This window comes from Micromonospora sp. NPDC051227 (assembly GCF_044455385.1).
In the GTDB taxonomy this organism is placed as follows: domain Bacteria; phylum Actinomycetota; class Actinomycetes; order Mycobacteriales; family Micromonosporaceae; genus Micromonospora.
Genome location: NZ_JBITET010000003.1, coordinates 631,443 through 687,483 on the forward strand (window position 1 = coordinate 631,443; position 56,041 = coordinate 687,483).

At 70.9% G+C, this 56,041-nt stretch carries 58 protein-coding genes and 1 tRNA gene (2 of these 59 only partly in view); 21 read left to right on the plus strand and 38 right to left on the minus strand.

The window, feature by feature from the left end:
- On the minus strand, positions 1-366 hold the 5' portion of the coding sequence (locus ACIA47_RS10945) for a flavin reductase family protein (protein ID WP_396707365.1). Its footprint begins 294 nt before the window's first position; only the first 366 of its 660 coding nucleotides appear in the window; the start codon lies at positions 364-366; the stop codon falls past the left edge of the window.
- 77 nt (positions 367-443) lie between these two features.
- Here ACIA47_RS10945 and ACIA47_RS10950 point away from each other — a divergent pair, with 77 nt between their 5' ends.
- Together ACIA47_RS10950 and ACIA47_RS10955 are read left to right on the plus strand one after the other, a co-directional pair.
- Positions 444-1,007, plus strand: coding sequence for a DUF5753 domain-containing protein (locus ACIA47_RS10950; protein ID WP_396707174.1), 564 nt, complete (start codon positions 444-446; stop codon positions 1,005-1,007).
- Positions 1,004-1,210: a DUF397 domain-containing protein gene (locus ACIA47_RS10955; protein ID WP_396707176.1), complete on the plus strand. Its 207-nt coding sequence runs from the start codon at positions 1,004-1,006 to the stop codon at positions 1,208-1,210. Before ACIA47_RS10950 ends, ACIA47_RS10955 begins: the two co-directional genes overlap by 4 nt.
- Here the strand turns inward: ACIA47_RS10955 and ACIA47_RS10960 are convergent.
- The 7 genes from ACIA47_RS10960 to ACIA47_RS10990 form a co-directional block, all read right to left on the minus strand.
- Entirely contained in the window at positions 1,207-2,910 is a 1,704-nt protein-coding gene (locus ACIA47_RS10960; RefSeq protein ID WP_396707177.1) for an ABC transporter permease, read from the minus strand. The two genes, ACIA47_RS10955 and ACIA47_RS10960, sit on opposite strands and share 4 nt — an antisense overlap.
- Positions 2,895-3,659, minus strand: coding sequence for an ABC transporter ATP-binding protein (locus tag ACIA47_RS10965; RefSeq protein WP_203119014.1), 765 nt, complete (start codon positions 3,657-3,659; stop codon positions 2,895-2,897). Before ACIA47_RS10965 ends, ACIA47_RS10960 begins: the two co-directional genes overlap by 16 nt.
- Before the next feature lie 219 nt (positions 3,660-3,878).
- A complete protein-coding gene (locus ACIA47_RS10970) occupies positions 3,879-5,522 on the minus strand; it encodes a cation acetate symporter (protein ID WP_396707179.1) in 1,644 nt (547 codons plus the stop codon).
- Complete coding sequence (locus tag ACIA47_RS10975; RefSeq protein WP_396707181.1) at positions 5,523-5,936, minus strand: hypothetical protein; 414 nt, start codon at positions 5,934-5,936, stop codon at positions 5,523-5,525.
- Positions 5,937-5,980: 44 nt separating this feature from the next.
- A complete protein-coding gene (locus ACIA47_RS10980; RefSeq protein WP_396707183.1) occupies positions 5,981-7,717 on the minus strand; it encodes a DUF4153 domain-containing protein in 1,737 nt (578 codons plus the stop codon).
- Complete coding sequence (locus ACIA47_RS10985) at positions 7,714-8,796, minus strand: ATP-binding protein (RefSeq protein WP_396707185.1); 1,083 nt, start codon at positions 8,794-8,796, stop codon at positions 7,714-7,716. Before ACIA47_RS10985 ends, ACIA47_RS10980 begins: the two co-directional genes overlap by 4 nt.
- Positions 8,793-9,473: a response regulator transcription factor gene (locus tag ACIA47_RS10990; RefSeq protein WP_396707187.1), complete on the minus strand. Its 681-nt coding sequence runs from the start codon at positions 9,471-9,473 to the stop codon at positions 8,793-8,795. The genes ACIA47_RS10985 and ACIA47_RS10990 overlap by 4 nt, the downstream gene beginning before the upstream one ends.
- Positions 9,474-9,656: 183 nt before the next feature.
- Between ACIA47_RS10990 and ACIA47_RS10995 the strand changes: the two genes are divergently transcribed.
- Positions 9,657-10,208 (plus strand): Uma2 family endonuclease, encoded by a 552-nt coding sequence (locus tag ACIA47_RS10995; protein ID WP_396707189.1) that lies wholly within the window; start codon positions 9,657-9,659, stop codon positions 10,206-10,208.
- A gap of 100 nt (positions 10,209-10,308) precedes the next feature.
- Here the strand turns inward: ACIA47_RS10995 and ACIA47_RS11000 are convergent, their stop codons facing one another.
- The 5 genes from ACIA47_RS11000 to ACIA47_RS11020 form a co-directional block, all read right to left on the minus strand.
- Positions 10,309-10,971 (minus strand): DUF5701 family protein, encoded by a 663-nt coding sequence (locus ACIA47_RS11000; RefSeq protein WP_396707191.1) that lies wholly within the window; start codon positions 10,969-10,971, stop codon positions 10,309-10,311.
- Positions 10,972-11,037: 66 nt separating this feature from the next.
- A complete protein-coding gene (locus ACIA47_RS11005; protein ID WP_203119086.1) occupies positions 11,038-11,799 on the minus strand; it encodes a LytTR family DNA-binding domain-containing protein in 762 nt (253 codons plus the stop codon).
- Between the two features lie 23 nt (positions 11,800-11,822).
- A complete protein-coding gene (locus tag ACIA47_RS11010; protein ID WP_396707193.1) occupies positions 11,823-13,049 on the minus strand; it encodes a sensor histidine kinase in 1,227 nt (408 codons plus the stop codon).
- Positions 13,050-13,088: 39 nt separating this feature from the next.
- Entirely contained in the window at positions 13,089-14,660 is a 1,572-nt protein-coding gene (locus tag ACIA47_RS11015) for a sugar transferase (protein WP_186718385.1), read from the minus strand.
- 264 nt (positions 14,661-14,924) lie between these two features.
- Complete coding sequence (locus ACIA47_RS11020; protein ID WP_396707195.1) at positions 14,925-15,785, minus strand: Fpg/Nei family DNA glycosylase; 861 nt, start codon at positions 15,783-15,785, stop codon at positions 14,925-14,927.
- Between the two features lie 80 nt (positions 15,786-15,865).
- On the opposite strand from ACIA47_RS11020, the gene ACIA47_RS11025 reads away from it, so the two are divergent.
- Positions 15,866-17,137, plus strand: coding sequence for a glycosyltransferase (locus tag ACIA47_RS11025; RefSeq protein ID WP_396707197.1), 1,272 nt, complete (start codon positions 15,866-15,868; stop codon positions 17,135-17,137).
- Positions 17,138-17,285: 148 nt separating this feature from the next.
- On the opposite strand, the gene ACIA47_RS11030 is transcribed toward ACIA47_RS11025, so the two are convergent.
- The 5 genes from ACIA47_RS11030 to ACIA47_RS11050 form a co-directional block, all read right to left on the minus strand.
- Entirely contained in the window at positions 17,286-18,008 is a 723-nt protein-coding gene (locus ACIA47_RS11030; protein ID WP_396707199.1) for a CDP-alcohol phosphatidyltransferase family protein, read from the minus strand.
- Positions 17,983-19,050 carry an iron-containing alcohol dehydrogenase family protein gene (locus ACIA47_RS11035; protein ID WP_179781433.1) on the minus strand — a complete coding sequence of 356 codons (1,068 nt, stop codon included), beginning with the start codon at positions 19,048-19,050 and terminating at the stop codon, positions 17,983-17,985. Before ACIA47_RS11035 ends, ACIA47_RS11030 begins: the two co-directional genes overlap by 26 nt.
- Positions 19,038-19,769, minus strand: a complete 732-nt coding sequence (locus ACIA47_RS11040) for a sugar phosphate nucleotidyltransferase (RefSeq protein WP_112583845.1) — start codon at positions 19,767-19,769, stop codon at positions 19,038-19,040. Before ACIA47_RS11040 ends, ACIA47_RS11035 begins: the two co-directional genes overlap by 13 nt.
- Before the next feature lie 78 nt (positions 19,770-19,847).
- On the minus strand, positions 19,848-20,615 hold the full coding sequence (locus ACIA47_RS11045) for a hypothetical protein (RefSeq protein WP_396707202.1): 768 nt from the start codon (positions 20,613-20,615) through the stop codon (positions 19,848-19,850).
- Entirely contained in the window at positions 20,612-21,064 is a 453-nt protein-coding gene (locus tag ACIA47_RS11050; RefSeq protein ID WP_181518408.1) for an NUDIX domain-containing protein, read from the minus strand. The genes ACIA47_RS11045 and ACIA47_RS11050 overlap by 4 nt, the downstream gene beginning before the upstream one ends.
- Before the next feature lie 109 nt (positions 21,065-21,173).
- Here ACIA47_RS11050 and ACIA47_RS11055 point away from each other — a divergent pair, with 109 nt between their 5' ends.
- From ACIA47_RS11055 to corA, 4 genes are all read left to right on the plus strand, one after another.
- A complete protein-coding gene (locus tag ACIA47_RS11055) occupies positions 21,174-21,566 on the plus strand; it encodes a cyclic nucleotide-binding/CBS domain-containing protein (protein ID WP_091396882.1) in 393 nt (130 codons plus the stop codon).
- Between the two features lie 84 nt (positions 21,567-21,650).
- Entirely contained in the window at positions 21,651-22,109 is a 459-nt protein-coding gene (locus tag ACIA47_RS11060) for an ester cyclase (RefSeq protein ID WP_396707204.1), read from the plus strand.
- Positions 22,110-22,215: 106 nt separating this feature from the next.
- The gene (locus ACIA47_RS11065) at positions 22,216-23,310 is read left to right on the plus strand and encodes a PLP-dependent aminotransferase family protein (protein ID WP_203119034.1); all 1,095 of its coding nucleotides are present in this window, start codon (positions 22,216-22,218) and stop codon (positions 23,308-23,310) included.
- A gap of 320 nt (positions 23,311-23,630) precedes the next feature.
- The gene (corA, locus tag ACIA47_RS11070) at positions 23,631-24,785 is read left to right on the plus strand and encodes a magnesium/cobalt transporter CorA (protein WP_203119035.1); all 1,155 of its coding nucleotides are present in this window, start codon (positions 23,631-23,633) and stop codon (positions 24,783-24,785) included.
- Between the two features lie 85 nt (positions 24,786-24,870).
- Here the strand turns inward: corA and ACIA47_RS11075 are convergent, their stop codons facing one another.
- Complete coding sequence (locus ACIA47_RS11075) at positions 24,871-25,656, minus strand: hypothetical protein (RefSeq protein ID WP_396707209.1); 786 nt, start codon at positions 25,654-25,656, stop codon at positions 24,871-24,873.
- An 84-nt stretch (positions 25,657-25,740) separates the two neighbouring features.
- On the opposite strand from ACIA47_RS11075, the gene ACIA47_RS11080 reads away from it, so the two are divergent.
- The gene (locus ACIA47_RS11080; protein ID WP_203119037.1) at positions 25,741-26,271 is read left to right on the plus strand and encodes a peptidylprolyl isomerase; all 531 of its coding nucleotides are present in this window, start codon (positions 25,741-25,743) and stop codon (positions 26,269-26,271) included.
- A gap of 94 nt (positions 26,272-26,365) precedes the next feature.
- Complete coding sequence (locus tag ACIA47_RS11085; protein WP_396707211.1) at positions 26,366-27,277, plus strand: rhomboid family intramembrane serine protease; 912 nt, start codon at positions 26,366-26,368, stop codon at positions 27,275-27,277.
- On the opposite strand, the gene ACIA47_RS11090 is transcribed toward ACIA47_RS11085, so the two are convergent.
- Complete coding sequence (locus ACIA47_RS11090) at positions 27,270-27,698, minus strand: PH domain-containing protein (RefSeq protein ID WP_203119041.1); 429 nt, start codon at positions 27,696-27,698, stop codon at positions 27,270-27,272. The genes ACIA47_RS11085 and ACIA47_RS11090 overlap by 8 nt on opposite strands.
- Positions 27,699-27,810: 112 nt before the next feature.
- Between ACIA47_RS11090 and ACIA47_RS11095 the strand changes: the two genes are divergently transcribed.
- The 6 genes from ACIA47_RS11095 to ACIA47_RS11120 all read left to right on the plus strand — a co-directional run bounded on the left by ACIA47_RS11095 (position 27,811) and on the right by ACIA47_RS11120 (position 33,569).
- Entirely contained in the window at positions 27,811-28,983 is a 1,173-nt protein-coding gene (locus ACIA47_RS11095; RefSeq protein ID WP_396707213.1) for a thiolase family protein, read from the plus strand.
- Between the two features lie 57 nt (positions 28,984-29,040).
- Entirely contained in the window at positions 29,041-30,054 is a 1,014-nt protein-coding gene (locus ACIA47_RS11100) for a phosphotransferase (RefSeq protein WP_396707215.1), read from the plus strand.
- A 111-nt stretch (positions 30,055-30,165) separates the two neighbouring features.
- Positions 30,166-30,672 carry a hypothetical protein gene (locus ACIA47_RS11105; protein ID WP_203119047.1) on the plus strand — a complete coding sequence of 169 codons (507 nt, stop codon included), beginning with the start codon at positions 30,166-30,168 and terminating at the stop codon, positions 30,670-30,672.
- An 88-nt stretch (positions 30,673-30,760) separates the two neighbouring features.
- Positions 30,761-31,453: a response regulator transcription factor gene (locus ACIA47_RS11110; RefSeq protein ID WP_396707218.1), complete on the plus strand. Its 693-nt coding sequence runs from the start codon at positions 30,761-30,763 to the stop codon at positions 31,451-31,453.
- Entirely contained in the window at positions 31,446-32,912 is a 1,467-nt protein-coding gene (locus ACIA47_RS11115; protein WP_396707220.1) for a sensor histidine kinase, read from the plus strand. The genes ACIA47_RS11110 and ACIA47_RS11115 overlap by 8 nt, the downstream gene beginning before the upstream one ends.
- Positions 32,913-32,969: 57 nt before the next feature.
- Positions 32,970-33,569, plus strand: coding sequence for a hypothetical protein (locus tag ACIA47_RS11120; RefSeq protein WP_396707222.1), 600 nt, complete (start codon positions 32,970-32,972; stop codon positions 33,567-33,569).
- Between the two features lie 42 nt (positions 33,570-33,611).
- On the opposite strand, the gene ACIA47_RS11125 is transcribed toward ACIA47_RS11120, so the two are convergent.
- Together ACIA47_RS11125 and ACIA47_RS11130 are read right to left on the minus strand one after the other, a co-directional pair.
- Positions 33,612-35,213, minus strand: coding sequence for a ricin-type beta-trefoil lectin domain protein (locus ACIA47_RS11125; protein ID WP_396707224.1), 1,602 nt, complete (start codon positions 35,211-35,213; stop codon positions 33,612-33,614).
- A gap of 210 nt (positions 35,214-35,423) precedes the next feature.
- Positions 35,424-37,643, minus strand: a complete 2,220-nt coding sequence (locus ACIA47_RS11130; protein WP_396707226.1) for an ArnT family glycosyltransferase — start codon at positions 37,641-37,643, stop codon at positions 35,424-35,426.
- A gap of 123 nt (positions 37,644-37,766) precedes the next feature.
- On the opposite strand from ACIA47_RS11130, the gene ACIA47_RS11135 reads away from it, so the two are divergent.
- Positions 37,767-38,474: a glycosyltransferase family 2 protein gene (locus tag ACIA47_RS11135; RefSeq protein WP_030487790.1), complete on the plus strand. Its 708-nt coding sequence runs from the start codon at positions 37,767-37,769 to the stop codon at positions 38,472-38,474.
- On the opposite strand, the gene ACIA47_RS11140 is transcribed toward ACIA47_RS11135, so the two are convergent.
- Positions 38,460-39,353, minus strand: coding sequence for a transketolase family protein (locus tag ACIA47_RS11140; protein WP_396707228.1), 894 nt, complete (start codon positions 39,351-39,353; stop codon positions 38,460-38,462). The two genes, ACIA47_RS11135 and ACIA47_RS11140, sit on opposite strands and share 15 nt — an antisense overlap.
- A gap of 5 nt (positions 39,354-39,358) precedes the next feature.
- Positions 39,359-40,054 carry a transketolase gene (locus ACIA47_RS11145; protein ID WP_396707230.1) on the minus strand — a complete coding sequence of 232 codons (696 nt, stop codon included), beginning with the start codon at positions 40,052-40,054 and terminating at the stop codon, positions 39,359-39,361.
- A gap of 47 nt (positions 40,055-40,101) precedes the next feature.
- On the opposite strand from ACIA47_RS11145, the gene soxR reads away from it, so the two are divergent.
- Positions 40,102-40,575, plus strand: a complete 474-nt coding sequence (gene soxR / locus ACIA47_RS11150) for a redox-sensitive transcriptional activator SoxR (protein WP_396707232.1) — start codon at positions 40,102-40,104, stop codon at positions 40,573-40,575.
- A 20-nt stretch (positions 40,576-40,595) separates the two neighbouring features.
- Here soxR and ACIA47_RS11155 read toward each other — a convergent pair whose 3' ends face one another.
- On the minus strand, positions 40,596-41,594 hold the full coding sequence (locus ACIA47_RS11155; RefSeq protein ID WP_396707234.1) for an NAD(P)H-quinone oxidoreductase: 999 nt from the start codon (positions 41,592-41,594) through the stop codon (positions 40,596-40,598).
- A 161-nt stretch (positions 41,595-41,755) separates the two neighbouring features.
- Here ACIA47_RS11155 and ACIA47_RS11160 point away from each other — a divergent pair.
- A tRNA-Ser gene (locus ACIA47_RS11160) sits at positions 41,756-41,842 on the plus strand.
- 172 nt (positions 41,843-42,014) lie between these two features.
- Here ACIA47_RS11160 and ACIA47_RS11165 read toward each other — a convergent pair.
- The 12 genes from ACIA47_RS11165 to ACIA47_RS11220 form a co-directional block, all read right to left on the minus strand.
- Entirely contained in the window at positions 42,015-42,623 is a 609-nt protein-coding gene (locus ACIA47_RS11165) for a hypothetical protein (RefSeq protein WP_396707236.1), read from the minus strand.
- Positions 42,616-44,004, minus strand: a complete 1,389-nt coding sequence (locus ACIA47_RS11170) for a tyrosine-type recombinase/integrase (protein WP_396707238.1) — start codon at positions 44,002-44,004, stop codon at positions 42,616-42,618. The genes ACIA47_RS11165 and ACIA47_RS11170 overlap by 8 nt, the downstream gene beginning before the upstream one ends.
- On the minus strand, positions 44,001-44,201 hold the full coding sequence (locus ACIA47_RS11175) for an AlpA family transcriptional regulator (RefSeq protein ID WP_203174352.1): 201 nt from the start codon (positions 44,199-44,201) through the stop codon (positions 44,001-44,003). Before ACIA47_RS11175 ends, ACIA47_RS11170 begins: the two co-directional genes overlap by 4 nt.
- 476 nt (positions 44,202-44,677) lie before the next feature.
- Positions 44,678-46,276 (minus strand): YfjI family protein, encoded by a 1,599-nt coding sequence (locus ACIA47_RS11180; protein ID WP_396707240.1) that lies wholly within the window; start codon positions 46,274-46,276, stop codon positions 44,678-44,680.
- Positions 46,273-47,046, minus strand: coding sequence for a DUF6884 domain-containing protein (locus tag ACIA47_RS11185; protein ID WP_396707242.1), 774 nt, complete (start codon positions 47,044-47,046; stop codon positions 46,273-46,275). Before ACIA47_RS11185 ends, ACIA47_RS11180 begins: the two co-directional genes overlap by 4 nt.
- Positions 47,043-48,191, minus strand: coding sequence for a bifunctional DNA primase/polymerase (locus ACIA47_RS11190; RefSeq protein WP_396707243.1), 1,149 nt, complete (start codon positions 48,189-48,191; stop codon positions 47,043-47,045). Before ACIA47_RS11190 ends, ACIA47_RS11185 begins: the two co-directional genes overlap by 4 nt.
- A 4-nt stretch (positions 48,192-48,195) precedes the next feature.
- Entirely contained in the window at positions 48,196-48,486 is a 291-nt protein-coding gene (locus ACIA47_RS11195) for a hypothetical protein (protein WP_396707245.1), read from the minus strand.
- On the minus strand, positions 48,483-48,731 hold the full coding sequence (locus ACIA47_RS11200) for a hypothetical protein (protein ID WP_396707247.1): 249 nt from the start codon (positions 48,729-48,731) through the stop codon (positions 48,483-48,485). Before ACIA47_RS11200 ends, ACIA47_RS11195 begins: the two co-directional genes overlap by 4 nt.
- 141 nt (positions 48,732-48,872) lie before the next feature.
- A complete protein-coding gene (locus tag ACIA47_RS11205; RefSeq protein WP_396707249.1) occupies positions 48,873-51,089 on the minus strand; it encodes a cell division protein FtsK in 2,217 nt (738 codons plus the stop codon).
- Positions 51,090-51,179: 90 nt separating this feature from the next.
- Positions 51,180-51,971 carry an ABC transporter permease gene (locus ACIA47_RS11210; RefSeq protein WP_355418044.1) on the minus strand — a complete coding sequence of 264 codons (792 nt, stop codon included), beginning with the start codon at positions 51,969-51,971 and terminating at the stop codon, positions 51,180-51,182.
- Complete coding sequence (locus ACIA47_RS11215) at positions 51,968-52,342, minus strand: RRQRL motif-containing zinc-binding protein (RefSeq protein WP_396707250.1); 375 nt, start codon at positions 52,340-52,342, stop codon at positions 51,968-51,970. Before ACIA47_RS11215 ends, ACIA47_RS11210 begins: the two co-directional genes overlap by 4 nt.
- On the minus strand, positions 52,342-52,587 hold the full coding sequence (locus tag ACIA47_RS11220; protein ID WP_396707252.1) for a DUF6284 family protein: 246 nt from the start codon (positions 52,585-52,587) through the stop codon (positions 52,342-52,344). Before ACIA47_RS11220 ends, ACIA47_RS11215 begins: the two co-directional genes overlap by 1 nt.
- A 408-nt stretch (positions 52,588-52,995) precedes the next feature.
- Between ACIA47_RS11220 and ACIA47_RS11225 the strand changes: the two genes are divergently transcribed.
- On the plus strand, positions 52,996-53,862 hold the full coding sequence (locus tag ACIA47_RS11225) for a GntR family transcriptional regulator (RefSeq protein ID WP_396707254.1): 867 nt from the start codon (positions 52,996-52,998) through the stop codon (positions 53,860-53,862).
- Entirely contained in the window at positions 53,859-54,554 is a 696-nt protein-coding gene (locus ACIA47_RS11230; protein WP_396707256.1) for an HAD family hydrolase, read from the plus strand. The genes ACIA47_RS11225 and ACIA47_RS11230 overlap by 4 nt, the downstream gene beginning before the upstream one ends.
- 26 nt (positions 54,555-54,580) lie before the next feature.
- On the opposite strand, the gene ACIA47_RS11235 is transcribed toward ACIA47_RS11230, so the two are convergent.
- A protein-coding gene (locus ACIA47_RS11235; RefSeq protein WP_396707258.1) for an ATP-dependent nuclease crosses the window boundary here: on the minus strand, positions 54,581-56,041 show its 3' portion. 390 nt of this gene lie beyond the right edge of the window; the window shows 1,461 of its 1,851 coding nt (coding positions 391-1,851); its start codon lies beyond the right edge, outside the window — the gene reads right to left on this strand; the stop codon is at positions 54,581-54,583.

Sequence of the window (56,041 nt, forward strand, 5' to 3'; positions counted from 1 at the left end):
CTCGACGGCCGCCCAGAGGTCGGACTCCGGGTCGATCAGCCCGAGCAGCCGGTCCGGTTCCCCCTCGGCCACCAGGGTGGACGAGACGGTCAGCCCGGCCGGACCGGGCGCCGTCCAGAGGGTCACCGGTGCGGCGAGGCGACCACGCAGCCGGCGTACCGGCGACCGTTGTCCGGTCGGCACCGCGAACGGATCGGTGTGGTGGATCTCGGCACCCGGCTCATGATTCACGTGAAACATTGTGCCGCCCCGGCCCCGCGCCCAACCAAGGACATCGGCACGTGCGGGCGGCTCACCTTGGCTCTCCGGCCGTCGGGGGCGGTGGAGTCGCCCGGCTGCGGCGCGGTCCGCTCGGCGGAGGGCGATGGCCGAATGACAGTGATGCCCCTGAGTCATATTGATGCATCAGGGACATCACGCTTGCGGTGGCATGCTGATCCCAGGTGCGATGCGTCGTCCGGTCGCTTGCGTGCTCTGAGGTCCGAGCCGGTGGCCGGTCGCAGGGTTTCACCAGCGACCGCCGTTCGCACGCCAGGTCTGCGCCGGGGTCAGCCAACCGGCCCGGCCCGGTCGGGGCAGAGCACAGTCGGCCCGTTCGCCCACGCAGGCGGCCGAGCCGGCATGCCCGGCGACCTCTGTCCCGGGATGCGCCGCCAACGTGCGTTTTCCTGGTGGACGAGATGGGCCTTCACCGTCCGGTGGGTGGTCACGCTGTGCTCAACGCCCAGCTCGGCCGACTGCTTGAGGTGGCAGACCTTCCGTCCGCCCGATTGCACGTCATTCCACTGAGCGTCGGGGAGCATGTCGGCTTTGGGGGCGGCTTCGTGTTCGCCGATCTGCCAGACGGGGACAGGGTGCTCTACCTGGAGAATGCCGCTCGCGGACACGTCATGGACGACCCGGAGATGCTCCGATTGATTGATCGCAAACGGGATAGCCTGCTCGGCGAAGCACTCCCCACAAGCGCCTCGATGGATCTGATCCGGAAGCTGAAGGTGACGCCATGACGATGAACGAGCCACGCTGGCGCACACCCACTCGGTCCACCGACTCCGGCGGCAACTGCATCGAGGTGGCGGATAATCTGCCCGGCGTCGTGCTGGTCCGGGACAGCAAGGATCGCTCCGGCCCGACCCTCACCTTCGCCCCGGCCGCGTGGCGCGGCTTCGTCGCCGACGCGGCCCAGGCCCCTGGCCGTCGCGCCGGTTAGCGGCGCGGTGTGACAGTGGCCAGCAGCTCCGGTTGACGTCGGTCCAGCACGTCACCGGCCAGGTACGCGCCCAGCAGCGCCGCGCCCAGCCCGTACGCTGCGCCGACCGGCAGGGCCAGCCAGAGCCACGCGTCGCCGAGCAGCGCGGCGGCCACCACCATCGGCACCGCGGCGACCGCCGAGGCGAGCATGGTCAGCAGGGTGAGCAGCCCCTTCGTGAGGCCCGCGCCGCTGTTCATCGCGAACGGGTTGCTCGTCTCCGGCAGCGAGTACGCCCCGAGCACCGAGACCAGGCTGTTCACCGCCAGCCCGGCGCCGTAGGTGGCGACCAGGCTGCCGAAGGTGAGCCCGATCCAACCCGGTCGACTGAGCAGCACCGACAGCACCACCGATACGAACGCCAGCATCGGCAGTACGTACAGCGAGAAGGCCGTCATCCGCGCCCGCAGCTCCACCCGACCGGGCACCCCGGCCACCACGTTCGCGGCGTACGCGCTGCCGTCGAAGCCGAACTGGTTGGCCAGGGTGGCGGCGGCGAGCACACCCACGAGAACCATGGAGATGGTGACCACGACCGGTGAGCTGTCGCTGGCAGCCGCCGTCAACCCTCCGCTGTCCATGGCCGCGAAGTCCCCGCCCGTAACGTTGATGAACACGGGTACGAAGATGCCGACCACTGCGATCGTGATCAGGTTGGCTCGGCGGCGTGCGTCCCGCCACCAGTACCGGGCCTCCCGGGCGACCAGGGCACCGAACTGGTCCCGGCGCGCCCAGCCAGTGGCCCGGGGGAACAGTTGGGCGACCGCGCCACCGGCGACTCCGCGTCGCACCGGAGCCTTACCGGCGCTCGCCGCACCCACCATCGCCGACTCGAGCGACCGGGACCACCAGGCCAGCAGGGCGCCCAGCGCCGCCACCGTGATCAGCAACTTGACCGGTGCCGCCCACACCCGTCCCTGGGCCACGTCGATGCCGACGGTCCACGGGGCGCCCAACGGCGTCCAACCGATCACGGTCGCCACGCCGGCGAGCCGGTCCCAGTCCGCCCCGCGCAGCGCGGCGAGGCCGAAGATCTGCAACGGGCCGAGCAACGCGGCCGTCACCGCCAGCAGCACGGCCGCCAGGTCGCGGACCCGTCGGGACCGCAACATGCTGGCGAACGCGCTGGTCACCGCCCGGCTGGCGGCCACACAGAGCAGCAGCCCGGCGAGCACACCCAGGACGGCGGTCAGCCCCGCCGACCAGCCACCCAACGACCAGGAGGTCAGCACCAGCCCGAACGACGCGATGAGCACCGCCAGCACCGGCACGCTGATCAGGGCCGCCACGAACAGGCCGGTCACCAACGTGCGCCGGGGCAGCGGCAGCAGCGCGAACCGGGCCGGGTCCAGTGTCTCGTCCACACCGAAGAAGACGAGCGGCAGAAACAGCCAACCCAGCACCAGCAGCCCGCCACCCGCCGCCGCGACCAGCACCGCGTACCGGCCGTTGCCGGTCAGGCCCGGCGCGGCGAAGAGGAAGAACCCGCTGGCGGCGAACCAGAGCCCGAGCAACGCGCCGCCGACGAACAGGGCGATCCGCCAGCCCTGGCCCCGAAAGTTGTTGCCCATCACCCGCAGCTTGAGCCGCACGAAGTGGCGAGCGGAGACAGTGCGTACGGGCGCGGCGGGGGTGGCGTCCGCGTTCACTGGGAGAGCCACGACAGCTCCTCGCCGGTCGCGGTGCGCCCGCCGACCACCTCGACGAAGACCTGCTCCAACGAGCGACCGCCGCGGACCTCGTCGATGGTCCCGACCCGCTTGATGACCCCCTGGGCCAGGATCGCCACGTGCGAGCAGAGCCGCTCGACGACCTCCATGACGTGACTGGAGAAGACCACCGTGCCGCCGCCGGCCGCGTACCGGGTGAGGATGTCCCGGATCAGCGCGGCGGAGACCGGGTCGACCGCCTCGAACGGCTCGTCCAACACCAGCACCCGGGGGCCGTGCAGCAGCGCGCAGGCCAGGCCGATCTTCTTCTTCATGCCCGCCGAGTAGTCCACCACCAGCGTCCGACCGGCGTCGCCGAGCGCCAACACGTCCAGCAGCTCGGCAGCCCGCTGGTCGACCACCGCCGGGTCCATCCCCCGCAACAACCCGTTGTACGCCAGCAACTCCGCGCCGGTCAGCCGGTCGAACAGCCGGACCCCGTCGGGCATCACGCCGAGCAGCCGCTTGGCGGTGACCGGGTCCTGCCAGACGTCGTGCCCGAGCACCCAGGCCGAGCCGGCGTCCGGTCGCAACAGCCCGACCGCCATCGACAGGGTGGTCGTCTTGCCGGCGCCGTTCGGGCCGAGCAGGCCATAGAAGGAGCCGGCGGGGACGTCCAGGTCGACGCCGGCCACCGCGATCGTGCCGTCGAACCGCTTGGCCAGGCCACGCAGTGCGAGCGCGGGGTGCTCAACAGTCATGCGCCGACGTTATCCGTCGATCGCCAGTTCCGCCGTCCGGCGACGGGCGGACCCGCGATCATCCCCGAGGCGGACGAGGGTTCCGAGAAGGCGGCGCCGATCTTGCAGCTTCTGTTGTCGATGTGGGGGCACATGCGGCTTGTGTCGGGACAGAAAGTGCAAGATCGCCGAGGAGGGTCGACGATCTTGGAGTGGTGGTGGGCTTCGTGGCAGCGGTGATCACTGCATGCGGAGGGCTTCGGGGGTGTGTAGGCGGAGCATTGTGGCGGCGACGTCGGCCGGGGCCCGCCTGCGGGTTGCCATCGACACGGCGACCATCACGGTGAAGGCCAGCGGCACCGTCCAGGCGGCCGGCTGCGCGATCAGCGTGGCCGGCCAGCCGGACAACGGTGGGCCGAGCACGGTGACCAGCACCGCGCCGATCGCCGCGCCGCCGCCGACCACCACGCCGGCGGTGGCGCCCACGTCGGTCAACCCGCGCCACCAGATGCCGAGCACCAGCAGCGGGCAGAAGCTCGACGCGGCCACCGCGAAGGCCAGCCCGACGACCTGCGAGACGTCCAGCCCGGAGACGTGCAGCGCCAGCACCGCGGGCACACCACCGGCGATGACGGTGGCCAGCCGGAACCCGCGTACCGATCCCCGACCGAGCACGTCCGTCGAGATCACCCCGGCGACGCTGGTCAGCAGGCCGGACGAGGTGGAGAGGAACGCCGCGAACGCGCCCGCGGCGACCAGCGCGGCGAGCAGCCGCCCGGCCAGGCCGTCACCCAGGGCCGCTTCGGGTAGCAGCACCACCACAGCGTCGGTCTGGCCGCTGAGCAGCAACTGCGGGGTGTAGATCCGGCCGAGGACCCCGTACAGGGTGGGCAGCAGGTAGAACGCGCCGACCAACGCCAGCACCACCAGGGTGGTCCGGCGGGCCGCCGCGCCGTCCGGATTGGTGTAGAAGCGCACCAGCACGTGCGGCAGGCCCATGGTGCCCAGGAAGGTGGCCAGGATCAGCGAGTACGTCGCGAACAGGCCCCGGTCGTCGTCGCCCGCGGCGCTGGGCAGCAACCAGTCGTCGGCATCCGTGGCCACCCCGGAGACGTCCGGCACCGGATCACCGGCGACGAAGGTCAACTCGTCGCCGGGGCGTACCTCCCGGATGTCACCGTCGGGCAGGGTGAGGGTCGCGCGGTGCTCGACCACGACGGTGGTCGCGGCCCGGAACGTCGGCCCGTCGGGCGGGGTCACCGCCGGGCGGCCGTCGGCCTGCCACTGCAGGGCCAGGAAGACCACCGGTACGGCGAGAGCGGTCAGCTTGAGCCAGTACTGGAACGCCTGCACGAAGGTGATCGCGCGCATGCCGCCCAGCGCCACGTTCGCGGTGACCACGGCCGCCACCAGCAGGGCTCCGAGGGGGTACGGGGAGCCAGCCACCGTGGCCAGGGTCAGCCCGGCGCCCTGGAGCTGTGGCACCAGGTACAGCCAACCGATGAAGATCACGAAAGCGGTGGCCAGGATGCGGAGTCGACGCGACCCCAGCCGCAACTCGCAGAAGTCAGGCAGGGTGAACGCACCGGAGCGGCGCAGCGGCGCGGCCACGAAGAGCAACAGGGCCAGGTAGCCGGCGGCGAACCCGACCGGGTACCAGAGCACGTCCACGCCGTACTTGAGGACCAGCCCCGCGATGCCGAGGAAGCTCGCCGCCGACAGGTATTCCCCGCCGATGGCGGCGGCGTTCCAGGTGGGACTGATCGCCCTGGACGCCACCAGGAAGTCGGACGTGGTCCGGGCCAACCGCAGCCCGTAGAAGCCGATCCCAACGGTGACCAGGGTGACCGCGACGATGGCCGGGACCACGAAGTCGTTGCCCACTCAGCGCTCCGGCCGTTGCACCAGGTCGGTGAAGTCCTGCTCGTTGCGCTCGGCCAGCCGCACGTACGCCCAGCCCACGCCGATCAGGAACGGGAAGGAGGCCACCCCGAGCAGCAGCCACGGCAGGTTCACGCCCGCGACGGTGGTCCGGCCGAGCGAGGGCGCGATCGCGAACAGCCAGGGCAGCCCGCCCAAACCGATGGCCACCACCAGGGAAAGCCGCAGCGCCAGCGCGAGTTGGGCCCGGACCAGGCCGCGGACCAGCGCCTCGCCGACCTGGGTCTGCTGGGCCAGCTCGGCGCGGGTCCGCTCGGCGCGGCTGTCCTGCCTGGTGATCTCGGCCAGCACGATCCGGGACCGCCGGGGCGGCGGTACCGAACCGCTCGACCCCACGTCGGGGAGTTGCTTGGCCACCCCGGCAGTCTCGCCCGCCGTACGCGATTGTCAAGCGTTCACGCTCACCAGCGTTCCAGGTCGAGACAGTAGGTCAGGGTGCCGCTCAGCGGGATCGTGTCGAGTTCGGGTTGGGCCCGCAGCCGGCCGAGGTTCGTCGCCCAGAGGCCGTCCCGGGGCTGCTCGACGGCGATTCGCGTCAGTGCGCAGGTGCGCATCGGTTCGGGCAGTCGGGCCAGCGCTGGCACGGCATCGGCCGACAGCCCGGACACGTAGTCGACGTCCAACCGGCCGGTCTCCAAGTACCTGTCGACGTTCCGGTCGGCGATCAGCCGGTCGGGATTGACAAGTGCCAACCCGAGCAGCGCCAGCACCGCCGTGCCGATCACCAACCGGGGCAGCCACTCGGCCCGCAGCCGCACCACGGCGACCCCGACCAGGAGGAAGAGCAGCCCGAGCCACAGCTCCATGGTCGCCACGACGAGGCGCAGCCGGGTGGCACCGTACGCGTCGGCGTAGACCTGCATCCGGTAGAGCGCCGAGGCGACGATCACCAGACTGAGCGCGGCGAGCGTGCCGAGCAGCACGCGGACCAGCAGCCGGTCCGCCCGGGTGGCCTTCGGCGCGCGGCGGGCGGCGATGGCGATCACCAGCAGGGTGAGCGCGGTGACGGCGAGCAGTTGCCAGAACCCGCCGCGGGCGTACTGGGCGTAGGTGAGACCGGCCGTACGCAGCACGTGCCCCGCCCCGCCGAACAACACCGTCAGCTGGACCACCACGAACACGGCGAACAGGGCGTCGAGCAACACCAGCGGGAGGGTCCATTCCAATCGGTGGGCCGGCCGTGACGACGCAGGTCGCAGGCCCTCCAGGTCGGGTGGGCGGCTGACCAGGTACGCGCCGCCGAGCAGACCACCGCCGATCAGCAACAGGCGGAACGTCCAGCCGATCACGCCGGGTAGCGAGATGTCCGGCAGCAGACCGGCGACCAGTTCGGCGAAGACCGCGTCGGCGGAGGAGAAGAGCACCCCGAACAGCGCCAGCAGGACGGCGGAGATCGCCAGGCTGGTGAGGATGCGTCCGAAGCCGATCCCGGACCCTGTCGGGCGGGTGTCGCGTATTCCGCGTGCCGCCCACGGGAGCGCCCGTACCGTCGCGGCCGGCGGCAGCGTCGCGGCGACCAGCATGCCGAGCGGGCTTCGCGCGCCGGTCACCGCGAGAGTCCCGGTCACCGCGGCCGCGAGCAGGCAGAGGACGAAGAGCCAGCCGGCGGCACGGACCGTGCCGACGGCTGTCAACGCGACCGTCGCGGCGGCCCAGATGGCCTGCTCCGCCCGCCCCGGTGCCCCCGTGGCACCGGGACGGGCGGTGGCCGCCTGGACGGTCGGCTCGGGCGCGGCGGTCGGCCCCGGCGGAGCCGTTGGTGCCGCCTCGCCGGTCGGTGTGACGGGGTTCGCCGCCGGGGACGACATCCCGCAACGGAGGACGCTGGCGGTGACGAGGGCGGCGGTGACGGCCAGCGCGGCCACCAGCCAGCCGAGGCCGGGACGAACCGTCGTCAGGGTCGAGGCGCCGACGACCGCCGCAGCCGTCAGCGCCCCCAGCACCTGCGGACGGGCAGGGCCGGACGGCCCCGGCCAGCGGCGTTGGATCACCGACGGGGGCCTGGGCAGGGCTGGTGCGACCGGCCACGCCTGAGGTCGACCGGCGACTGGTGTTGCAGCCGGGCCGAGGGTCGGGGCGACCTGCGCCGGCCCGGTCGGTCCGGTGGCCGGGAGGGGGGTGCTGCCGGGGCTGGTCATGCGGCCTCTTCTCGGTATGGCCCGTGGCACGGGATGGTGACCTGAATGCGGCAGCCGGGCCGGTCACCCCGGTCTGGTCCGGCGGGGTCGAGGACACCGATCCGACCGCCGTGTAGTTCGACGACCCACCGGGCGATGGCCAGGCCGAGCCCGGTCCCGCCGCCCGCCGCCCGGTCGCCGCGGGTGAACCGCTCGAACACCCGGGAACGCTCGGCCGGCGGAATGCCCTGGCCCTCGTCGCTCACCTCGAAGCGGAGCTGGTCGCCGTGTTCCTCGGCGCACACCCGCACCGTGCCGCCGGGTGGGCTGTGTCGGGCCGCGTTGTCGAGCAGGTTCGCGAAGACCTGGTGCAGCCGCCACGGGTCCGCGTGGACCGTCAGCGGTGTCGGCAGGTCACGGAGCTGGAAGCGCACGTCCAGACCGGCGCCGGACGCGCTGGCCGTGGCGTGCTCCACCGCCTCGTCGAGGAAGTCCCCCACGTCGATGCGTACGCGCCGCAGCGGCACCACCCCGGCGTCGAGTCGGGACAGGTCGAGCAGGTCGGCGACGAGGTGGCCGAGCCGTTCGGTCTGGGCCAACGCCGAACGCAGCGCCGCGGGTTCGGGGTCGGCGACCCCGTCCACCATGTTCTCCAGCACGCCCTGCAACGCGGTGATCGGCGTACGCAGCTCGTGCGAGACATTGGCGATCAGCTCGCGTCGACGCTGGTCGGCGGCGTGCAGATCCTCGGCCATCTTGTTGAACGCCTGGGCCAGCTCGCCGACCTCGTCGCGGGAGGTGGCGCGCACCCGACGTGTGTAGTCGCCGCGGGCCATCGCGCCGGCGGCCGCCGTCATGTCCCGCAACGGCGAGGTCATGCCGTGGGCGAGCACCTGCGAGGTGAGCAGGGCGACGGCGATGGCGGTGGCCGAGGTGATCGGCGGCGGCCAGCCGATGCCGTACGAGAAGTAGGCCAGGCCGGCCGCACCGGAGGCGACCAGCAGCACACCCAGCTTCAGCTTGATCGAGCGCACCGGGTCCAGCGGTCGGGGCAGCAGCTCCAGCACCCGGTCCAGCCGGGTGAGCAGGGTCGCCGTCATGACGGCAGCTCCAGCGCGTAGCCGACCCCGTGCACAGTGCGGATGAGGTCGGCACCCAGCTTGCGGCGCAGAGCCTTGATGTGGCTGTCCACGGTGCGGGTGCCGTTCCCGTCGCCCCACCCCCAGACCTCGGCGAGCAGCCGTTCCCGGGGGAGCACCGTGCGGGGCCGCCCCGCGAGGTGGACCAGCAGGTCGAACTCGGTCGGGGTGAGGTGCACGTCCGCCCCGGCCCGGCGGACCCGTCGCTCGGCCTCGTTGATCTCGATGTCGCCGAGGCGGATGGCGGGGGGCGCGGGAGTGGCGGCGGCCCGCTCCATCCGTCGCAGCAGGACATGCACCCGGGCGGTGAGTTCCCGCATCGAAAACGGCTTGGTGAGGTAGTCGTCCGCGCCGACCGCCAGCCCCACGAGCAGGTCGGTCTCGTCGTCCCGGGCGGTGAGCATCAGCACCGGCACCGGTCGGTCGGCCTGGATCCGGCGGCACACCTCCAGGCCGTCGAAGCCCGGCAGCATCACGTCGAGGACGACGAGATCCGGCTGTCCGGCGTGGAACTGGGCGACCGCGCTGGGCCCGTCCGCCGCGATCTCCACCGTGAAACCCTCGGCCCGTAGTCGGGCGGCGATGGACTCTGCGATGGTCCGTTCGTCCTCGACCACCAGTACCCGGCGTGCGTTCATGGGTCCTGACTGTAGGGAGCGGCCGTGGAGATCAGTGGTTTGCGTTGTGAACAACCTGTGGAGAACCGATCACGGCTGTGGATAACTCGTGGATCATGCCGCCTGGCGTGTGGGAACTCCGGATGCTCGTTGTGGACAACCGACTGAGCTGTCAGGGTGGTCCGGTAGAGAGGAGGTGTGACGGTGACCAACCCTGCCCGGCCCGGCTGGGGTGACGCCTGGACGGTCGACGACCTCCAGAGCCTCCCCGAGGACGACCAGGTCTACGAGATCTTCGACGGGAGCCTGCTCGTGTCCCCCCATGCGGACGTCTTTCGCGGCGCGGTCGCCAATCGCCTCCGCCGGATCCTCGACCGGCAGGCCCCCGCCGGTGTGCTCGTTGGTCAGGACATCGGGGTCAGTGCGAAACGCTCGTCGTACTTCGTGCCTGATCTCTTCGTCGCCAGCGAGAGCGCACTGGCCAGCGGCGGTGCGGCGCTCGACCCGGCCGACGTTCGCCTCGTCGTCGAGGTGATCTCGCCGAGCAATGCCGGCCGTGATCTGGTGCTCAAACGTCACGAGTACGCGGCCGTCGGCGTCCCGCTCTACTGGCTGGTGGAGCCCCGCAAGCAGACCCTTACCGTGCTGGTGAGTGGCGCGGGCGGTTACCGCGAGCAGGCCGTTCTGGCGGTTGGCGAGGTCTACCGCACCGAGCAGCCGTTCCCCCTAGCCCTGAAGTTGGCCGACATCTTCTGACCCGGGGCTTGATCCACTCGAGGTGCTGAAAGTCGGGCCATCCGGGCCGGTGGGATGGCCGGACTTTCAGGAACCCGTGTCGATCATCGACGGGCTGCGGTCAATCCAGGCCGATGCGCTCCGGTCGGGCCGAGGCGGAGCCGAGCCAGGTGTGCGGGTTGCCGTACCAGCACCAGCCCAGCTTGGGTGCGCCCTGGCTGATCCACAGCGCCGGCACCCGCTTGTCCCCGCAGCGGGAGCCGACCAGCGAGAAGCACCGGTTGCTCGCCAACGCGGCCGGGTGCAGCGTGATGAAGGCGAGCCCCTCGTCGATGCTCAGCGGCAACCGGCCCTGAGCGGTGATCCCCTCCATGGCCGTGGCGGGTGCCAAATTGCGGAACTCCTCACCCCGGTCGACGTCGAAGAGCAGGTACGCCGGCCCGGCCGGCACCTCCAGCTCCTTGATCGGGTCGAAACGGGGCAGGTCGTCCTCGGCGTAGTTCCGGTCGATGACGCCGGGCTTGCGCTTGCCGGCCAGGGTGGTCAGCCCCACCCGTTCCGGCACACCGATCAGGTCCCGGGTGATGACCAGCAGGAAGGGCACCCGGGCATCGGTGGGGGCGGGCAGCCCGGGGGTGCCCTCGACCGCCCTGGCCCGCAGTGGCGCGACCAGGTTGCGGAAGGCGCTCTCGGTGAGCCCGGCGAGGGCGGGGTAGCCGAGCTGCACCAGTCGGTCGAGTTGGCTGTCGAACTCGGATTCGGCGTCGAACGGGGTCTCGGTCACGGCAAGCCTCCCGGAAGTCGTACGGACTAGCGTACAACGTACGGTAGGGCTGCTTCCATTCCCGGGTCAGCGATTCCAATCCTGCTTCGCGGCCCTGACCAGCTTGTCCTTCAGCTCCCGGGTGTGCCGCCGGCTCACCGGCAGCTCGGTTGAGTCGATCACCACCACGTAGCCGGAGTTGACCAGCCGCAACTCCGCGATCAACTTCAACTGCACCAGGTACGACCGGTGCACCCTGACGAAACCGGCATCGGCCCAGCGTTCCGCCAGCGTGGCCAGCGAGACCCGCACCAGGTGCGACCCCTCCGCGGTGTGCAACCGGGCGTAGTCGCCCTGCGCCTCCACCCACCGCACCGCCGACCGGGGCAGCATCCGGGTGGTGCCGGCCAACTCGATGGGGATGGTCGGGTCCTCCTCCGCGCGGGCCAACGCCGACGGGTGTGACGGCACCACCCGCGAGCCGATCACCCGGCGCAGCGACTCGGCCAGCCGATCGGCGCGCACCGGTTTCCGCACGTAGTCGGTGGCGCCCAGATCGAAGGCGTCCACCGCGCCGTCGTCGTACGCGGTGACGAACACGATCGCCGGTGGCCGGGCGAAGCGGCGCAACACCCGGGCCAACTCCATGCCGTCCAGGCCGGGCATCCGGATGTCCAGGAAGACCACGTCCACGTCGCCGTCGCGCAACAGCCGCAGCGCCTCGGTGGCATCGCCGGCCGTGTGCAGCCGGGCCACCCGGGGGTCGGCCCGGAGGTGGTACGCCAGCTCGTCCAGCGCGGGCGGCTCGTCGTCCACCGCGAGGACGCGCAGGAAACCGGACGCGTTCACCGCACCCGTCGCGGCCCGCTCGCTCACGACCCTGCCCGCACGCCGGGGTGGAACTTCGGCACCCGCATGCTCACCTTCGTGCCCGAGCCCAACCCGGTCTCCACGACCAGGCCGAACCGGTCCCCGAAGACCGAGCGCAACCGCTCGTCGACGTTGGAGAGGCCGACGTGCTGGCCCGTGTCGTCGCCCGGGTCGCCGGTGCCGCGGGCCAGCTCGGCGATGCCGGCGGTCAGCGTGGTCGGATCCATTCCCACTCCGTCGTCCTCCACCGTGATGTGGCATTCGGCTCCCGCGTCCCGGGCCTCGATGCTCACCATGCCCGTGCCCGGCTTGCGGGACAACCCGTGGCGAACCGCGTTCTCCACCAACGGCTGGAGGCAGAGGAACGGCAGCGTCACCGGCAGCACCTCCGGGGCGATCTGCAAGCGCACCTGCAACCGGTCGCCGAACCGGGCCCGCTCGATGGTCAGGTAGCGGTCGATCGACCGCAGCTCCTCGGCCAGCGTGGTGAACTCCCCGTGCGCCCGGAACGAGTACCGGGTGAACTCCGCGAACTCCAGGATCAGCTCCCGGGCCCGCTCCGGGTCGGTGCGTACGAACGAGCCGATCGCGGTCAGCGCGTTGTAGATGAAGTGCGGGCTGATCTGCGCCCGCAACGCCCGGATTTCGGCGCGGGCCAGCCGCTCCCGCGACGAGTCCAGCTCGGCCAGTGCGAGCTGGTTGCCGGCCCAGTGCGCCGTCTCCAGGGTGGCCTGCACCAACCCTGGAGGCGGCGGGCTGTCGGCGACCGCCACCAGCGCGCCCACCACCCGACCGTCCGCCCCCAGCAACGGTGCGACCACCGCTCCCCGGATCGGGCAGTCGACCCGGTCGCAGTGCAGCTCCTGCTCACCCAGCACCGTCGAGCGGCCGGAGTCCACCGTCCGCCGGGCCGCCGCGAGCAGTTGCTCCCCGTGGTGCGTGCCGCGCCCGTCGAGGGCCAGCAGCCGGTCGGCGTCGGTGAGCGCCAGCCCGACCGCGCCCACCAGCGCCCGCAGATGGCGTACGGCCTTCGTCGCGCCCGCCTCGCTCAACCCCGCGCGCAGCGGTTCGGCGGCCAGGCCGGCGGTGTGCAGCACCTCGTAGGTGGCCCGCTGGGTGGCGGTGGCGATGCCACGGCGGGCCCGCAGCCGCAGCACCGCCAGCAGGGCTGCGGTCAGCGCGGTGACGAGTGAGACGACGCCGACCACGGCGGAAAGGTTGGCAGCCACGCAGCGATCCTCGCCCCTGCGAGCCGGCGCGCCAACCTTCTAGTACGCGCCCTTGCGGGCGAGCACCACCCCGACCGTGCGCCACAGGATGCTCAGGTCGTACGCGAGCGACCAGTTGTCGACGTAGTAGAGGTCCAGTCGGACCGACTCGTCCCAGGACAGGTCGGAGCGGCCGGAGACCTGCCACAGCCCGGTCATTCCGGGGCGGACCAGCAGTCGGCGCCGCACGTCACCCAGGAAGTCACCGTCGTCGGCCGGTAGCGGGCGGGGCCCGACCAGCGACATCTCGCCCCAGAGCACGTTGATCAGCTGCGGCAGCTCGTCCAGCGAGGTGGCCCGCAGGAAACGACCGACCGGGAAGACCCGGGGGTCCTCCTTCATCTTGAACAGCATGCCGTCGGTCTCGTTGCGGTCGACCAGGCTGGCCAGCCGGTCCTCGGCGTTGACGTACATGGTGCGGAACTTCCACACCCGGAACGTGCGCCCCTCGTGCCCCACCCGGGGCTGGCGGAAGAAGACCGGCCCGGGGTCGGAGATCCGGATCGCCACGGCGATGGCCAGGAAGAGCGGGATCAGCAGCAGCAGGCCGAGACCGGCGGCGACCCGGTCCATCAGGTTCTTGGCCAGCAGCGCCGGCCCGGAGAGGGTCGGCTCCTCGACGTGCAGCAGCGGCAGACCCTCGATCGGCCGGATGTGCACCCGAGGGCCGGCGATGTCGGTGAGCTGCGGCGCGACCACCAGGTCGACGCCGGAGCCCTCCAGTTGCCAGGCCAGCCGGCGCAACTCGCCCGGCTCCGCGCTGGCCGACCCGCAGACGGCGATCGTGTCCCCACCGACCTCACGGACCAGGGCCAAGACGTCGCGTCCGGCGTACACCGGAACCGGGGTCGGCATGCCCCGCGCAGCCGCGTACCCGTCGGTGATGTGGATGGCGACGGGCATCAGCCCGGCGGCCGGGCTGCGGGTGACCGCCGCGTAGACCTCCAGGCACTCGGGCAGGGTGCCGACCAGCACCATCCGGTGCGCGGCCTGGCCGGCCCGCCGCCGGATGTAGTGCAACGCCCAGCGGGCCACAAAACGACCCCAGAGGATCAGCAGCGTCGCACCGACCAGCGCCGTGCCCACGGTGAACCGGGAGAGCTGGGTCACGGTGGAGAAGGCGAGGAACGAGACACTCGCGGCCACGGTCACCGAGGCGCGGATCACCCGCTTGAACTCGTCCGGGCCGAGCCCCAGATAGCGCCGGTCGTACGCCCGGTTGCTCCAGAGGATGACCACCCAGCCGAGCGGAAGCAGCAGGTAGGAGACGGTGTGGAACCACGTCGGGTCCTGCTGGGTGCCGGAGAACCCGGAGGCAGCCTGGTCGAAGAGCTGGATCGCGATCCAGCTGGCGAACGCCGCCGCGCCGAAGTCGAGCAGCAGCAGGATCGCGATGTAGGGGCGGTGCCAGCGGGAGACACGGCGTCGCGCCCTCGTCCAAGCCGACCGAGGTACGCCGTTGTGGGACGGCGGCGTCGGCGGCTGGATCTCGAAGCTGTCGACGTGCCGCACGAGTCTGCTCCGGCCTTCGTTGGTTACCGGGCGCTGGAGGCTTGCCGTCACCTCACCCATGTCCTCCCGCATGACACGGGCCGCTCACTCGGCGTGAAGGCCCGGGTCGCCCACCGTCCCAGTCTCCCACGCGGCCTCCGACCGATCGTCGCCCCGAAGGAGATTGGCGACCGACGGTGCTGGCGGGATCTGGCCGGCTCCGCACCATTTCAGAAGCCGGGGACCGGGCCACTATACCGATGGATGCGCGCGTGGCGAGAAGGGCGGACCGGAGCTTCCACTCAGGGAGGGCGAATCCGCTCCGTAGTTCCGAAGTGCAATTACTCACCGTACGAGGCGAGACAACCGACGGTCAGCGAGCGGCTTGCCGCCGGTCTGGCAGGTGGGGCAGTACTGGAGGCTGGAGTCGGCGAACGACACCTCGCGCACGGTGTCACCGCATACCGGGCAGGGCAGCCCGGTGCGCGCGTGCACCTTCAGCCCGGAGCGCTTCTCACTCTTCAGTTCCGCGGCCCGCTGACCGAGGGACCGCTCGACCGCGTCGCCGAGGACCTGTCGGGTGGCGGCGTGCAGGGTGGCGATCTGGGCGTCGGTGAGCCGATCGGTGATCGCGAACGGGGACAGCTTCGCGGCGTGCAGGATCTCGTCGGAGTACGCGTTGCCCACCCCGGACAGCACCGACTGGTCGGTCAGCACCCCCTTGACCTGCCCCCGCCTGCTCCGCAGCCGCTCGGCGAAGGTGGGCAGATCCGCGGCGAGCGCGTCCGGGCCCAGCTTGGCCACCCCGGGGACCGTCGCGAGGTCGGTGACCAGATACGCGGCCAGCTTCTTCTGGGTGCCGGCCTCGGTGAGGTCGAAGCCGGAACCGTCATCCAGGCGTACCCGCACCGCGATCGGGCCCTTACCCGGACGCAGCGGGGTGGTGGCGGGGAACGCCTCCCGGTAGTGCAGCCAGCCCGCTCGCGCCAGATGCACCACCAGGTGCAGGCCGCCCTCGAAGAGGACGTCGAGGAACTTTCCGTGCCGACTGGCGTCGACCACCGCCCGGCCGGCGACCTCGGTCGGCGCCGGCTCGTACGTCTTCAGGGCGCTGATCGCGGCGATCTCCAGCCGATCGACGCGCCGCCCCACCGCGCGCTGACGCAGGTAACCCGCGAGCGCCTCAACCTCCGGTAGTTCGGGCACGACACAACGGTAGCCTTCTTTGCCGTGAGCGTGAGGAATGAGCTCGCGAGTCCCGCAATCGCGAACGAGAGGCGAGCTCCGTGAGAATCGTGGTGGCACACAACCGGTACCGGGAAGCCCAGCCTTCCGGTGAGAACACGATCGTCGACTCGGAGATCGCTCAGCTCACCGCCGCTGGCGTCGAGGTGCTGCCCTTCATTCGCAGTTCGGACGAGATCCCGTCGATGTCGAAGGCGGCGAAGGCGCTGCTGCCGATCTCGCCGATCTGGGCACCGCGCGCCCAGCACGACCTGAGCCGGCTGCTCACCGAGCACCGACCGGACGTTCTGCACCTGCACAACCCGTACCCCCTGATCTCGCCCTGGGTGGTGCGGACCGCGCACCGGCACGGTGTGCCGGTGGTGCAGACGGTGCACAACTACCGGCAGGTCTGCTCGTCGGGGATCTACTTCCGCGACGGCGTGATCTGTCAGGACTGCAAGGGCCGGGCGTTGGGTGTGCCCGCGATCAAGCACCGCTGCTACCGCGACTCGGCGGTGCAGAGCGCGCTGATGGCGACCACCCTGGCCGTGCACCGGGGCACCTGGCGCTCGGTGGATCGATACATCGCGCTCACCTCGGCGATCGCCGATCACCTCCGCGAGTACGGCATTCCGGACGAACGCATCGTGGTGAAGCCGAACTCCGTACCCGATCCGGGTCGGCCGGTGCCGCTGGGTGACGGGTTCCTCTACATGGCCCGGCTCTCCCCGGAGAAGGGCGTCGACCTGCTGCTGGACGCCTGGCGCCGGCACCCGGTGGGTGCGCTGGGCACGCTGCGGATCGCCGGTGACGGCGAGCTGCGCCCACTCGTGGAGGAAGCCGCCGCCGAGCGACCCGACGTGGTCTACCTCGGTCAGCTCGACCGGGCCGGCGTGCAGGCCGCAGTCGAGGCGAGCGCGGTGGTGATCGTCGCCGCGATGTGGCACGACGTGCTGCCCACCGTGATCATCGAGGCGTTGGCGAACGGCCGGCCGGTGCTCGGTACAGCCTTGGGCGGCATTCCGTACCTGGTCGGGGCCGACGCCCCGCACGAGCCCGCCGGCACCGGGCCCGCCGAGATCGCCTCCGCTGTCGCCGGGGGCGGCGGCGGGCCAACCATGCCGGCGGGGATCGGTCTGGGCGAGGCCGGTTGGGTGGTCGCCCCGGAGCCGGCCGCGCTCGCGGCCGCGCTGCCGGTCGCCCGCGCCGGTGCGTCCGGGCTGACCCTGGCCGCCCGCGCCCGCTACGAGCGCATCTTCCACCCGGACGTGGTCACCAAGCAGCTCATCGACATCTACGCGGGCCTGGCCCGAACCCCCAACCACGTCTGAACCCGTTCCGGGCTGCCCCCGCTCCGCGATCTTGCACTTTCTGTCCCGACATAAAGGGCATGCCTATCCATGTCCACAACAAGAACTGCAAGATCGGCGCGGTCTTCATGCTCGGGGCGGCGTTCTGGGGGTGACGGGGTGGGGTTCGTCAGCGTAAGGAGGCGCGGGCCGAGAAGGCGATGCTGGCCAGCAGGAAACCACCGTTGACGATGGTGAAGGCGACCATCACCCAGAGGACCAGTGCGGGGGCCACGGCGAGCACCAGGGCGGCCACGAAGATCACAGCGCCGTAGTCGCGGACCAGCTTTACCAGGCGCACCGGCAGCGAGGTCGAGGTGACCATGCTGGCCGCGTTCGGGCCGGCCTGCATCACCGACGTCACCAGGTTGACCATCCAGGTGCCCGCGAAGACCGCCACCAGCCAGGTCGGGGTCGACGGTTCCTGCGCCACCGCGGTCGCGGCGAGCGCGGCCACCAGGGCGATCTGCGCCGCCACGTCGCAGAGGATGTCGATCCGGGCTCCGGCGGCGCTGCCCTGGCCGGTCACTCGGGCCAACTGCCCGTCCGCGCAGTCCAGGGAGTACGCCACCTGCCAGCCGACCAGGGCGAGCAGACCGACCACCCAGGCCGGTACGTCCCCGGCGGCGACGGGGCCGGCGAGCGCCACAACGGTGACGGAGGTGGCCAGCCCCAGCACCAGGTTGGTGAGGGTCAGCGCGGTCGGGCGCAGCCCGAGCCGCTGGGCGACGAGCGCGAAGACGGCGCCCAGCCACTGGCTGATCGACTCGCTGAACAGGCCGCCGCCCCGGTTCACCCGGTGGAAGTCGGCGACGGTGGGACGGGGGTCAGCCAAGCTGGTCGCGGATTGCACCGGCGTAGTCTGCCAGCCGTTCCCGGGTCTCGGTAGGCGACAGTGCCAGGTGTTCGAGGATGGTGTACCGGTCCGGCCGGGTACGCGGCGCGAACTGCACCGCCTCGATGAACTGGTCGTCGGTGAGCGCCACCTCGGCGGGGAGCCGGGGCAGACCGTGCCGGGCCAGGCAGGCGGACATCTCGCCGAAGCGGCGAAGGTCTCCGCGCAGCCAGGTGCAGAACAGCGCACCCAGCCCGGCCAGCTCGCCGTGCGAGGCGGTGCCGGGGAAAAGCGAGTCGACCGCGTGCATGATCTCGTGGCAGCCACCGCTGCACGGACGGCTGGTGCCGTCGACCGCCATCGCCAGGCCGCTGGAGATCAACGCCTCGGCGAGGACGATCACGAAGGCGTCGTCGCTCATGTCGCCGGGGTGGTTGAGCACCGCCTCGGCGCCCGCTCGCGAGAGCGAGGCGGCCAGCCCGTCGACCGGCTCGCCGCGTACCTGTCGAGACAGTTCCCAGTCGGCCAGCGCGCTGATGTTGCTGATCACGTCGCCGATGCCGGCCCGGTTGTGCCGGTCCGGGCCGCTCTCCACGAAGTCCAGGTCGACGATCACCCCGATCGGGATGTGTACGCCGTAGGAGCCCTTGATCCCGTCGGTGATCAGGCTGGCCACCGGGGAGGCGATCCCGTCGTTGGCGAGGCTGGTCGCCACCGACACCATCGGCAGCCCTCGGCGGGTCGCCGCGTACTTGGCCACGTCGATGGTCTTGCCGCCGCCGATGCCGACCACCGCGTCGTACGACCGGGCGCGGAGTTTGCCGCCCAGGTCGTCGGCGGCGTCCAGCGTCCCGCCGGAGACGGTGAAGACGTCCGCCGAGCGCAGTGACGGTCGGATCAGCTCCGCGATCTGGGCGCCCTGCCCCGGGCCGACCACAACCGCGACGTCACCCCCGGAGGAGATCCGTCCGTCGGCCAGGATCGCGCCCAGGTCGGCGACCGCCCCGCGTCGCACGTCGATGTGCAGCGGGGTGAGGACGCTCCGAGCTAGTAGCGGCACGCGATCTCCCGCGCGCGGGCCAGATCGGCGTGGTTGTCGACCTCGACCCACGGGACGTCACCGATCGGTGCCGCCCGCACCTCCCCGCCCCGGTCGGAGAACTCCTGGTAGCCGTCCTCGTAGTAGAGGTTCGGGTCCCGTCGCCAGGTCGCCTCCAGCGCGTCGGCGAGGGCGTCGGCGACCTGCGGCTCGATCAGCGTGGCGCCGATGTACTCCCCGTACGCCTCGCCCGGGTCCATGATCTTGGTGATGCGGGTGAGTTGACCGGCGGCGTCGAAGGTGGTCTTCATTTCCTCCTCGGCCAGCGGCTTGAGGGTGTCCACGGCGAGCAGGATGCCCGGGCCACGCTCGGCGAGCAGAGTCTTTTCGATGCTCACCGGGTGCACGGTGTCCCCGTTGACCAGCAGCACCCCGCGTGCGAAGTACTCCCGGGCGAGCCAGAGCGAGTAGGCGTTGTTCCACTCCTCGGCCTTGTCGTTGTGCACCAGGGTGAGCGTGACCCCGTACCGCTTCTCCAGGTCGGCCTGCCGCTCGCGGACCGCGTCCGCCGCGTAGCCGACGACGATCACGATGTCGGTGAGCCCGACCTCGGCGAGGTTGCCCAGCGCGATGTCCAGGATCGTCGTCTCGCCGTCCACCGGCACCAACGCCTTGGGCAGGGTGTCGGTGTACGGGCGCAGCCGTCGTCCCGCTCCGGCCGCGAGCACCATTCCGATCATCGCGACATCCTCCCTCGTCCTGCTCCCGTCACCGGTGGAGGATAGCGCCGGCTGGGCGCGCCGCTCCGGCCAACCGGGTCAGCCGGGCAAGGCTGCCAGGTCGGCGAGCATGGTCAGGCGCTCCTCCGCGCTGAGCACGGCGTACGGGCCGGCGGCCCGCCGGTCGGTCTCCAACTCGATGGCGAGCCGTTCGGGACCGGTCGGCAGGGCGGCGATGCTCGACGCGGTGTGCCCGGCGGCACTCCAGGCGGCGGCGTGCGCGTCGGCCCGGTGGTGGCGCAGCGTGCCGAGCCGGTTGAGCAGCAGCACGCCCGACGGGGTGCCGTCCGGCTCGTACGGGGGCGCCAGCGCGGCGAAGGCCGAGCCGCCCCGGCCACCCTCCTCGTCGGCCAGCACCAGGGCGTACGACAGCAGTCGGCCGAGCATGGCCACCAGCCGGGCCACCCGGTCGTCGTGGCCGGCCCACAACTCCTCGGTGACCTCGGCGTGCACCTGGTACAGCTCGGCGAGGAAGGCGGCGCCCCGCTCGGTGGCGGACAGTGCGCCGTCCGGCCCGCGGTAGATCATCCCGTGGGCCACCTGCTTGTCCACCGTCCGACGGCAAGCGACCGGGTCCTGGTAGCGGGTGATCGCCGCGAACCCGGGCCCGTCGACGGTGCCACCGGGTGCGGCCAGCCGGGTGCGCAGGTCGACCAGGAAGCCGGTCGCCGTGATTCCGCCGTAACGCTGGGACAACTCGGCGCCACCACCGTCCCGGCCGGCCAGCATGCCGGCGCGGAAGGTCCGGTCCACGGCCGGCGCGAGCAGCCCGGCGATCCGGTGGGGCGCCAGTTCGACGGTGTTCACAGACCGATCGACCGGAGGACGGCGAAGCCCTCCTCCGCGATCCGCCGGATCAGCCCGTCGTTGACGTCGCGGTGCTCGTCGAGCACTGTCACCTCGTGCTCGGCCAGCCAGCGGTACTCGGTGTGCTTGCCGGCCTCCAGCATCGGGCGGTCGAGGTCACCGTCGACGCGGACCAGGAAGTCGTACTCGGTCCGGGCCAGGCCGTCGTCGCCGACGTAGCTGTACTCGCCCACCTGACCCAGGACGTGGGAGAGGACCCAGCCGGTCTCCTCGGTGATCTCCCGGCGCAGTGCCTCGTCGATGTCCTCGCCCGGCTCCACGTGGCCGCCGACGATGTCCCAACAGTTGGGAAACAGGCGTCGGTGTGGTGAGCGGCGCTGAAAGAAGATGCGGCCGTCATGGTCGACGATCAGCGCGCCGGCGCAGCGCAGGGGCTCGGTGGACACCATCCGACAGTAGCCAGCGTCCGCAGCTTGTGCGATGCCGCTCTTGTCCCGGAAACATCCACCGACCACCATGTCCGTACCGAATGCCACCGTCCCAAAGGGGTGATGTGTGATGCAGGTACGGGATGCGATGTCCAGCCAGGTCCTCGTCGTCGGTCCGGAGCACACGCTCCGCCAGGCGGCCCGGATGATGTCGGCCCGCGGTGTCGGGTCGGCGGTCGTGATCGACCCGGACTCCGAGGGTGTGGGGATCATGACCGAACGCGACGTGTTGAAGGCCATCGGCGCCGGCCTTGACTGCGACGTGGAACGCACCGGCGCCCACCTGACCTGGGACGTGGTCTACGCGGGGCCGGAGTGGACGGTGGCCGAGGCCGCCGCCGCGATGGCCCGGGGCGGATTCCGGCACCTGGTGGTGCTGGACGGCCAGGAGGTGGCCGGCGTGATCTCCGTGCGGGACATCATGCGGGTCTGGTCGGAGAGCCAGGCGGTCGCCACGACCTGACCGGGGGGTGGTGTGCGGGGCCGGATCGATGGGTAGACATCCCTTGCGGGCGCGGAGATGCCGTGGCCCGTGGGGGAGGTCCCGATGCGCGACGCGGAGCGGCTGGTCGAGCAGCAGTACGCCATGCTCCTGCGTCGGGACGTGGCCCGGCTGCCGGATCTCTACGCCCCGGAGGCGTTCTACGCCATGCCGGGCGTGACGGTCCGGCCGATCGAGCTGCCCGCGCTGCTGCGCACCTGGACCGGCGCCTTTCCGGACCTCCGGGTCGACCCGGAGGGCGCGGTCCGCACCGGCGGTGGCGCCGCGGTCGAGCTGCGACTGACCGGCACCCACACCGGCACTCTGCATTCGCCGTACGGCACCGTCGCGCCCACCGGCCGGCTGGTGAGCTGGGAGGTGGCCGACGTGGTCCGGGCCCGCAAGGGTCGGATCACCGCCTGGCGCTCCTACTTCGACTGGAGCCAGCTTCTCGACGCGCTCGGCGTGCAGCTGGAGGGACTTTCCCGGGCCGCGCAGCACGACGCGCTCGCCCTTCCGGTCTGATCTGCCGGCGACCGGTGGAGTGCTGTCACCCGACCCGGTGGCTCAGGATGCGGACATCGCCGTGCCGACCGCGCGTCCCCCGCCGCCGCCCGTACGCTCAACATCCATGACCGCCGAGCAGTTGATCTCCTTTGCCCGTGGGGCTCCCTCGCTGGACATCGTCGATGTCGAGGGGCTCAAGGCCGCCGCCGTCCGCGCCTTCGACGCCGACCCCGCGGGGGTGACGGCGTACGGCACCTCCGTCGGGTACCTACCGCTGCGGAAGTGGATCGCCCAGAAGCACGGGGTCGAGGCCGACCAGGTGCTGGTCACCAACGGCTCGCTCCAGGCCGACGCGTTCCTCTTCGACCACCTGGTCCGCCCCGGCGACGCGGTGGTGGTGGAACGCCCGACATACGACCGGACGCTGCTCAACCTCCAGCGGATGGGCAGTGAGCTGCACGGCATCGCTGTCCAGCCGGATGGCCTGGACACTGCCGAGCTGCGCAAGCTGCTGGAGTCCGGGGTCCGCCCCCGGCTCGCGCACGTCATCCCGAACTACCAGAACCCGGCCGGCATGACGCTGTCGGAGGAGAAGCGCCGGGAGCTGCTCGACCTGGCCGTCGAGTACGAGTTCACGATCTTCGAGGACGACCCGTACGCGGACATCCGCTTCCGTGGCGAGGCGCTGCCGTCGATGCTCTCGCTGGACACCCGCAACGTGGTGGTGCACGCGTCGAGCTTCACCAAGACGGTCTGCCCGGGTGTGCGGGTCGGTTACCTGGTCGGCCCGGCCGACCTGATCGCCTCCATCGCGAAGAACGCGACAAGCCTCTACATCTCCCCCGGGATGGTGTCCCAGGCGATCGTGCACCAGTTCTGCGTCTCCGGTGACATCGACCGCTCGATCGAGACGGTCCGGGCGGCGCTCGGCGAGCGGGCCCAGGTGCTCGCCGAGTCGTTGCGCCGGCACCTGCCGCAGGCGCGGTTCGTGGAGCCCGACGGCGGCTACTTCCTCTGGGTGGAGTTCCCGGAGGACGTGCTGGTCGACCGGCTCGCCCCGGCGGCGGCCGAGCGCGGGGTCGCCGTGGTCAAGGGCAGTGACTTCGTGCTGGACGGCGGGCGGCACGCTCTCCGACTGGCCTTCTCGGCGGTGACCGCCGACCGGATCGACGAGGGTGTCCGGCGGCTCGCCTCGGCCGTCGAGGCCGTCCGCAGCTGAGTCAACTGTCGGGTTCCTGACAGAACGACGATGCCGGCCGTTCCGGGGCTCCCCTCCGGGCGGCCGGCTGGCCCACAATGCTGCGAGCGTCACCCCGCCAGCTGCGGAGTTCACCGCCGGCCTCCGGGCCGGCCCCGCCGGGTTGACGCGGCAGCACAACCTCCCGCCCCCACAGGTGCCGGGTGGGCCGTGTCGTCCCCGCACACCCCCCGATGCGGCCCGGCCCGCCCGGCGCCGCCCCCACGCGACCGCCGTCACACCGGTCCTCGACCGCGATCGGCGTAGCCTGCAAGCCGCAGCTGAGCGCGGGAGGTGACGCGATGACGGATCGGACAGAGCGGGACCGGACGGCACCGTCGACCACCGGTCGGGTGCTGCGGCCTCGGGCGTGGCCCTCCCCGGTCCGGGCGATGACCCGGATCCTCAACGCCGACGGCTCGCCGCCCGTTCCGGCGCCGACGGGCACGGGCACCGGCCGCAGCGCGGTGGTCGACTGCGCGCTCTACGTCGACGGCAAGCGGCAGCCCGGCGACTGGACCTACGCGGAGGCGTTGGCCGCTGCCCGCCGCGAGGAGCACGGGTTCGTCTGGATCGGTCTGCACCAGCCGGAGCTGGCCGAGATGACCGCCATCGCGGAGACCTACGGCCTGCACGAGCTTGCGGTCGAGGACGCGGTCAAGGCCGAGCAGCGCCCCAAGCTGGAGCGGTTCGGCGACGTCGTCTTCCTGGTGCTGCGCACCGCCCGCTACTGCGAGCACACCGAGCTGACCGAGAACTCCGAGGTGGTGGAGACCGGGCAGGTGATGCTCTTCATCGGCCCGAACTTCGTGATCAGCGTCCGGCACGGGGATGCCTGCCGGCTCGCCCCGATCCGCGCCGACCTGGAGACCAAGCAGGAGTTGCTGCTGCACGGCCCGTGGGCGGTGGCGTACGGGGTGACCGACCGGGTGGTCGACCTCTATCTGGAGGTGGCCGACCAGATCGAGGACGACCTGGACATGCTGGAGGCCGAGGTCTTCGACCGCCACGGCCACGGGCGGATTCAGCGGATCTATCAGATGAAGCGGGAACTGGTGGAGTTCAAGCGGGCGGTGGTGCCGTTGCAACGGCCGCTGATGACGCTGACCTCCCAGGTCAACCGGGACGTGCCCAAGGAGATCCGCAAGTACTTCCGGGACGTGCAGGACCACCTGAGCCGCACCGTGGAGCAGGTGAACTCCTACGACGACCTGCTGAACTCGATCCTCCAGGCGCGGCTGGCCCAGGTCACCGTCGACCAGAACAACGACATGCGCAAGATCGCCGCCTGGGCCGGCATCGCCGCGGTGTGGACCGCCATCGCCGGCATCTACGGGATGAACTTCGACAACATGCCCGAGCTGAAGATGACGTACGGCTATCCCGTCGTTCTGGCCCTCATGCTCGGCGTCTCGCTGGCCCTCTACCGCTGGTTCCGCCGCAACGGCTGGCTCTGATCCTGCGGTAGCGCCACCCGACGCGCGGAAGCGCCGACGAGCGGGGTCAACCCACTCGTCGGCGCCCGATGCGCTGCTGTTGACCTCAGCGGCGGCCGTTGGTGCGGGCCGTGTCCTTGTTCTTGCCCAGCGCCTTGGTGAGGTCGTCGGTCGGCCGACCGGAGACGTCGGTGGCGCCCTCGGCAACCGACGGGACCTTGTCGGTCGGGCGGACGCCGGTCTGCTTGGCCGGGGCGGTGGTGCTGGCGCTGGAGCCGCCGGCCACCGCCGAGCTGCCCGCGCCGGTCATCCCCGCCGCACCGGACATGGCGGATCCGTCGGACCCCCGAGCGGCGGACGGCGTACGCACCTCGATCGAGTCGACCTCGTCGCGCATCGGCTCCAGGGTGCTGCGGGTCGGGTCGTACTCCGCCCACTCCTGCTGCTCCCGGCGGCGACGCAGCGCGACCGCGCCGGCCAGGCCGGCGATGGCACCCGCCGCCAACAGGCCGGTCATCATCGAGCCGCGACGGCGCGGCTGCTTCTTCTTACCGGTGATCCGCATGGTCTTCGACTTGGCCTTCCTGGTCAGCGGCCCTGCCTGCGCGGCGCCGTCACGAGCAGCCGCCGCCAGTGGTGCCAGCGTGGTGAGAGTCGTCCCCCAGCCGGTGGACGCGTGGTCGCGTACCTTCGCGGCCGTCGGTGCGACGTAGCCCCGGGCCACCTGGACCCGCGGACCGACGGTCGCGCCGGCGCCCTTCGCGACGTGATTGGCTGCCAGCATCAGGTGGCTGATGCTCTGGTTCAGCTCGGCCAACGCCTGCTGCCCCTGGGACTTACGCCGCCCGAATCCAAACACGGTCCTACCTCCTGGGAGTTGTTCCTTCGTCATCCTCCACCTTCGGATGCCTCCGCGATGCCAGATCGGGCACATGGGAGGATCCGCATGGAACTGACCAACGAGTGAGGAGTACCCGTGGCCGAGGCTGTCTACGCCACCCTGCACACCAACGCTGGCCCGATCCGGCTGGAGCTCTTCCCCAACCACGCGCCGAAGACCGTCCGCAACTTCGTCGACCTGGCCGAGGGAAACCGTGAGTACACCGACCCGCGCACCGGTCAGCCGGGCAGTGGTCCGTACTACGACGGCACCATCTCGCACCGGGTGATCAGCGGTTTCATGGTCCAGATGGGCGACCCGACCGGCACCGGCCGGGGCGGACCGGGCTACAAGTTCGCGGACGAGTTCCACCCGGAGCTGCGGTTCGACCGTCCGTACCTGCTGGCCATGGCGAACGCCGGACCGGGCACCAACGGTTCGCAGTTCTTCATCACCGTGTCCCCGACGCCGCACCTCAACAACCGGCACACGATCTTCGGCCAGGTCGCCGACGAGCAGTCGGTGAAGGTTGTGGATTCGATCGCGAGCACCCCGACCGGCCCGAGCGACCGTCCGCTCCAGGACGTCGTCATCGAGCGGGTCGAGATCGAGCGGTCTGCTTCCTGAACGACCGGCGAGGTACCTTTGCTCGCATGATTGAGCGCTCCGGAGCACAGCCGGTGCCGGTGGACCGTGCGGTGGCGGACGGAGGGTCGGCCCGGTGAGCGAGTCTCCACCGACCACCCCGGTCTGCTACCGGCACCCCGGCCGGGAGACCTACGTCCGGTGCACCCGCTGTGACCGGCCGATCTGCCCGGACTGCATGCGGGAGGCCTCGGTCGGGCACCAGTGCCCGGAGTGCGTCAACGAGGGACGTCGCAGTGTCCGGCCGGCGCGTACCGCCTTCGGCGGCGGTACGGCCGGCCGGCACGGCTATGTCACCAAGGCCCTGATCGCCGTGAACGTGCTGTTCCTGCTCGCCTCCATCGCCCCCGCCCGGGGCGGGGACGCGGCGGTGGGCGGCTCCGGCTTCGGCGGCCTGATGGGTGGCAGCACGCCGCTGACCGAGTGGGGCGCGGTGCTCGGTCGGGCCTACCTCTCCGACTACACGCTCGGCGGGATCGCCGAGGGCCAGTGGTACCGGCTGGTCACGGCGATGTTCCTGCACTACGGCGTGCTCCACCTGCTGCTCAACATGTGGGCGCTGTGGGTGCTCGGCCGGTCGCTGGAGGCCAACCTCGGGCGGGTGCGGTTCGCCGCGCTCTACCTGATCGCGGGCCTCGGCGGCAACGTGGCCGCCTACCTGTTCAGCAGCCCGCGGGCGGCCACCGTCGGTGCGTCGACCGCCGTGTTCGGTCTCTTCGCCGCGCTGATCATCATCGAGCGCAGGTTGGGCCGGGACATTTCCCGGATCATCCCGATCCTGGTGATCAACCTGGTGTTCACACTGGCCGTGCCGGGCATCTCGATCCCGGGGCACCTGGGCGGGCTCGTGGTCGGCGCGCTGATGGCGTTGGTGCTCGCGTACGCACCGCGGAGTCGGCGGACGCTGGTGCAGGTCGCCGGTGGCGCGATCATCCTGCTGATCCTGCTCGCGCTGGTGCTCTTCCGGACCGCCGCGCTGCTCACCTGACCGGGCGGGCGGCCCGCAGAGCGGCGGCCACCTCCTCCGGGGTGGCCCCCAGGTCGTATCGGCCGAACAGGTGCAGCGAGTTGCCCGCGTCGATCTCCAGGGTCTCGCTGGTCAGCCCCAGCCGGGGCCGTCGGTCGACGGCGATCGCCTCGACCGCCGACCAGGGCAGCAGCCGCCGGCCCGCGAAGCCGTGGATGACTGTGAGCCCGGCCGGGTCCACCGCCAACCGGACCGGCGCGACCAGGTCGCGTACCGCCCAGCATGCCAGCCCGGCGGCGGCCAGGGCGGCCACCGCCAGGCGGACCGGGTCGCCGTCGGCGAAGAGCAACCCGAGCGCGATCAGCAGAACCGCACCGGCGAGTTTCGCCGCCGGCAGGACCGCCGGGACCCGCCACTGCCGGGCCGGGGAGATCTCATTCACCCGCCCAGCATGCCAGCGGCCGTCGGATTCCGGCACCTCGTGCGGGTGTGGCCGGACGACCGGTCGATGGACGACGTAGGATCGGGGCAGCCCAAGTTACCGGGGAGTAAACATGAGTGACGCGGTCATCGTCGGCGCGGTACGTACCCCGGTCGGGCGGCGCAAGGGCAGCCTCGCCAGCGTCCACCCGGTCGACCTCTCGGCGCACGTGCTGCGCGCCCTCGCCGAGCGCACCGGGCTCGACCCGGCCCAGGTCGACGACGTCTTCTGGGGCTGCGTTTCCCAGGTCGGCGAGCAGTCGTGGAACATCGCCCGCAACGGCGTGCTCGCCGCCGGCTGGCCCGAGACCGTGCCCGGCACCACAGTGGACCGGCAGTGCGGCTCCAGCCAGCAGGCCCTGCACTTCGCCGCCGCGACGGTGCTCTCCGGTCAGGCCGACCTGGTGGTCGCCGGCGGCGTCGAGTCGATGACCCGGGTGCCGATGGGCTCCAGCGTGGCCGGCGGCATGCCCTTCAGTGACCAGCTACGCGCCCGTTACCGGGGCGTCGAGGGCTTCGCCGACGACGCGCCGCTGCCGTTCAACCAGGGGGTCGGGGCCGAGCTGATCGCCCAACGGTGGCGCCTCTCGCGTACCCAACTGGACGAGTTCGCGCTGGCCAGCCACGAGAAGGCGGCCGCCGCGCAGGACGCTGGCGCGTTCGACAGGGAGCTGACCCCGGTGCCGCTCGCCGACGGTGGCAAGTTCGCCGCCGACGAGGGCATCCGCCGGGAAACCTCGTTGGAGAAGCTCGGTGAGCTGGCCACCCCGTTCCGCGCCGACGGCGTGGTGACCGCCGGTTCCGCGTCCCAGATCTCCGACGGCGCCGCCGCCCTCGCGGTGACCACCTCCGACTGGGCCAGCCGGCACGGCCTGCGCCCGCTGGCCCGGATCCACACCGCCGTGGTCGCCGCCGACGACCCGGTCACCATGCTCACCGCACCCATCCCGGCCACCGCGAAGGCGCTGCGCCGCGCGGGGCTGGGCATCGAGGAGATCGGGGTGTACGAGGTGAACGAGGCCTTCGCCCCGGTGCCGCTGGCCTGGCTGGCGGAGACCGAGGCCGACCCGGAGCGGCTCAACCCGCGCGGCGGGGCCATCGCCCTCGGCCACCCGCTCGGCGGCTCCGGTGCCCGGATCATGACCACCATGCTCCAGCACATGCGTGACAACGGGATCCGCTACGGCCTGCAGACCATGTGCGAGGGCGGCGGCATGGCCAACGCCACAATCGTCGAGTTGGTCTGACCCGCGGGGCGGGAAAACTCCTCGCTCGACGCGGAACGGCCGCCTAAGGTGCCCAGCGTGACGACGATCGCCGGTGAGCGCGCCCACGACTGGTCCAGCGAGCAGTGGCAGCTGCGGGCCCGGTCCTGGGTCGACGCGCAGCTGAGCCGGGCCGGCCGACGGGTGACCGGGCTGGTGGAGCCAAGGCTGCGGCCCTGGTCGCTGGTGTGGCGGGTGCCCACCGACGATGGTCCGGTCTGGTTCAAGGCCAACAACCCGGGCACTGTGCACGAGGCGGTCCTGATCGCGGCGCTCGCCGAGTTGACGCCCGATGAGGTGCTGACCCCGATCGCTGTGGACCCGGCGCAGGGCTGGTCGCTGCTGCCCGACGGCGGCGAGTCGTTGCGCGACGTGCTGGCGCGCGACCCCGACCTGGCGCACTGGGAGCGGGCGCTGCCCGGGTACGCGGCGCTGCAACTGGCGAGCGCGCCGCGCGCCGACGAGCTGGTCGCCCTGGGCGTGCCGGATCAGCGTCCGGAGGTGCTGGCCGGCCTCTTCGCCGAGCTGCTCGACGATCACGAGGCGCTGCTGGTCGGCGCCGAGGGCGGGCTCAGTCCGGAGCTGCACGAGCGGTTGCGGGCCGAGCTGCCGGCGTACGCGCAGCGGTGCCGCCGGCTCGCCGACATCGGCATCCCGGCCACTGTGCAACACGACGACCTGCACGACGGCAACGTCTTCGCGGGTCGGGACGGCTACCGCTACTTCGACTGGGGCGACGCCTCGGTGGCGCACCCGTTCGGCACGCTGCTGGTGACCCTGCGCTCCATCGGGCACGCCGGGAAGCTCGCCGCCGACGACGTCCAGCTGGTGCGGTTGCGCGACGCCTACCTGGAGGCGTGGACCGACCGGTACGACCGGCGGACCCTCGTGGAGGCGACCGACCTCGCGATCGGTCTGGGGCCGGTGAGCCGCTCGCTCTCCTGGCGTCGGGCACTGGACACCCCCGAGGAGTCCCGTGCCGAGTACGCCGACGCGGTCCCGGGCTGGCTGGAGGAGCTGTTCGCCGCCAGTCCACTTCAGCCGAACTCCTGACCATGATCCGTCCGAGTCGGAAGTCGGACAGGCAGTGCGACAGGCGGCGTGGAACTTCCAAAAACCCCGCGTGACCCACGTCACCCTGCCGGGGACGTCGTTGGGCAGGTCATGGACGTCTTCTCCCGAACGTTCCTCCCGGCCGCCGCTGAGGCTGGCCTGGCCGTGCAGACGGTGAGCCGGCACATGCCGGTCTTCCGGCGCTGCGTCGGCTCCGGTGACGCCACCATCCTGGTCACCCGTTGCAGCCGCCCCGACCGCCCGGTCACCGGCGACTACCTGTTGCTACTCACGCACCGCCGCCTGGTGGTGACCCAGCAGACCCGCCTCCTGCACCGACTGCGCCTGCACCTCAACACCGAGCTCCGCGAGCTGAGCAACGTCACCTGGAGCCCGGATCCGCGGCTGCAGTCGGTGGAGATGGCGGCCACCGCGATCGACGGGATCCGTGAGCGGTTTCTGATCCGGACCAGTCACCCGAAGCAGGTCTGGCAGCTCGACGCCTTGCTCAACCAGGCGTTCCGGACCCGCCTGCGGCCGCCCGGCGCGCGGGTCGTCGCCAGCATCGGTGACGTACCGGCCGCCGCCCGGCCCGGGATGTTCGCGCCGTCCTGGTGAGCTGACCCGACCCGGGGACGCCCCGCCTTTACCGAACTCGAACACACACCGATCGCGCCGAGCCTTCGCGGTCGGCAATCATGGGCCGGTGACCGTCGAACCACCGCATCGCGGGCTCGTCCTCGTCGTCGAGGACGAGCCGGCCATCGCCGACCTGGTCCGGCTCTACCTGACCCGGGACGGGTTCGGCGTCCACCTGGAACGTGACGGCGAGGCCGGGCTGAGCGCGGCCCGCCGGTTGCGCCCGGTGGCCTGCGTCCTGGACATCGCGCTGCCGGGTCTGCCCGGCACCGAGATCTGCCGCCGGCTGCGCGAGGTCGGCGACTGGACCCCTGTCATCTTCCTCACCGCCCGTGACGACGAGGTGGATCGGATCGTCGGTCTGGAGTTGGGCGCCGACGACTACGTCACCAAGCCGTTCAGCCCTCGGGAGTTGGTGGCCCGGGTCCGCGCGGTGCTGCGCCGATCGGCCGGCGGCCCGGAGGGCGCGGACCGGCCACGTGTCGTCGGCCCGGTGACGCTCGACCCGGCCCGCCGCACTGTCACCGCCGCCGGTGCCCCGGTGCAGCTCACCTCCACCGAGTTCGACCTGCTGGCCCACCTGATGGCCCGGCCCGGCCGGGTCTTCACCCGGGAGGAGTTGCTGGCCGCTGTCTGGGGCTACGCGGCGCACGCCGGCACCCGGACGGTGGACGTGCACGTCGCCCAGGTGCGGGCGAAGCTCGGCCCGGCGAGTGTGATCCGGACCCATCGCGGCGTGGGGTACGCGGTCGATGCCTGACCACCCCGGGCACGTCGAGTCGCCGACCATGGCCCTGCCGGTGGTCGGCGCCGCCCCACCCACCGCACCCCGACGAGGCCGACTCGGCCGTACGCTGACCGCCCGCGCGGTGCTCGTCACCTGCGCTGTGGCGCTGGTGTCGGTGCTGGTCACCGCCATCGTCGCGGTGCCGTTGGCGATCCGTGGCGCGGAGCGGAGCGAGCAGGAGGCGCTCGCCGCCCAGGCCCGACTCGCCGCCGAGGTGCTGCGGACCCGCCTCGACCGGGGTCGCAGCGCCGACGAGGAACGGCTCATCCAGCAACTGCGCGACCAGGGCATCGACGCGTACCTGATCCGCCGGGGGGCGGTCGACCGGGCGGGTCTGCCACCCCGGGTGGTGCAGCGGATCAGGCAGGGCCGCAGCGTGTCGGCTCGCCGCTCGGTCAACGGTGAGCGGGCCCTGGTCGAGGGTCGGGCCCTGCCCGGCGGCAACGGGGTGGTGCTCTCCCGTCCGCTGGCCAACGGGCTGTGGGCCCGGGTGCTGCTCAGTCTCTGGTTGCCGCTGCTGGCCGGGTTGACCGCCGGTGTGGTGGCCGGGCTGCTGCTGGCCCGTCGGCTGGCCCGGCCGATCCGGGTCGCGGCCACCGCCGCCGCCCGGCTGCGCGCGGGTGACCGCGCCGTCCGGGTGCCGGTCGAGCCGCCGGACGAGGTCGCCGATCTGGCCGAGGCGTTGAACGGTCTGGCTGCCGCGCTGGCCACCAGCGAGGGGCGACAGCGGGAGTTCCTGCTCTCCGTCTCGCACGAGCTGCGCACCCCGCTGACCGCGATCCGGGGGTACGCCGAGGCGCTCGCCGACGGGGTGCTCGGTGCCGACGACACTGTGGACACCGGTCGGACGATGCTGGCCGAGGCCCAACACCTGGACCGGCTGATCGGCGACCTGTTGGCACTGGCCCGGCTGGAGGCCGCCGACTTCCCCCTCGAACCGGTGCCGGTGGACCTGACCCAACTGGCAGTCGACGCGGAGCCGACCTGGTCCGGTCGGTGCGCGGCGGTGGGCGTGCCGTTCCGGGTGGAGACGCCAGGTCAGCCGGTGCCCGCGTACACCGATCCGGGGAGGATTCGGCAGGTGCTGGACGGGCTGCTGGAGAACGCGCTGCGGGTCGTACCCCCGGGGTCGCCGGTGGTGCTCGCGGTCCGGCCGGCCGGCGCGAACCCGGCGCACGGCGGCGTGTTGGAGGTCCGCGACGGCGGGCCCGGCTTCACCGACGACGACCTGGCGGTGGCCTTCGAACGCGGTGCACTGCACGAGCGGTACCGGGGGGTGCGCAAGGTGGGCAGCGGGCTGGGGTTGGCGCTGGCCGCCGGGTTGGTCCGCCGGTTGGGTGGGGAGATCGCTGCGGGGCACGCGCCGGAGGGCGGTGCCGCCTTCACCGTCCGGCTGCCCGGTGATCCTTACCTGACCCGAACGTCGGCCTGACGCTCCGCTCGTCGTTCCGGGGAAGGCTGAGGGCTCCACTGACAGAGAGGGAGAGTCATGCCACGTTGGGGTATCGCCACCGGCACCACGGCACTGCTCGCGGCGGTCGCGCTCGGCGTCAGCGGCTGCGGCGCGGCCGAGGTGGCCAGCCAGCCCGCCCGGGATGTCGCCGTCGAGGTCGCCGCCGCCATGGGGGTCGAGGGTCAGGCGTTGGCCGCGATGGGCTTCGACGCCGACGACCTGGACGTACTGACCGTCGCCGCACCGGCCACCCCGACGCCCGGCGCGTCCCCCACCGCGCAGGACAAGGCCAAGCAGAAGCGCGGCGAGGAGTGGCGCAAGCGCCGCCAGGCCCGCGTGCTGCTGCGCAAGAACACCCTGCACGGTGAGGCAGTGGTGAAGACGAAGGACGGCGGTACGCAGACCGTCGCCGTGCAGCGCGGCGAGGTGACAGCGATCGACGGCGACTCGATGACCGTGAAGTCCACCGACGGCTTCACCATGACCTGGACCTTTGCTGACGACCTGCGGGTGGTTGAGCACCGGGCCACCGTGCAGGCCAGCGACGTCACTGTCGGCGCGACGCTCGGTGTCGCCGGCGCGAAGGACGACGACAAGGGCGTGGCCCGGCTCATCCTCATCCCCCGAGCCAAGTGAGCGAAGGGGGCCCTGGCCGACGCCAGGGCCCCCTTCCCGGTCTCAGTAGACGCGGGAGCCGATGAAGTCGTCGTGACCGTAGCCGACCGGGTTGGCGGCGGTACGGGCCTCGAACGACCACTGCTGCCGGGTGCTGCTGGAGCAGTTCGCCAACCGCAGGCGAGAGCTGCCCAGCAGCGGGTTGTCGAACGCCACACAGAGGTTGTTGGCGCTCGCCGGCCTGATCTGGTTGCCCACGAAGACGAACTGCTGCGCTCCGGTGCCGTTGCAGTCGTAGATGTTGACGGCGGTGCCGGCGGTCATCGAGCTGTTGGCGACGTCCAGGCAGCGGTCGTGGGACAGTTCCGAGTGCAACGACCGTCGGGCCGAGTCGTACCAGAAGCCCTGGTTGCGCCCACCGTGGCAGGAGTACGGCTGCTGCGCGGTGCCGTTGCGGGAGTCGTACCCCTTGCCGTCGACACAGGTGCCGGTGGCCAGGTTGCGCAGTTGCTTGAACTCCAGCAGCCCCGGGTAGAGCACGCCACCGCCGGTGCTGGCCGGGTCGACGCAGCTGGCCCGCGTCTGCCCGGAGTTCCAGAACTGGGTGATGCACTGGGCGAACATGCCGTGCCCACGGGCGTTGGGGTGGAACGACTGGCGGGCGGCGTTCTCGTTCCAGATGCCGACCTCGATGTAGAGGCCGCGGACCGAGGTGTTGTCGGTGCACACCTCGTGCCCGTGAAAGAGCCGGCTGGCGTCCAGGTAGCGGGTGCCGGTGTTCGCCGCGGCCGAGCGCAGCGCCGACTCGAACATCGGCACCGCCTTGTTCCGGGCGAACGCCGCGTCGGCCAGGTAGAGCAGACAACCGCCGGAGTACCAGCCGGGGAAGTTGGGGTTGTCCTCCACGTCGGGGCTGCCGGGGCTCGGGTACGACATCAGCACCAGCTCGTAGTCCGACCGCAGGTAGCCGGCGTTCGTCATGGTCTGCCGGATGTCGGTGAGCGCCGACTCCACGGCCTGCCGGCTGCCGTCGGTGCGGATCGTCCACTGGTCGGTGTAGGTGGGGTAGCAGGCGCCCTGGAAGAAGACCCGGCGCACGGCGCAGTCGGTGGCGACCGGACCGAACTGGATGGTGCCGTCACCGTTCGCGCCGACCACCACCCAGATCAGCTTCACGTGCGTGTTGCGCGCCTTGATGCCCAGGTAGTCGCCCTGGTTCAGCTCGTTGTGCTGGGTCGGGCCACCGGCGATGAGGTTCCACGGGGTGGCACCGGAGCAGGCGATGTTGTACTGCGCGTCCGACGTGATGCCGGTGCGGAAGACCGCCTGGTCGTACGAGCGGTCGCACCAGTTGCCGTCCTGGTGGGTGCCGGGGACGTAGTTGCCGACCCCCTCACCGGAGATCTCGCTGTCACCCATGGTGATCAACGCGGTACGCCGTTGTTCGATGGGGCGGATCGCCGGGCTGCCGTAGAGGGCTGTCGCCTCGGCGGCCCGGACGGCTTCGAGGTTGGCGGGGAGTGGTTGGACGGTCGGTCGGTCGGCGGCGGTGGCGGGGGTGGCCGGTCCGGCGAGCATCGGTAGGACGAGAGCGGCGACGGCGACGGCGACGGTGATGGCCCGTCGTCGGGTCGCGCGTTCGGGCCTGGCGGGGATTGCAGGCATCGACGCACTCCTTTCGGCTCAATCGCGGGACGTCGATTGAGTTACCAGACGGTAACGTGCGGATCAGCAGATGTGAATGCGCTTCAGATCCTTGCGCGCGGGATGCAGAACCGCCCGGATCGGACTAACCGGGCCCGCGCGCCAGCGCCACGGCCGCGCCGGGCCAGCTTCTGGTTCAGCGGCCTGGCGACGGTGCGGCCGGCTTCTGGTTCAGCGGCCGGGCGGCAGGGCGTAGCCGACGTAGCCGCGGAACTCCAGCCGCCAGCCGGCCGGCACGAGTTTGGCGCAGGCCGCCTTGTTGCCGGTGCAAACGATCGCGTCGACCGAGGAGGGGTCGGCCGGCGGTCGGTCCGGCAGCACCGACTGCAACGCCACCAGGTCCGGTGAGCCGCCGTCAGGCTGCCGCAGCAGCAGCCACCACGGGTACTCCCAGTTGTCGTTCTGCTGTACCAGGCCGATCCGTCGCGCACCGCTGTCCTGGACCGCGGTCGCCGCCCAGCGGAACTCGTCGGCCCACTGGGGGCGGCGCAGGAACCGGGTGTCCCAGTCCGAGGTGGTGAAGACCGAGCCGGTGCCGACCAGCCGGCGCGGGAAGCCGTACGACAGTGCGAGCACCCCGGCCAGCGCCGAGGTGGCCAGCACGGTGACGGCCGCCACTGTGGCAACCGTTCGACGCCCACCCGAGCGGTTGCGCAGGAGAGCGTCCAGCCAGAGGCCGGCGAGGGGCACGGCGAGCACCACGGCGTAGAGCAGCAGCCGGTTGCCCCACGGCTGCCACTTGATCATCGCGGTGTGCAGTGGCACGGCGGTCAGCACCACCACGGCGTACGCCCGCAGCGACCCGGCCCGCTCGGGAGCGATCCGCCGTGGTCGAGCGAGCGCCATCACCGCACCGATCACCGCCAACGCCCCGGCCAGCGGAAACGCGACCCGGTCCTCGTCCGGATACCAGGCCGGCTCCGGGAACAGCTCCCGCCCGAAGGTGATCGCGCGGTCCTGCGGGTCGACCCCGATCGCCTCGGCACCGCTGATGATCACCTCGGCCCCGGCCCGACGCAGCGGAGCCAGCGGCGTGTCGAACGCGGTGTGCCCGATCCGCAGCGCGTTGACCACTATCGACGCCGGGTCGTGCCGCTCCATGGGGATGGACTCGCGCAGCCGGGGCGGCCCCAGCGGGTGCCCGAACTCGGCGGTCACCCGAGCCAGGAACGGGCCGACCACCACGGCAGCGACCACCAGGATCAGCACCGAACCACCGACCGTGCGGGCCAGCCCACCGACCGGCCAGAACCGCCCACCCCCGCCCGCCGCTGCCGGGTCGGTCGACGCGGCGTTCCTGCTCCGGGCCAGCCTCAACTGGGCCAGTCCCCAGAGCACCAGCAGCGGGCCGACCGCGATCAGGCCGCTGGTCTTGGTCACCGCGGTCAGCCCGGTGGCCGCGCCCAGCCCGAGCAGCGTGCCCCAGCCGGTCCGTCGACTCAGCCCGTCCAGCACCACTGTCGCCGCGCAGGCCACCCACGCCGCGCAGATCAGGTCGGTCTGCGTGCTGGTCGCCTGGAGCACCACCATCGGCGTGGTCGCCAGCACGAACGCGGTGAGCAACTGGGCCCGCCGACCGCCGCCGAGCTGTGCGGTGATCCGTGCGGCCACCAGGAGGCAGACCAGCCCGGCCGCCCACTGCACCAGGTTGTGCAGGTGGTCCCCGCCGGTGAGCAGGCGCAGGTGCAGCAGCAGGTACTCGGCTCCGGGCGGGATGGTCACCTGCCGGTGGATGGCGGTGGGCCAGAAGTCCAGGTCGCCCTGGGCCACCCAGTGCTCCACCTTCGGCAGGTGGTATGTCTGCGAGTCGAAGTTGTTCGGCTCAGCCAGCAGCGCGACCAGCAACTCCACCAGGACCAGCCCGCCGACCGTGCCGGCGAGGAGCCGCTCACCCGGTCGGGCGGTACGCCACGCGTCGACCGCTACGGCACGAAGGTCAGCGAACCCCCGACCAGCCCGGGTCGGCGCGGAGGCGGGCTCACCGCGCTCGCCGGCCGGGGTGGACACGTCGCGTCCGCCACCGGACACCACCGCGCCGACCGGCACCGGCCGCGATGCGGTGCTGACTGCCGGCGCAGCGCTGACCGGCACCGGTGCGGCGACGGACGGCTGCCCGAGGCGGGTCGCCCGTCGCCAGCGCAGACCGGCCGCCGCCGCGGCCGCGACCAGGAAGAGCAGCCAGGCGACGATGAACGCGCCTCGGGTCAGCGCGTGCGACGCGCCGAGCACCTCGACGACGACCACCGCGTACGCCCCGCTGAGCAGGACGGCGCGCACCACGGCGAGCCGCAGCGGTGCGACCGCGCCAGCCTCGCGTGGCATCGCCGCGACGATGAGCAGGAGCACCGCGGCGGCGGGAACCGCCGCGAGCAGGGAGCCGGCAGCCGACATGGCGGAAGTAAACACCATTGATCTGAAGCCGCCGCGCCGACTGCCCAGCGGTAGCGGTACGTGGTAAACAAACCAACCAGGCTAGGCTATGGCCGACGTGTTGCCGCCACCGTGGAGATCCCCGTGAAGCTCTCGATCCTCATGCCGGTCTACAACGAGGAAGAACGCATCGCGGATGCCCTCAAGCAGGCATTGGCGGTGGACTATCCCTGTGAGATCGAATTGGTCGTGGTCGACGACGGCAGCCGCGACGGCACCGGCGAGGTCCTCGGTCGCGCCGACGACGCGCGCCTGCGGGTCATCACCCACCAGCGCAACGCCGGCAAGGGTGCCGCCATCAAGACGGCGGTCGACAGCGCCGAGGGTGACTACATGGTCATCCTCGACGCCGACCTGGAGTACGACCCGCAGGACATCCCCAAGCTGCTCGACCCGGTGCTCGACGGTCGGGCCACGGTGGTCTACGGCAATCGCACCTTCGGCAGCCACAGCGCCTACAGCTTCTGGTACGTGATGGGCAACAAGGGCGTCACGATGGCGGCCAACGTGCTGTTCAACTCGTACATCGGCGACCTGGAGACCTGCTTCAAGCTGATGCCGGTGGCGCTCTACCGGTCGCTTGAGGTGCGCTCGCGCGGCTTCGGCATGGAGGCCGAGGTGACCGGCAAGCTGCTGCGTCGCCGGATCCGGCCGTACGAGGTGCCGATCAGCTACCGGGCGCGCGGCCGGGAAGAGGGCAAGAAGATCACCTGGAAGGACGGCGTCGAGGCGATCTGGATCCTCGGGCGCGAGCGCGCTCGCCGCCGCCCCGCCGTCTCAGCCGCCAACTGACCCCAGGAACCCGCTGATCGACCGCCGCAGGCCGTCGGCGTCCAGACCATGCCACCGGGCGTGGTCGGCCGGATCGCCGTACCGTCGCAGGTCGGTCTGACCCACCCCGAGGGCGAGCAGCCGGTGCGGTACGTCCGCCAGGGCCCGGCTGACGAGTGCGCTCGACGTTCCCGCCAGGTACGGCTCGACCAGCACCACGTCGGTGTTGGCGAGCGCCCGCAGCCCGGGCGTGTCGAGCGGCCGGGGCGTGTGGGTGTACGCCACAGTCACGTCCATTCCCTCGGTCGCCGCCACTGTGGGGTCGAGCATCGGTCCGACCACCACCACGAGGGGCGCATTCGTCCCGCCCCGCCGGATCACCCGTAGCCCGGTGGCGTCCGGGTACGCCTCGGCGTTGCGCTGCTCGGAGAGCCGCAGGTAGATCGGATCGTCGGTGGTCGCGGCGTTGCGCAGCAGCGGCGCCACCTCGTCCGGATGGCCGGGCACCCGGACCGTCCAGTCGTCACCGAGGGAGTCGAAGAGCGCCACGTCCCCGGGCGACTGGTGGGTGCGGCCCTCAGCCGACCCGTCGTACGACGCGCCAATGCTGACCAGGACGGCGCCCACGCCCTGGTGGTCCAGATCCAACTTGATCTGCTCGTACGCCCGGTCCACCAGGAACGTCGCGTACGAGTGCGCGATCGGACGCAGCCCGGTCAGGGCGAGCCCGCCGGCCACGCCGATCATCAGTTGCTCCCGGATCCCCACGTTGAGCACCCGGTCCGGGTGGCGGTGGCCGGCTGAGGCGAACTGGCTCGCCGAGATGTCGGCCAGCACCAGTGCGGTACGCGGATCCTCGTCGAGGAGCGCGGTGGTGGTGTCGATGAAGGCGGTACGCATGTCGGTCATCCCTTGCTCTCGATGCGGGCGACCACCAGGTGCGGGTGTCCTGGCCGGTGCCCGGTCAGCGCCCCGTACAGGGCTTCGTGGTTCCGGCCGTCGACGGTGTCGGCGGTCCAACCGTTGACGGTGAACCGGCTGGCGATGCCACCGGCCCACCCGTGGCTGGCCGACGAGTTGTCGACCACGACCGCGGTGAGGCTGCCCAGGCCGGTCGCCCCCGCGTACGCGATCGCCTCGTGGTTGGATCCCTCGTCCAGTTCGGCGTCGCCGAGCAGCACGTACACCCGGGGGTTGTGCAGCCCCTGGGCGCGTAGGCCGAGCGCGGTGCCGACGGCCAACCCGAGCCCGTGCCCGAGGGAGCCGGAGCCGATCTCGACCCCGGGCACCAGGAGTCGGTCCGGGTGGTGGCCGAGCCGGCTCTCCGGGCCGGCCAGGTCGTCGAGCCAGGCGTCCGGGATGAAGCCGTGCGCGGCGAGCACCCCGTAGTAGGCGGCCGGTCCGTGACCCTTGGAGAGCAGGAACCGGTCCCGCTCGGGGTCGTCGGCGGTGTCGGGGGTGACCCGCAGCACGCGGTCGTAGAGCACCTGGAGCACGTCGACGGTGGAGTGCGCGCTCGGCGCGTGCTTCTCGTCGCCGGTCAGTCGTCGGATCAGCCCGGGCAGTCGGGCGCTGCTGTCGGTGGGCAGTGTGGTGGTCATGCCACTACTGTGTGAGTTGAAGTGGACTTCAACTCAAGGACCTGGTGATGCCGGATCTACTGACGATCGGTGAGCTGTCCGCCCGCTCCGGGGTGGCGCCATCGGCGCTGCGCTACTACGAGCGACTCGGGCTGATCCGCGCCGACCGCACCGGCGGCAACCAGCGCCGGTACGCCCGCGCCGAGCTGCGGCGGGTCGCCTTCATCCGGATCTCCCAGCAGGTCGGCGTCTCGCTCGACGAGATCCGGGAGGCACTCGACTCGCTCCCCGAGGCCCGCACCCCGAGCCCGCAGGACTGGGCGCGGCTCTCGGCGAGCTGGCGCAGCCGACTGGACGAGCGGATCCGGCTGCTCACCAAGTTCCGTGACGACCTGGACGGCTGCATCGGCTGCGGCTGCCTGTCCTTGCAGCGCTGCACGCTCAACAACCCGGAGGACACGCTGGCCGGCGAGGGCCCGGGCGCCCGGCTGGTGCTGCCCCGACCGACCGACGACCCGACGCTGGCAGGCTCGCTCAACTGACGGCCACCCGGCAGGCTCGCTCAGCTGACGGCCGACCCGCCGCCCGGCGGGCGGGTGAGCAGCACCTTGCCGAAGTGGTCGTTCGACTCGACGAGCCGGTGCGCCTGCGCCGCCTCGGTCATCGGCAGCCGCCGGTCCACGATCGGCCGGATCCGGCCCGCCTCGACCAACGGCCACACCTCGTCCCGTACGCCCTGGACGATCTCCGCCTTCTCGGCGAGCGGACGGGACCGTAGCGACGTCGCTGTGACGCTCGCGCGCTTGGTCAGCAGCGCGCCGAGATCCAACTCGGCCTTGCGCCCACCCTGCATCCCGATCACCACCAGTCGACCGTCGGTGGCCAGCGCGGAGACGTTCCGCCCCAGGTAGGACCCACCCATGATGTCGAGGATGACGTCCACGCCGCGCCCGTCTGTGGCCCGCCGGACTTCCTCGACGAAGTCCTGCTCCCGGTAGTCGATCAGGTGTGCCGCGCCCAGCTCACGCAGCCGGGCGTGCTTGGCCTCCCGCGCGGTGGTCAGCACGGTTACGCCGAGGGCCGCCCCGAGCTGGACGGCGAACGTACCGATCCCGCTGCCGCCGCCGTGCACCAGCAGCGTGTCGCCCGCGCCGAGCCGCGCCACCTGGACCAGGTTCGACCAGACCGTGCAGGCCACCTCGGGCAGTGCCGCCGCGTCGACCGGGTCGCACGCCGGCACCGGCAACAGTTGCCCGGCGGGGACCGCGACCCGCTCCGCGTACCCGCCGCCGGCCAGCAGCGCGCAGACCTGCTGCCCGACCGCCCAACCGGCGACCTCCGCGCCAACCTCCGTGATCACCCCAGAGCATTCCAACCCGGGGTACGCGGGCGCGCCCGGCGGCGGCGGGTAGTGCCCCTGCCGTTGTAGCAGGTCAGCGCGGTTCACCCCGCTGGCCCGCACATCCACGATCACCTCGTCCGGGCCCGGCTCCGGGTCGGGCACCTCGGCCCAGACCAGCGCGTCGGGTCCACCGGGCTGCGGAATCGTGATGGCTCGCATGGGCCCAGTCTTCCCGATCTCACCGGGTGCCGCAGGCGCACCCTCCAGCCCACAGTGGACGCGGCAGACCGCCTGGCCGGCGCACCGGGGAGGGACGCCGGGCCGTCCGAAGCGAGCCGTGGCAGACTATGCGTGGCCGTACGCCCACGGGTGGCGGCCCAGGAGGGTTCGCCTAGTGGCCGATGGCGCTGGTCTTGAAAACCGGTAAGGCAGCGATGTCTTCGTGGGTTCGAATCCCACACCCTCCGCCCCCTGGACAGCAAAAACGCTCCCTGACCAGCGCGAACGCTGGTCAGGGAGCGCACCCCTAGAAGGTGAGCGGGTCTCAGTTAGTCTCGCCGAGGGTGGTCCGGTCTCACTGGTTGCGGCAAATGGGCGGCAACACCACGGGCAGGGTTCGGACGGCCTTGCGGGCGCGAGTCAGTCCCGACGATCGGCTAGCCCGTGCTGGCTTAGGTATTGCTGCACGGCGCGCACGGCCGCCTCGTCCCCCTCCGCCGTTGCCGGAGAAGCAATCGCTCTGATCTTGCGTACGAATGCCCGCCGACGCCACCACCGCCAGCGGGGCGTCGACAGCAAGTCGGCAAAGAGATCAACCTTGTCTGATGCGAGGTCAAGCCCGTTCCACACTTGCTCGGAGGGTGCCTCCTGATGCGCGATCACAGCTGCGGCGACCATTGCACCGGTGGCGTCGTTCCAATCTTCTTCCAGCTTTTCCGAGACGTCCAAATCCTCAATGGCGGCCATTACCAAAGGCTCAATATCGACGGCAATACTCGAAGCCCTCTCACGGAAGGACTCGTGACCCTGCTCATCCCTCAGCGCGAGGATTCTGCCAGTCAGGAAGAGGGCTCTGCGGAGCCCGTTCAGCGCGCTCCGTCGCCGTCGATCCCTTTCTAGGATTCGCTCTTTACGCACTTCAAGCCACGGCTTCGCCAGGTATTCGATAAGTAGAGTAGTAAATGCGGCTACCGCAGCGGAAGCCCAAACGCTGGCCCAGATCACCTGTGACTTGTCGATCTCACTCACCTTCCGCCGCTTCCGATTCGCCCAACGCCGCCTCGATCCGTTTCCGGGCTGCCGCGTCTTGGCCGTCGATGCACGAAGCGTAGACCTTTAGCAGGACGTGCACGCTGTGCCCTGCCCACTCGGCGACCTGGGTAGCCGGTACACCAGCGTTCAGCCAGAGCGACACGGCAGCGTGCCGCAGATGGTAGGGCACTCGTGCCAGAACGGAGCGTTGCTGAGCGGGGCTAAGCGCCTGTTCTCGTGCCTGCCGCCAGGATCTCAGATAGGTGCTCTTCGTGACGGGGCCGGGGCGGGAGCCTGGCGCGTTGAACATCCGTCCGCCCGGGTTGCCGTAGTGCTGCCGGTGGTGTCGCAGAATGCGGACAAGTTCCGGGCAGGCCGGCACGTCGCGCGTCGCCTTCTTCGCTCGGTGCTTTAGCTCTCGGTCCTCACGCATTTCGCCGCTGTCGCTCCACTCCTCGCCGACGTGTTGCGTTGAGCCGCTGAGATGGAGCCACCCCCAACCTTCTTCGGGTAGTTCGCATTCGTCGTCTCTGAGGTGCATCACCTCCGACGGTCGGAGAGCCGCGAAGTACATGCACGCGAAGAACCCTGTTAGGGCTGGATCTCGGTCGCTCACGGCGGCTAGGAGCAGACGGGCTTGCTGCGGATTCGCGACGACCTTCCGGTCGACCTTCTCTTCGTTTTTCGGCGCTCGCCACTGGACGAAATCCATCGGGTGTGCGTCGAGGTATCGCAGCTCCACCGCGTATTTGAGCGCGCCATACAGGACGGCTCGCTTACGGGCAACCGTGTTCGCGGCGGCGGGTCCGCCATCGAGTCGGGTCGCCAGCGTATCGAGCGCCTTCCGAATCGTGGCCGCGTTCGCTAGCTCGGTCAGCGGCAGCGTATTGGCCTTTAGCCACTTGATGACCGGTGCCAGGTCGGCCGGCACATCGGCGTCCCGCTGCGACTTGTTGAAGATCCACGTATACAGCGCTCTCCGGATCTCGGCGTCGGTCGGCGCTCCCCGCGTGCTGCTCAAGAATGCCGGCGTGACGGTCGTAAGTGCGTCGGCGATGCTCTTTCGTTGAGTCGCGGCGGCTCGGGACCATTTCATGTCGACGAACGCCACCGCGAGTTCGTACCACGTTCGGCTGTTCAGCTCTCGTGCCATCGGTTCGGGTAGGCCGGTTGGCTTGTCGAACGCGATTCCCTCGCGCTGCGCAATGACGAGGCGTGATCGGAAGCTCTCTGCCATCGCTCGTGTCTGGAACGTCTTGCCGAATTCGCGCCCGGCCACCTCCCACCGGACGCGGTAGCTCTTACGCTCCTTGCCTGTCTTGCGATCGCGTCCCTGGTATTCGCGGGTTGCCCAGATGCGTACCTCGTAGGTGCTCATGCTGCCTCTTCGTGGTCGTTGAGCCAGTTGTCCAGGTCGCGGCGGCGGACGTACAGGCTGCCGTTCGGGTACTTGATCGTTCGGGGTGCGCGGCCGGTGGCCTTCCAGCGGAAAAAGGTCGACCGGGGTACGCGGAGTTCGTCTAGGACTTCGGCGAGGGTGAGCAGGTTGCCGGTCGGGGTGCGGCGCGCGGTCATGGGCGGGGCCTCCCTCGTGCGGGGTGCAGGTGGAGCGCTGGAACAAGCCGCAGCGTTGCGGCGGGCAGCGTTGCGGCTGCTTTAGCGGGGTGTCTTGCGGGCTGATTGGCGCGGTGAGCGCCTTCCGGTCGGCGTCGGTCGTCTGTGGAGGGTCGGGGTGGCAGTGCGGCAGGACGGCGTAGGGCGGCCCGTTGAGAGCCCCGTGGAGGCAAGATCCGGGCATGGTTGGTGTAAGGCATAGGGCCGAACCGTCTGTGTGGCTTTCAGCGGGCCGTTCCGGGTGCCGATCGACCGGCGGCGGCGCGATGCGGGCCGGGAGGGGCCGGGAGCGTTGACACGTTGACAATCGGCAGGTGTGGTCACGTTTCCGCAGGTGAGAGGCGGTGTCGGGGTGTCAACGCCCGCCGTTGACAGGCGTTGACACCCGTTGACACCGGGTCGGCCGGCGGCGGGTTGTCAACGCCTGTCAACGGCTGTCAACGCACCCCGTTGACACCCTCGCGGGTGGCCTGAGCTGCGGAAACGTCGGTGTCGGGGGTGGTTGTCAACGTGTCAACGCCTTCGGGCACCTCGGCCACGGCGCGTGGGTGCAGCTCGTACCGGCCGTCCGGCCCGTTGCGCACCCACCCGAGGGCGGCCAGTTCGGCGAGCACCGCCGACACCTCGTCGGACTTCGGTAGCCGGCGCGACACGCGGCGGTGCAGCTCCCGGCGGGTGAAGGTGGTCATGCCCTTGGTGGTGAGCACCCCGAGCACGTAGCGGGTGTTCTCGATCGCGGTGTCGCTGCCGATGGTGGTGAGTGCGGCCCGGTAGTGCGCGGCGAAGAACTCGGCCAGCCTCACGGCGTCGGTCATGCGGTCGGCGTCGATGGGGCGTCGCCAGGCGTCGGCGGGGTGGTGGGCGACGTGCAGCAACCCGGCCAGCCGGAGTGTGGCGCCGGAGAGCTTGTTGCCCCATTCCCGCATGTCGTGCAGCGTCCCGCCGGGGCGTAGCTGCGCTTCCACCTCCTGAGCAGCCGCCAGCCGCACCCGTCCGGCTTCCGGGGTGAGGGTGACGACGGCGGGGTCTTCCCATTCGGCGAGGGTCGCGGCCAGGTCGTGCACCCGGTGCCGGTAGCCGGCCGTCACCGCCTCCGGCACCGGCTCGGTATCCACCAGCCGATAGCCGGCCAGCGACCGAGGCAGCGCGAACAGGAAACGCGCCGGCAGGCCACGGCCGGCGAGGTCGGCGTTACCGCCGAACTTGCGCAGCACGGTCGGTTGCGCCATGACGCACACGGTCAGCGCGGGTTTGTCGACCGAGGCTCCCTCGCGGGTCTGCCGTTCGTTGCTCATCGGTTGCCCGGCGTGGCCCTTGAGGTAGGGGTCGAGGTTGGGGGCACCGGAGTACCGGCCGGCGAGGGTGTCGAAGATCCCGCCTTCATCGCTGATGATCGCCATCCGTCCGCCGTTGGCGGCCATCAGCCCGATGAGGGCTTCCGGGGTGGCGTCGTCGACGATCAGGCGGGGCAGGCCGGGAACGGTGATCGCCTCGGCCGCGATCGCGGCGGCTACCGCCTCGGCGGCGGCTTCGTCGCGCTTGCCCGGGTCGCTGGCCTTGGCTGCCTGTGCCTTGGCCTGTTCGGCGTGCCGGTCGGCGATGTCCCGCAGCGCGGCAGCTTCCGCGATCCGCGGTCGCATCGCCTCACCGAGCGTCGACTGAGCGGCGAACAGCGGCGCGGTCATCGCCCGGTGAACAGGTGATTTCCGCTCGCCGGGGCCGGCGATCACGGCGGCGAACACGTTCACTGGCTCTCGCCACCCGCCGACCGGCTCCACTTCCAGGCGGCCACCCGCACATGCGGAGAGCACCGCTACGGCGAGGGTGCCGGCCATCGCCGGGTCGGTCTGGGTGAAGCGGGCGACGCCGGTCACCATGTCGCCCAGCCAGGCGGGGAACACGTCGACCGGGAACGGCGGCGGCGCGGTTGCCGGCCCGGTCAGGGGCACTGGAACATCCCAGAGCGGGCCGCCGCTGGCCGGTGGTGCGTCGGTCGCTTCCGGATCGGTAACGAGGTGAAGGCGGGCGGGCGTCATGCGGCACGTCCTTCCGGTATCGGGGCGGTGCAACGGGGGTCGGTGACAACCGGGGTTGTCGCGGTGCGCGCCAGCTCGGCGAGCACGGCCATCTGTTCGGGCATCCCGCGCGTGCCGTCGAGCGGCCGGCGGGCGTGCGGCCAGACGGCGGATACCGGGTTGGCGTAGTCGTGGCCGGCGAGCACGGTCACGGTGCCGGCCATGTCGATGCCGAGGCGGCGGGCTTGCGCGTACAGGGTCGGTGCGGTGACGGCACCGGGTTGGCCCATGCGCAGCTCGTACGGCTCGATCACGGTGTCCGGTGTGAGCAGCCCGTAGCGGGCGGACAGGATGATCAGCCGCCCGCCGAGGCGGTCGGCGGCGCGGCGGCAGGCGCGGTGGTAGCTGCCGGTGTACATGCGCCCGGCCGGCGCGGGCCGGTCGAGTTTCGCGGTGCCGCACGGCACGATCACCACCGCGTGGTCGCGGCTCATTACGCTGCGGCGCATTCGGGCGTTGACCGCGTCGGCGTATGCCTTGCTGGCCGCCTGTCGGGTGGTGCCCGTTGCCCGGCCGACCTCGGCGTATGACCATCCGTCGTTCAGCACGAGGTCTACCGCGATCCACTCTCGGGCTTCCCGGCACGCGGCCTCCAACGCGGCCAACGCGGCAAGGAGATCCGATGGCGTGCGGGCGGCGGCCAGCGCGGCGGCACAGTCGGTGACGTGAGCGGCTGCGGGGTGGAGCTGGGGCGCGCGGTGACAACTGCGGTTGTCGCCGGGCCGGGTCACGCGGCCACCTGCCGGGGTCGTTTGCTGCCGGCGGCTAGCCCGGATCGGATGGTGCGTGCCGTCTCGACGTGGCCCAGCCCGGCCCGCGCTGCGGCTTGTTCCAGCACGCTTTCGGCGTCCTCTGCGGTGAGCGACCCACCGGCGGTGAGTTGCCCGAGAGCCACGGCAGCGACGTAGAGCGCCCGGTTGCGCTCCCCTGCCGGCGCGGTGGTAACCCGGTCGGCTTCGCGGGTGATCGCGGCTCGGACGTACGCGCCGCTGCGGTCGGTCGGCAGCGACACCACCACCGGGCGCTGAGGTGGAAGCGGCGCCGGAATCAGCCGGCCGGCCAGCCACCCGGGCAGCGGCGCGGGGTCGGTATCCAGGTCGACCCGGTAGGGCCGTCCGGCTACGGTGCTGCCGGCGGCGACCACGTAGCCGCCATGCGCCCGGGTGTCGACCAGCGGGCCGAGCGTGCCGGCCGTGTTGCGCAACTCTGGTCCGTCGTCGGGGTGGCGGTAGTAGAGGTGGGTGCCGCCCCGCCCGGTGGTGACCGTGTAGGTCGGTTCGATGCCGGCGGCGTGTGCGGCGGCCAGTTCGGCGAGGGTGTCCAGCCCGGTCGGGCCGGTGGTGCCGTCCTTCGGGGTGTCGAGGTCGACCACCACGAGTCGGGATGGGCCGCAGGCCAATCCGATGCCGTAGGGGCGGTGTGTCCACGCTCGGCGGATGCGGTCCGCCTCGGTAGTGGCGCGTGCTTCCCACCCGAGGTGGTGCCCGGCGGTGCGGCAGCGCGGGTCGCGGCCGGTGCAGTCGTCGCCAGCGTGGTCGGGGAAGGCGGGTCGCTTGTCGTCGGGGCGTAGCGGGAAGACGTGCCAGCCGCGTTTTGCGTGCGCGAGAGCGGCGGTAAGCAGCGGGTTGTCGGGCATGGTGCGGGTCCTCTCCGGTGGTGCGGGTGAGGTGGTGAGGCGAGCGGCTTGCGGCCGGCCGTGTAGGCGTTCGTGTCGGCCGTAGGCGCAGGCGGCGCAGTCGCGGCGGCGTAGCAGGACAGGCCGGCCGCTGCTCGCGTTGTCGGCGGCGAGCAGCCGGTTGCAGATGTGCGGGTATGCCTCGGCGTCGGTCACCGGCCGGCCGAGCACCGCGCTCGCGGCCAGCCAGAGGGCGGCCACCGGTTCACCGCCTCGGCCGGGGCCGCGCAGTGATCGCGGCCCGAGTCACCGCTTGCCGCAGGTCGCCGAGCAGCCCGACCAACTGTCGGCGGGCGGCCAGTTCGGTCGGGGCGAGCGCGACCCTGACGCGGACCTCGGCGTGCTCGCGGCCGGCGGCGGTGCGCACCCGCACCAGCACCGCACGGGAGCGGCCCGCAACGTCGACCACGATCTCGTCGGATCGGTGTTCGCCGAGGCCGCAGCGGTGGTCCTTGCCGCACCACTCGGTGTGCCCGTCGCGGGTGCGGCGGTTCATCGGTTGGCCTCGGCGCGTAGCCGGTGGAAGTGGTTGTAGAGGCGTCGGCCGGTGCGGAGCCGGTGGCCTCGGTCGCAGCGTCGGCAGGCACGCGGGCGGCGCAGGACGCGGGTGGTGATTCGGCCGGTGCCGGCGCACCGCTGGCAGGTTTTGACGGGCTTAATCCAGCACAGCCCGGCGTAACCGAGGGTGATCAGGGCGGGGATCGCGGCGAGGGTGATAGCGGCGGTGAGCTGGGGGTCCACAGGTGCCTCCTGGGCCGGTTTTTGGGTGCACGGGGCCGTGAGCTGCTATCTGCTAGACCGCAGCTCATGATTCGGATCGGGTGCTAGCGAGGGTGCTAGCGCTAGCAGGACGGGCCGCTAGCGCTAGCACCCTCACAGTGGTTAGCCGGCGGACCGCTTCCGGTCACGCTCCGCAATCGCGGCGAGCACGTCGGGGTGCTTGATGCCGCGCCGGGTGGTGGCCTTGCCGTCGATGCGCCGGCCCACGTCGCCGACCTTCACTAGCGGGTGGGGCTTGAGCGCGGTGGTGAGCTGCGCGGCCTCCCACCCGCCGTACACGTCGGGCCGCAGCTCGGCCAGCAGCGTGCACAGCGTCTCGTTCCACACGGCCTTTTCGTCGCCCGGCCAGATCTGCGCCAGGTCGCCGAGGACGTCGGCGACCGGGGCCACGTCGCGGGTTTGCTCGTCGAGCTTCGGCAGTGTTCCCGCCGTGGTGCGCAGCGCGACGGCGCGGGCGACGATGCGGGCGGCGGCGGTGGTGTCGACGTAGAACGACCGCACCGCCGACGCCTTCGGGCCAAAGCCGCGCAGGATGCCCCACCCGGCCTCTACCACCGGCTGAAACACGGTCGCCCGGTAGCCGTTCTTGTACGCCGACGTCCCGAGGATCATGTCGTTTGCCGTCTGGTCAGCGACGCTGAGGCAGAACCGGCTGTTGACGTTGCGGGTGATGCCGGTCGGCAAGCTGTCCTTGTCGGGGATCTGCGTGCCGATAAGGATGATCACGCCCAACGCGCGGCCGAGCTTGATGACCTTCTCTAGGATCTCTCCGGCGTCCTTGCCGTACTTGCTGGTCATCAGCTCTTGCAGCTCATCGAACCACGCCACCAGCGGGTGCAGCCCCGACCCCTTGAGTGACGCCAGTTCCGGCGTGACCTTGTTCTCGGGTGCCTTGCCCAACCTCGCGTAGTGCTCGATGCGCTTGGAGCGGCGGCGGCACTCCTCGTACAGCCACTCGATGAAGGCGAAGCAACGGGCGAGGGTGTCGTCATCGAAGCCGTTGCCGTACTCGGCCATGACCGGCTCCAACACCGCGAAGTCGCCAACACCTTTCAGCTCGTAGCCTCGGATCTCGGTGCGGGCGTCGAGGGCGGCGGCCAGGATCAGATCCCGCAGCGCGAACGTCTTTCCGCTACCGGGCTGCCCGCCGAAGAGGTAGTTGCGGAACATCAGGTCCACCGCAACCGTGTCCAGGCGGGGGGTGGTGGCGAACGGGAACGCCGTGAACACGTCCACCTTCGCTGACTCCGACAGCAGCGGCCACGCGGGTTGTTTCATCTGTGACGCCGGCTCATAGCCGACCCACAGCGCCAGCCGCCCGGTGTGACCGGGTGCCGGTTCGGGCCACACCTGATCCAGTGGCAGCCGCATCGCTGAGGCCAGCCGGCCGCGTCGGGCGACCACCTCGGCGGCCTCCACCCCGTACGGCAGGTCGACCACCGCGAGGTGCCCGGGGCCGTCGCGGTGGATGTCGACCGGGAAGCTGATCGCCTTCGGGTCCTTGGCAACGGCACTGTTGATCGCGGCCATCTGCAACGAGGTCAACGCCCGCCGCACGAGGTCGGCGGTCAGCTTGCGGTACCGGGTGCCCTCGGTCACCCGGTCGGTGAGCGGCTTGTCCGCCGGTCGACCGAGGGTGGCCAGCAGCGGCACCACCACGGCCAGCGCGAGGTAGCGCCACCACGGAGGGCCGAGGGTGAGCACGATCGCCCCGGCGACGGTCGCGCCGGCACCGGCAGCGAGTACCCACCAGCGCCACACGCTTTGGCGCTGCCGGCGGGCGTCGAGCTTGAGCCACACGTCCGCCTCACCACGAGTCGCTGCGGCTTGCCGCAGGTGCCAGTTGCCCTCTTCGGCGCTGGCCCAGTGCAACGCCCGGCCGAGGCCGCGGAACAGGCCAACCGGTGCCCACACAAGGGTTTTCGCCGCATACTTCGGCAGCCGCACCGCGTGGTACGCGGTGACGTAGCCGGCATCCTTCGATTGGTGCCGGGCCGCCGCGCGCAGGCCGCGCCACGAACGCGCCCACTCGGCCAGGATCGGCCGGCGCTCCCGCTGCTGGGCGAGCACCTCGGGCGGGATGTCCTCGGCCGCGTCGACCAGTCCGCCGAGGCGCTCGGGGCCGTCGTCGATCGTCTCGGCGTCCTCGGTGCCGTCGTCCTGCTCGGTGTCGTCCGCGTCGGCCGGCGGGCGGGGGCGGGGCACCCGGCGGGCGCGGGCATCGTCCAGGTCGACCACCTCGGCATCCGGGCCGGCGGTCGGATCGGTCAGGTCGTTCTCTGCGGCCTGCCAGTCGAAACGGTCATCAGGGGCAGTCATGATGGGGGTTCCTCCAACGGTCGGGAGATCGGTAGGGGACCGGCGGCGCGGCGCAGGTTGGGAAGCCAGGGGCCGCGCCGCCGGGCGGAACTAGTCGTGAGTGCGAACGAGGTGCGCGAGTGCGGCGCCCATGCCGAGCACGGCGACCGGGAGGCAGGCAACGGCGGTGGTGATCCACCACGGGGCCGAGGTGACTCCGGCGGCCTCCAACAGGTGGTAGGCGACCTGCCCGAGCGCGCCGATGGCGAGGGAACCGAGGGCGGACCACTTGGCGAACCGGCGTGCCCGCTCGGGCACCCGCCCGGACAGCCACACGTAGAGCGCGTACGCGCCGTACGTCTCCACCCCGATCGGCAGCGTGATCGCGCTGTTGATGGAGAAGCTGTCCCAGATCCCGGGGAGCGGGTGCACGATGCCGAACCCGGTGAGTCCGCCGAGGCCAACCCACCCGGACCAGATAGCGACGAACGCGGGCAAGGCCAGGAGCACCACCGGCCACACCACCGCCGACCGGACCGGCGCGGGCGGGGCGGGCGTGTCCGGGCGACTGACCGGCGCGACCTCGGCCGGCGGCGTCGGCGGCGTGATCTCCGGGGCGGGCGTCGGGTCCGGTACGACCGGCGGCGCGGCCTCGGGTGCGGCCGGCTCGGGTGCCGGTTCCGGGGTGGCCGCCTCGGCGGCGTCGGCCGTCGGCGCGGCAGGCTCGGCCTTGAGCAGCGCGAGCAGTTCGCCGGCCTTCGGTGCGCCGATGCGGAACTCTCGCATGAGCCGGTTCCGTGACGGGAACACCTCGCCGTCGGGCAGGTCCAGCGCGCGGGCGGCGGGCAACAGGTCCTCGATCGGTTGCGGGTAGCGGGTGCCGTTGATGGTGGGGGCGGTCATGCTGCGTCCTCCTGGGGGAAGGCGCACGCGAGGCATTCGCCCAGCGAGCGCGGGATGAAGTACGGCCGCACCGTGTGGCAGGTGCGGCAGGTCCGGCGGGCGGTGAGCGCCTTGCCGACGGCGGCGCGCTGCGCGGGGGTCGCGGTGCGCTTCGGCGCGGCGAGGTCGAGCCGGTAGAGGTAGGCGGTGCGGGTGCCGCCGACGCCGCGCCAGAGCACCTGAGCGGCGATCGGCTGTCCGCCGGGGCGTAGGCCAGCGGCGGTCAGTTGACGGCGGGTGGCGTAGCCGGGCGGGGCACCCTTCCACCAGTACGTAGGGATTCCGAACCGCGCCCCGTCCGGATCGAAGTAGGCGGCGCGGATGCGCGACATCAGGCCGCGCGGTGCGGGTCGGTGCGGGTGGCGGTGTCGGTGGCGGCGCGGGTCACGCGGGCCTCGGCCCGGCGCAACCGCCGCCAGTCCAGCTCGGTCGGGCCACCGTGGTCCTCGGCGTAGAGCAGCGTGATCTCGGCGTCCAGGACGTCCAGCTCGGCCGCGATTTGCGGCCACTCCGCGTCGATCGCGGCCAGGTCGGCGGCGGTCGGCTCGGCGGTGACGGGGGCAAGGTGCGTACGCACGGGGGAACCTCCGGTAGTGGATGAAGTGGGGGAATCACCCGGGGTGCGACCAGATCGGCCGCACCCCGGGTTGGACAGGAATCAAGAGGCAGAAGTTGATGCCGCGCGCCAGATCCGCTCCGCTCGCCCCGCTCGCCCGGGACCTACCGGGGTCGGCCACCGTGTGGCTCAAGGCGGGGATGCCGCAGACGGATCTACGCGGCGCTTCTGCTGTTCAGTTCTCAATGAACGACCACACGACCGGCCCGTGAGCGCGCAGCGCAATGCGCCGCCTTCCCCGGCTTCCGCTCGGCTTGTCATACCTGGCTAGCCAGGTGCAACGAGATGAACGTAGGCCGGCTTGGCTAGTCAGGTCAAGAGGGCGCGGTGAACTTTCCTAACTTGGCTAGTCAGCGCTACCGTGAGCGGGTGAGCGAGAACCTTGACTTCCTCGGCGAGCTGGATCCCGACGACCCCAAACAGGCCTCGCAGCAGATCGCGAACAAGCTGCGGGCGGCCATCCTCACGCGTCGACTCGCGCCCGGCGACAAGCTGCCGTCGCAGCCCGAGCTAGCCACCCGCTACGGCGTGGCGCGAGAGACCGTCAAACGAGCGTTGGACCTGCTCCGGGCAGAGCGGCTGATCGTGTCGCGGCAGGGCAGCGGCGCTTTCGTCCGCGCGCAGACACAACGAGCGGTTGAGCTGCGTCCACACATCGAAGCCTCGTTCGATCGACCTCACGTCACCATCGACTTCGCCGGGTTTTCTGGTGAGACGCTGCGCGACGCGCTGGCCGAAGCACTCGACAAAGTGCGCGTAGGCCGACTCGCCCCGGAGACGATCGCGGTGCGAGTCCTGATCTCCGACATGGCCGTGCCGATGGCCCTGCCGTCGCGGGCCGAGACGCAGGCAGACGACCCGGCAGTACGCGAACGCGCGGAGCGGATCACCCGCCGGGCCGCAGACGGAATCATCGACCAGGTCGGCGAGCTGGGCGACCTCGGTCTTATCCGGTCAGCCACAGTTGATGTGCGGATGCATCGGGCGTCTCCGCTGTTCAAGCTTTACATCCTGAACGGCGAAGAGGTCTTCTACGGCTTCTACCCGGTTGTTGAGCGCACCGTCGCGATCAAGGGTGAGCCGATGGCGATCTACGACCTGATGGGCAAGGACGTGCCGCTGTTCCACTACGCGGTGACCGACGACGACGCCTCGCACGGAACGCAGTTCGTGGAGGCTTCCCGCCAGTGGTTCGACTCGGTGTGGTCGACCATCGCCTACCGGTACGACGGATGAACGCCGACCTTGGCCGATTGCTCGCCGGGGTCGGCGCGGTGCTGCTCGATTTTGACGGGCCGGTGTGCAGCATCTTCGCGGGCTACCCGGCGCCGCAGGTTGCCGCCGAGCTGGTCGACGTGCTGCGGCGGCACGGAGTCGATGTGCCGCCGGACCTCGCCAGCGAGCCAGACCCGCTTGAGGTGCTACGCCGTACCGGCGCGGCCGGCGACCAGGGCGTCACACAGGCGGTGGAGGATGCGCTCTGCGCGGCCGAGCGCCGCGCCGTCGAGACAGCCGAGCCAACGCCGTACGGCCGAGAGGTCATCGTGGCTGCCCGGCAGGCTGGGATGTCCGTAGCGGTGGTCAGCAACAACTCAGCCGGCGCGGTGACCGCTTACCTGGAAGCGCACCGGCTCGCCGGGTACGTTTCACCGGTGGTCGGCCGGGCGTACGCCGATCCGGACCGTATGAAGCCCAACCCGGAACCGATCCTGCAAGCCATGCGCGCCCTCGCTGAGTTGCCGGCCCGGTGCGTGCTGGTCGGCGACTCCCTGTCGGACATCGAGGGCGCGCGAGCCGCTGGGGTAACGGTGATCGGCTACGCCAATCGGCCGGTGAAGGTGGACACGTTCGCACCCGCCGGTGCGGGGGCAGTGGTCACCAGCATGGGCGAGATAGCCGGCGCGCTGATCGAGAACATCCGCAGTTGAGAGAGACCTGGCCTACTTGCACCACCTCACCGGTTATCTCCTCCCACAAGATGCCCTTCGACCACTGCGCTTTGATCTTGGTGGTGCCAGACGAAGTTGGCCATGTCTCGCACAAACTTGGTTGCCTTAGGTGCTTCTTTGTAAGCGAGGGTTCGGAGAACCTCTCTCAACCAGAACGCCTTATTGTCAGAAGGTATAGATTTGTGGAAACCTTCGAGTTCCCCAACAGGAACTAGGAATATTCCGAGCTTCCTTAGATCAGCGTCCAACGACTGATATGCGGTGGCGGCCTCGCCGAGCAGTATTGTGTCGGCCGCAACCTTGAAGAGACGCCAACCGCTCCGAGCTGTCAGTAACCCCTTGATTCGGTTGATGTCCCCAGAAGTTAAGAACGCGTCCCTCCGATCTCCGAAGACTTCTTCGATCTTGACTTTTGCTACGACTTTGTCGACCTTCTCTGTCCTCGCTTGAATGGCGGAAATGACCACCTTTCGATCCCGCTCAAGGATGTCCGGATCGCCTCCGCAAGCAGTCACTAAGCCCTTGAAGTCATGGTCGGCCTGCAAGAAATCAATGTCTACGGCACAGGAGACGGGGACCCTGGACGCACGCAAGGCGCGGACAGCATCAGGCATCCGGGACTTTCCGCCACAATGCGCGAAATGCAAGCTGAGGGCTGTTGCGGGATGCCCTCCGTCTAGGTTGTCCACGGTCGATTCGAGTACAGCGCGGTAGTAGGTGCAGTCAGAATCCGCTTCGCATAACACAACCCCGTGAAAGAAAAGCCCGTCAAGAATGCCGTAGTACTTGATGAGTGGGTCTTCGTACAGCTTCTGGACGTCCTGAACATGCACCTGTGCAGCGTGGTTTCCTCGTGGCGACCGAGTGAGACGTACGACAGTAACGGCAGCCTCGGCTCCCTTAACGGAAACTATGCCCCGAAGGATGTCATCGCTATGAGTTGCAACAATTACCTGGGTGCCGTTGTCGTGCTGTCGAGCGAGGAACTGCCCTAGCATGTATGCCTGAGGCGGGTGCAGAAAAGTCTCCGGCTCGTCAATTAATACAATGGGATAGGCTGCCGTGATTAACGTCAGCACCACTCCCATGTACGAGCGCACGCCGTCTCCCTGTTCTTGCAGCAAGGGCAGGCGCTCGATTTCGGCCAAATACTTCAAGGATGCAGGCGGCGGCGTTTCCGGGGTAGTCACCTTGCCGACGTGGAGACTTATTTGGCTTCCTGCAAAACGGTGTACGACTATTTCCTCACCAAATGCTCGCCGCATTTCGGCGCTGACCAACTCTTCTAAGCCTCGGTCAGAGAAGAGTTTCTGAATCGGACTTGCGGGAGCTTCACGCCCAACGTGGTACGTCTGACTCGACGAGACCGAGCCGCCCTGGCTCCCTGCCGGCATATAGGCCATAAGAAAGGGTGCTAGTGGTTGAAAGTGGCCGACGTGCCTCCCCCATACATCCGAGATGCGAGA

Bases quoted from the DNA above. Each gene is read 5' to 3' on its own strand.
- ACIA47_RS10955 (WP_396707176.1), top strand. From the start codon at position 1,004: ATGACGATGAACGAGCCACGCTGGCGCACACCCACTCGGTCCACCGAC.
- ACIA47_RS10965 (WP_203119014.1), bottom strand. From the start codon at position 3,659: ATGACTGTTGAGCACCCCGCGCTCGCACTGCGTGGCCTGGCCAAGCGG.
- ACIA47_RS10980 (WP_396707183.1), bottom strand. From the start codon at position 7,717: ATGACCAGCCCCGGCAGCACCCCCCTCCCGGCCACCGGACCGACCGGG.
- ACIA47_RS10985 (WP_396707185.1), bottom strand. From the start codon at position 8,796: ATGACGGCGACCCTGCTCACCCGGCTGGACCGGGTGCTGGAGCTGCTG.
- ACIA47_RS10990 (WP_396707187.1), bottom strand. From the start codon at position 9,473: ATGAACGCACGCCGGGTACTGGTGGTCGAGGACGAACGGACCATCGCA.
- ACIA47_RS11015 (WP_186718385.1), bottom strand. From the start codon at position 14,660: ATGGGTGAGGTGACGGCAAGCCTCCAGCGCCCGGTAACCAACGAAGGC.
- ACIA47_RS11040 (WP_112583845.1), bottom strand. From the start codon at position 19,769: ATGATCGGAATGGTGCTCGCGGCCGGAGCGGGACGACGGCTGCGCCCG.
- ACIA47_RS11050 (WP_181518408.1), bottom strand. From the start codon at position 21,064: ATGGTGTCCACCGAGCCCCTGCGCTGCGCCGGCGCGCTGATCGTCGAC.
- ACIA47_RS11055 (WP_091396882.1), top strand. From the start codon at position 21,174: ATGCAGGTACGGGATGCGATGTCCAGCCAGGTCCTCGTCGTCGGTCCG.
- ACIA47_RS11060 (WP_396707204.1), top strand. From the start codon at position 21,651: ATGCGCGACGCGGAGCGGCTGGTCGAGCAGCAGTACGCCATGCTCCTG.
- ACIA47_RS11065 (WP_203119034.1), top strand. From the start codon at position 22,216: ATGACCGCCGAGCAGTTGATCTCCTTTGCCCGTGGGGCTCCCTCGCTG.
- corA (WP_203119035.1), top strand. From the start codon at position 23,631: ATGACGGATCGGACAGAGCGGGACCGGACGGCACCGTCGACCACCGGT.
- ACIA47_RS11075 (WP_396707209.1), bottom strand. From the start codon at position 25,656: ATGACGAAGGAACAACTCCCAGGAGGTAGGACCGTGTTTGGATTCGGG.
- ACIA47_RS11095 (WP_396707213.1), top strand. From the start codon at position 27,811: ATGAGTGACGCGGTCATCGTCGGCGCGGTACGTACCCCGGTCGGGCGG.
- ACIA47_RS11105 (WP_203119047.1), top strand. From the start codon at position 30,166: ATGGACGTCTTCTCCCGAACGTTCCTCCCGGCCGCCGCTGAGGCTGGC.
- ACIA47_RS11115 (WP_396707220.1), top strand. From the start codon at position 31,446: ATGCCTGACCACCCCGGGCACGTCGAGTCGCCGACCATGGCCCTGCCG.
- ACIA47_RS11120 (WP_396707222.1), top strand. From the start codon at position 32,970: ATGCCACGTTGGGGTATCGCCACCGGCACCACGGCACTGCTCGCGGCG.
- ACIA47_RS11125 (WP_396707224.1), bottom strand. From the start codon at position 35,213: ATGCCTGCAATCCCCGCCAGGCCCGAACGCGCGACCCGACGACGGGCC.
- ACIA47_RS11130 (WP_396707226.1), bottom strand. From the start codon at position 37,643: ATGTCGGCTGCCGGCTCCCTGCTCGCGGCGGTTCCCGCCGCCGCGGTG.
- ACIA47_RS11140 (WP_396707228.1), bottom strand. From the start codon at position 39,353: ATGCGTACCGCCTTCATCGACACCACCACCGCGCTCCTCGACGAGGAT.
- ACIA47_RS11145 (WP_396707230.1), bottom strand. From the start codon at position 40,054: ATGACCACCACACTGCCCACCGACAGCAGCGCCCGACTGCCCGGGCTG.
- soxR (WP_396707232.1), top strand. From the start codon at position 40,102: ATGCCGGATCTACTGACGATCGGTGAGCTGTCCGCCCGCTCCGGGGTG.
- ACIA47_RS11155 (WP_396707234.1), bottom strand. From the start codon at position 41,594: ATGCGAGCCATCACGATTCCGCAGCCCGGTGGACCCGACGCGCTGGTC.
- ACIA47_RS11170 (WP_396707238.1), bottom strand. From the start codon at position 44,004: ATGAGCACCTACGAGGTACGCATCTGGGCAACCCGCGAATACCAGGGA.
- ACIA47_RS11175 (WP_203174352.1), bottom strand. From the start codon at position 44,201: ATGACCGCGCGCCGCACCCCGACCGGCAACCTGCTCACCCTCGCCGAA.
- ACIA47_RS11180 (WP_396707240.1), bottom strand. From the start codon at position 46,276: ATGACGCCCGCCCGCCTTCACCTCGTTACCGATCCGGAAGCGACCGAC.
- ACIA47_RS11195 (WP_396707245.1), bottom strand. From the start codon at position 48,486: ATGAACCGCCGCACCCGCGACGGGCACACCGAGTGGTGCGGCAAGGAC.
- ACIA47_RS11205 (WP_396707249.1), bottom strand. From the start codon at position 51,089: ATGACTGCCCCTGATGACCGTTTCGACTGGCAGGCCGCAGAGAACGAC.
- ACIA47_RS11210 (WP_355418044.1), bottom strand. From the start codon at position 51,971: ATGACCGCCCCCACCATCAACGGCACCCGCTACCCGCAACCGATCGAG.
- ACIA47_RS11215 (WP_396707250.1), bottom strand. From the start codon at position 52,342: ATGTCGCGCATCCGCGCCGCCTACTTCGATCCGGACGGGGCGCGGTTC.
- ACIA47_RS11230 (WP_396707256.1), top strand. From the start codon at position 53,859: ATGAACGCCGACCTTGGCCGATTGCTCGCCGGGGTCGGCGCGGTGCTG.